Source organism: uncultured Clostridium sp., from assembly GCF_947039605.1.
In the GTDB taxonomy this organism is placed as follows: domain Bacteria; phylum Bacillota; class Clostridia; order Clostridiales; family Clostridiaceae; genus Sarcina.
Genome location: NZ_CAMQZG010000008.1, coordinates 1 through 57,671 on the forward strand (window position 1 = coordinate 1; position 57,671 = coordinate 57,671).

General features: G+C 30.1%; 52 protein-coding genes, 1 pseudogene and 1 riboswitch (1 of these 54 running past the window's edge). Of the genes and pseudogenes, 16 read left to right on the forward strand and 37 right to left on the reverse strand.

Annotated elements, in window-relative coordinates; genetic code table 11:
• Positions 1–138: 138 nt before the first annotated feature.
• Together Q0V24_RS04305 and Q0V24_RS04310 are read left to right on the forward strand one after the other, a co-directional pair.
• Positions 139–660, forward strand: a complete 522-nt coding sequence (locus Q0V24_RS04305; protein ID WP_297518917.1) for a hypothetical protein — start codon at positions 139–141, stop codon at positions 658–660.
• Between the two features lie 12 nt (positions 661–672).
• Positions 673–1,251 carry a hypothetical protein gene (locus tag Q0V24_RS04310; protein WP_297518919.1) on the forward strand — a complete coding sequence of 193 codons (579 nt, stop codon included), beginning with the start codon at positions 673–675 and terminating at the stop codon, positions 1,249–1,251.
• Positions 1,252–1,367: 116 nt separating this feature from the next.
• Here the strand turns inward: Q0V24_RS04310 and Q0V24_RS04315 are convergent, their stop codons facing one another.
• Positions 1,368–2,678, reverse strand: coding sequence for a PTS transporter subunit EIIC (locus Q0V24_RS04315; protein WP_297518921.1), 1,311 nt, complete (start codon positions 2,676–2,678; stop codon positions 1,368–1,370).
• Between the two features lie 457 nt (positions 2,679–3,135).
• Between Q0V24_RS04315 and Q0V24_RS04320 the strand changes: the two genes are divergently transcribed.
• Both Q0V24_RS04320 and Q0V24_RS04325 read left to right on the forward strand, forming a co-directional pair.
• Positions 3,136–3,417 (forward strand): hypothetical protein, encoded by a 282-nt coding sequence (locus tag Q0V24_RS04320; protein WP_297518923.1) that lies wholly within the window; start codon positions 3,136–3,138, stop codon positions 3,415–3,417.
• A gap of 158 nt (positions 3,418–3,575) precedes the next feature.
• The gene (locus Q0V24_RS04325; RefSeq protein ID WP_297518925.1) at positions 3,576–4,883 is read left to right on the forward strand and encodes a ComEC/Rec2 family competence protein; all 1,308 of its coding nucleotides are present in this window, start codon (positions 3,576–3,578) and stop codon (positions 4,881–4,883) included.
• A 51-nt stretch (positions 4,884–4,934) separates the two neighbouring features.
• Here Q0V24_RS04325 and Q0V24_RS04330 read toward each other — a convergent pair whose 3' ends face one another.
• The 16 genes from Q0V24_RS04330 to ahpC all read right to left on the reverse strand — a co-directional run bounded on the left by Q0V24_RS04330 (position 4,935) and on the right by ahpC (position 22,754).
• Positions 4,935–5,354, reverse strand: a complete 420-nt coding sequence (locus tag Q0V24_RS04330) for a DUF3021 domain-containing protein (RefSeq protein WP_297518927.1) — start codon at positions 5,352–5,354, stop codon at positions 4,935–4,937.
• 1 nt (position 5,355) lies between these two features.
• Entirely contained in the window at positions 5,356–5,811 is a 456-nt protein-coding gene (locus Q0V24_RS04335; RefSeq protein WP_297518930.1) for a LytTR family DNA-binding domain-containing protein, read from the reverse strand.
• A gap of 182 nt (positions 5,812–5,993) precedes the next feature.
• Entirely contained in the window at positions 5,994–7,205 is a 1,212-nt protein-coding gene (locus tag Q0V24_RS04340; RefSeq protein ID WP_297518932.1) for an MFS transporter, read from the reverse strand.
• Positions 7,206–7,369: 164 nt separating this feature from the next.
• Positions 7,370–8,656 carry a PTS sugar transporter subunit IIC gene (locus tag Q0V24_RS04345; RefSeq protein WP_297518934.1) on the reverse strand — a complete coding sequence of 429 codons (1,287 nt, stop codon included), beginning with the start codon at positions 8,654–8,656 and terminating at the stop codon, positions 7,370–7,372.
• 101 nt (positions 8,657–8,757) lie between these two features.
• Positions 8,758–10,095 (reverse strand): 6-phospho-beta-glucosidase, encoded by a 1,338-nt coding sequence (locus Q0V24_RS04350; RefSeq protein ID WP_297518936.1) that lies wholly within the window; start codon positions 10,093–10,095, stop codon positions 8,758–8,760.
• A gap of 375 nt (positions 10,096–10,470) precedes the next feature.
• The gene (locus Q0V24_RS04355; protein WP_297518938.1) at positions 10,471–11,562 is read right to left on the reverse strand and encodes a MupG family TIM beta-alpha barrel fold protein; all 1,092 of its coding nucleotides are present in this window, start codon (positions 11,560–11,562) and stop codon (positions 10,471–10,473) included.
• Between the two features lie 48 nt (positions 11,563–11,610).
• Positions 11,611–12,501, reverse strand: coding sequence for an N-acetylglucosamine kinase (locus Q0V24_RS04360; RefSeq protein WP_297518940.1), 891 nt, complete (start codon positions 12,499–12,501; stop codon positions 11,611–11,613).
• A gap of 87 nt (positions 12,502–12,588) precedes the next feature.
• Entirely contained in the window at positions 12,589–12,894 is a 306-nt protein-coding gene (locus Q0V24_RS04365; protein WP_297518941.1) for a PTS lactose/cellobiose transporter subunit IIA, read from the reverse strand.
• 68 nt (positions 12,895–12,962) lie between these two features.
• Positions 12,963–13,268 (reverse strand): PTS sugar transporter subunit IIB, encoded by a 306-nt coding sequence (locus Q0V24_RS04370; RefSeq protein WP_297518943.1) that lies wholly within the window; start codon positions 13,266–13,268, stop codon positions 12,963–12,965.
• A gap of 249 nt (positions 13,269–13,517) precedes the next feature.
• Positions 13,518–16,283, reverse strand: coding sequence for a sigma 54-interacting transcriptional regulator (locus Q0V24_RS04375; RefSeq protein ID WP_297518944.1), 2,766 nt, complete (start codon positions 16,281–16,283; stop codon positions 13,518–13,520).
• Between the two features lie 252 nt (positions 16,284–16,535).
• On the reverse strand, positions 16,536–17,225 hold the full coding sequence (locus tag Q0V24_RS04380; RefSeq protein ID WP_297518946.1) for a DUF3784 domain-containing protein: 690 nt from the start codon (positions 17,223–17,225) through the stop codon (positions 16,536–16,538).
• A 206-nt stretch (positions 17,226–17,431) separates the two neighbouring features.
• The gene (locus tag Q0V24_RS04385; protein ID WP_297518948.1) at positions 17,432–18,622 is read right to left on the reverse strand and encodes an ABC transporter permease; all 1,191 of its coding nucleotides are present in this window, start codon (positions 18,620–18,622) and stop codon (positions 17,432–17,434) included.
• On the reverse strand, positions 18,615–19,349 hold the full coding sequence (locus Q0V24_RS04390) for an ATP-binding cassette domain-containing protein (protein WP_297518950.1): 735 nt from the start codon (positions 19,347–19,349) through the stop codon (positions 18,615–18,617). The genes Q0V24_RS04385 and Q0V24_RS04390 overlap by 8 nt, the downstream gene beginning before the upstream one ends.
• Before the next feature lie 14 nt (positions 19,350–19,363).
• Positions 19,364–20,173, reverse strand: a complete 810-nt coding sequence (locus Q0V24_RS04395; RefSeq protein WP_297518952.1) for a Cof-type HAD-IIB family hydrolase — start codon at positions 20,171–20,173, stop codon at positions 19,364–19,366.
• A 206-nt stretch (positions 20,174–20,379) separates the two neighbouring features.
• Positions 20,380–22,041, reverse strand: coding sequence for an FAD-dependent oxidoreductase (locus Q0V24_RS04400; RefSeq protein ID WP_297518954.1), 1,662 nt, complete (start codon positions 22,039–22,041; stop codon positions 20,380–20,382).
• Between the two features lie 149 nt (positions 22,042–22,190).
• Complete coding sequence (gene ahpC, locus Q0V24_RS04405; RefSeq protein ID WP_297518957.1) at positions 22,191–22,754, reverse strand: alkyl hydroperoxide reductase subunit C; 564 nt, start codon at positions 22,752–22,754, stop codon at positions 22,191–22,193.
• 549 nt (positions 22,755–23,303) lie between these two features.
• Here ahpC and Q0V24_RS04410 point away from each other — a divergent pair.
• The 3 genes from Q0V24_RS04410 (at position 23,304) to Q0V24_RS04420 (ending at position 25,641) form a co-directional block, all read left to right on the forward strand.
• Complete coding sequence (locus Q0V24_RS04410; RefSeq protein ID WP_297518959.1) at positions 23,304–24,464, forward strand: iron-containing alcohol dehydrogenase; 1,161 nt, start codon at positions 23,304–23,306, stop codon at positions 24,462–24,464.
• A gap of 78 nt (positions 24,465–24,542) precedes the next feature.
• On the forward strand, positions 24,543–24,977 hold the full coding sequence (locus tag Q0V24_RS04415; RefSeq protein ID WP_297518961.1) for a DNA starvation/stationary phase protection protein: 435 nt from the start codon (positions 24,543–24,545) through the stop codon (positions 24,975–24,977).
• Positions 24,978–25,062: 85 nt separating this feature from the next.
• The gene (locus Q0V24_RS04420; protein ID WP_297518963.1) at positions 25,063–25,641 is read left to right on the forward strand and encodes a VanZ family protein; all 579 of its coding nucleotides are present in this window, start codon (positions 25,063–25,065) and stop codon (positions 25,639–25,641) included.
• Positions 25,642–25,690: 49 nt separating this feature from the next.
• Here Q0V24_RS04420 and Q0V24_RS04425 read toward each other — a convergent pair whose 3' ends face one another.
• Both Q0V24_RS04425 and proB read right to left on the reverse strand, forming a co-directional pair.
• Positions 25,691–26,935 carry a glutamate-5-semialdehyde dehydrogenase gene (locus Q0V24_RS04425; RefSeq protein ID WP_297518965.1) on the reverse strand — a complete coding sequence of 415 codons (1,245 nt, stop codon included), beginning with the start codon at positions 26,933–26,935 and terminating at the stop codon, positions 25,691–25,693.
• 1 nt (position 26,936) lies between these two features.
• The gene (gene proB / locus Q0V24_RS04430) at positions 26,937–27,749 is read right to left on the reverse strand and encodes a glutamate 5-kinase (RefSeq protein ID WP_297518967.1); all 813 of its coding nucleotides are present in this window, start codon (positions 27,747–27,749) and stop codon (positions 26,937–26,939) included.
• Positions 27,750–27,955: 206 nt separating this feature from the next.
• Here proB and yidA point away from each other — a divergent pair, with 206 nt between their 5' ends.
• A complete protein-coding gene (gene yidA, locus Q0V24_RS04435) occupies positions 27,956–28,765 on the forward strand; it encodes a sugar-phosphatase (RefSeq protein WP_297518969.1) in 810 nt (269 codons plus the stop codon).
• 185 nt (positions 28,766–28,950) lie between these two features.
• Here the strand turns inward: yidA and mgtA are convergent, their stop codons facing one another.
• From mgtA to Q0V24_RS04470, 7 genes and pseudogenes are all read right to left on the reverse strand, one after another.
• Positions 28,951–31,602 (reverse strand): magnesium-translocating P-type ATPase, encoded by a 2,652-nt coding sequence (mgtA, locus tag Q0V24_RS04440; protein WP_297518970.1) that lies wholly within the window; start codon positions 31,600–31,602, stop codon positions 28,951–28,953.
• 999 nt (positions 31,603–32,601) lie between these two features.
• Positions 32,602–33,240, reverse strand: a complete 639-nt coding sequence (locus Q0V24_RS04445) for an SDR family oxidoreductase (protein WP_366938273.1) — start codon at positions 33,238–33,240, stop codon at positions 32,602–32,604.
• 148 nt (positions 33,241–33,388) lie between these two features.
• A pseudogene (locus tag Q0V24_RS04450) lies at positions 33,389–34,561 on the reverse strand (RNA-guided endonuclease TnpB family protein).
• Complete coding sequence (locus tag Q0V24_RS04455) at positions 34,554–35,162, reverse strand: IS607 family transposase (RefSeq protein ID WP_297518971.1); 609 nt, start codon at positions 35,160–35,162, stop codon at positions 34,554–34,556. Before Q0V24_RS04455 ends, Q0V24_RS04450 begins: the two are co-directional and overlap by 8 nt.
• A gap of 507 nt (positions 35,163–35,669) precedes the next feature.
• Complete coding sequence (locus Q0V24_RS04460) at positions 35,670–35,948, reverse strand: SDR family NAD(P)-dependent oxidoreductase (protein WP_366938271.1); 279 nt, start codon at positions 35,946–35,948, stop codon at positions 35,670–35,672.
• 169 nt (positions 35,949–36,117) lie between these two features.
• Positions 36,118–36,291, reverse strand: a complete 174-nt coding sequence (locus Q0V24_RS04465; RefSeq protein WP_297518973.1) for a hypothetical protein — start codon at positions 36,289–36,291, stop codon at positions 36,118–36,120.
• 113 nt (positions 36,292–36,404) lie between these two features.
• Complete coding sequence (locus tag Q0V24_RS04470; protein ID WP_297518975.1) at positions 36,405–37,178, reverse strand: SDR family oxidoreductase; 774 nt, start codon at positions 37,176–37,178, stop codon at positions 36,405–36,407.
• A gap of 391 nt (positions 37,179–37,569) precedes the next feature.
• Here Q0V24_RS04470 and Q0V24_RS04475 point away from each other — a divergent pair, with 391 nt between their 5' ends.
• A complete protein-coding gene (locus tag Q0V24_RS04475) occupies positions 37,570–38,862 on the forward strand; it encodes an NCS2 family permease (RefSeq protein WP_297518977.1) in 1,293 nt (430 codons plus the stop codon).
• Between the two features lie 59 nt (positions 38,863–38,921).
• Here the strand turns inward: Q0V24_RS04475 and hcp are convergent, their stop codons facing one another.
• A complete protein-coding gene (gene hcp, locus Q0V24_RS04480) occupies positions 38,922–40,571 on the reverse strand; it encodes a hydroxylamine reductase (protein ID WP_297518979.1) in 1,650 nt (549 codons plus the stop codon).
• 306 nt (positions 40,572–40,877) lie between these two features.
• Here hcp and Q0V24_RS04485 point away from each other — a divergent pair, with 306 nt between their 5' ends.
• Positions 40,878–42,251: a YjiH family protein gene (locus Q0V24_RS04485; protein ID WP_297518981.1), complete on the forward strand. Its 1,374-nt coding sequence runs from the start codon at positions 40,878–40,880 to the stop codon at positions 42,249–42,251.
• Positions 42,252–42,293: 42 nt separating this feature from the next.
• Here the strand turns inward: Q0V24_RS04485 and Q0V24_RS04490 are convergent, their stop codons facing one another.
• Positions 42,294–43,046, reverse strand: coding sequence for an SDR family NAD(P)-dependent oxidoreductase (locus Q0V24_RS04490; RefSeq protein WP_297518983.1), 753 nt, complete (start codon positions 43,044–43,046; stop codon positions 42,294–42,296).
• Positions 43,047–43,201: 155 nt separating this feature from the next.
• On the opposite strand from Q0V24_RS04490, the gene Q0V24_RS04495 reads away from it, so the two are divergent.
• Positions 43,202–43,570 carry a MerR family transcriptional regulator gene (locus Q0V24_RS04495; protein ID WP_297518985.1) on the forward strand — a complete coding sequence of 123 codons (369 nt, stop codon included), beginning with the start codon at positions 43,202–43,204 and terminating at the stop codon, positions 43,568–43,570.
• 70 nt (positions 43,571–43,640) lie between these two features.
• Here Q0V24_RS04495 and Q0V24_RS04500 read toward each other — a convergent pair whose 3' ends face one another.
• The gene (locus Q0V24_RS04500) at positions 43,641–43,979 is read right to left on the reverse strand and encodes a hypothetical protein (RefSeq protein ID WP_297518987.1); all 339 of its coding nucleotides are present in this window, start codon (positions 43,977–43,979) and stop codon (positions 43,641–43,643) included.
• A 133-nt stretch (positions 43,980–44,112) separates the two neighbouring features.
• Here Q0V24_RS04500 and Q0V24_RS04505 point away from each other — a divergent pair, with 133 nt between their 5' ends.
• Genes Q0V24_RS04505 through Q0V24_RS04515 form a run of 3 tightly spaced genes read left to right on the forward strand, consistent with a single transcriptional unit; the run spans position 44,113 to position 47,118 of the window.
• Positions 44,113–45,159 (forward strand): hypothetical protein, encoded by a 1,047-nt coding sequence (locus tag Q0V24_RS04505; RefSeq protein ID WP_297518988.1) that lies wholly within the window; start codon positions 44,113–44,115, stop codon positions 45,157–45,159.
• The gene (locus Q0V24_RS04510; RefSeq protein ID WP_297518990.1) at positions 45,160–46,419 is read left to right on the forward strand and encodes a hypothetical protein; all 1,260 of its coding nucleotides are present in this window, start codon (positions 45,160–45,162) and stop codon (positions 46,417–46,419) included.
• A gap of 9 nt (positions 46,420–46,428) precedes the next feature.
• On the forward strand, positions 46,429–47,118 hold the full coding sequence (locus tag Q0V24_RS04515; RefSeq protein ID WP_297518992.1) for an ABC transporter ATP-binding protein: 690 nt from the start codon (positions 46,429–46,431) through the stop codon (positions 47,116–47,118).
• Positions 47,119–47,214: 96 nt separating this feature from the next.
• On the opposite strand, the gene Q0V24_RS04520 is transcribed toward Q0V24_RS04515, so the two are convergent.
• From Q0V24_RS04520 to metF, 7 genes are all read right to left on the reverse strand, one after another.
• Positions 47,215–48,513 (reverse strand): homoserine dehydrogenase, encoded by a 1,299-nt coding sequence (locus Q0V24_RS04520; RefSeq protein WP_297518994.1) that lies wholly within the window; start codon positions 48,511–48,513, stop codon positions 47,215–47,217.
• A gap of 188 nt (positions 48,514–48,701) precedes the next feature.
• Positions 48,702–50,066, reverse strand: coding sequence for a sodium-dependent transporter (locus Q0V24_RS04525; protein ID WP_297518996.1), 1,365 nt, complete (start codon positions 50,064–50,066; stop codon positions 48,702–48,704).
• 159 nt (positions 50,067–50,225) lie between these two features.
• Complete coding sequence (locus Q0V24_RS04530; protein ID WP_297518998.1) at positions 50,226–50,951, reverse strand: staygreen family protein; 726 nt, start codon at positions 50,949–50,951, stop codon at positions 50,226–50,228.
• A 94-nt stretch (positions 50,952–51,045) separates the two neighbouring features.
• On the reverse strand, positions 51,046–53,430 hold the full coding sequence (locus Q0V24_RS04535) for a homocysteine S-methyltransferase family protein (RefSeq protein WP_297519000.1): 2,385 nt from the start codon (positions 53,428–53,430) through the stop codon (positions 51,046–51,048).
• Entirely contained in the window at positions 53,420–54,097 is a 678-nt protein-coding gene (locus tag Q0V24_RS04540; protein ID WP_297519002.1) for a vitamin B12 dependent-methionine synthase activation domain-containing protein, read from the reverse strand. The genes Q0V24_RS04535 and Q0V24_RS04540 overlap by 11 nt, the downstream gene beginning before the upstream one ends.
• Before the next feature lie 52 nt (positions 54,098–54,149).
• Complete coding sequence (locus Q0V24_RS04545) at positions 54,150–54,602, reverse strand: S-ribosylhomocysteine lyase (protein WP_297519004.1); 453 nt, start codon at positions 54,600–54,602, stop codon at positions 54,150–54,152.
• A gap of 13 nt (positions 54,603–54,615) precedes the next feature.
• Entirely contained in the window at positions 54,616–55,500 is an 885-nt protein-coding gene (gene metF, locus Q0V24_RS04550) for a methylenetetrahydrofolate reductase [NAD(P)H] (RefSeq protein WP_297519007.1), read from the reverse strand.
• Positions 55,501–55,596: 96 nt separating this feature from the next.
• A riboswitch (SAM riboswitch) is annotated at positions 55,597–55,697 on the reverse strand.
• A gap of 132 nt (positions 55,698–55,829) precedes the next feature.
• On the opposite strand from metF, the gene Q0V24_RS04555 reads away from it, so the two are divergent.
• Positions 55,830–56,621 carry a hypothetical protein gene (locus Q0V24_RS04555; protein WP_297519009.1) on the forward strand — a complete coding sequence of 264 codons (792 nt, stop codon included), beginning with the start codon at positions 55,830–55,832 and terminating at the stop codon, positions 56,619–56,621.
• Positions 56,622–56,724: 103 nt separating this feature from the next.
• Positions 56,725–57,312, forward strand: coding sequence for a DUF4489 domain-containing protein (locus Q0V24_RS04560; RefSeq protein WP_297519011.1), 588 nt, complete (start codon positions 56,725–56,727; stop codon positions 57,310–57,312).
• A 78-nt stretch (positions 57,313–57,390) separates the two neighbouring features.
• Here the strand turns inward: Q0V24_RS04560 and Q0V24_RS04565 are convergent, their stop codons facing one another.
• Positions 57,391–57,671: the 3' end of a vWA domain-containing protein gene (locus tag Q0V24_RS04565; RefSeq protein ID WP_297519013.1), read on the reverse strand. The gene runs 1,903 nt beyond the window's last position; the window shows 281 of its 2,184 coding nt (coding positions 1,904–2,184); the start codon falls outside the window, past its right edge; it ends in the stop codon at positions 57,391–57,393.

Consider the following 57,671-nt stretch of genomic DNA (forward strand, 5'->3'; position numbering starts at 1 on the left):
CACCACTTAGCTAAAGCTTGAAGTGGGAGAATTCTCTCAAATTAAGTTAAATTTGAGACAGTTTTTTTATTTTTATCACCTAATTAAAATCCTTTCATAATATATTATTGATATAACTTTAGACAGGAGAAATTTAATATGGAAATTTTTTACCCAGAAGATTTTAATACTCTGTTTGGAAGAGGTATTACTGAAGAACTTCCTGAAAAAATTAATGAAGAAGAAGTTGATTCAAGTATCGAAAATCCAGATGATGTTATTGAATGTATTTCAAAAGAAGTTGTGAAAAAAGATATCACTATTGATGAAAACTTAAAAAGAAACAGCCTACGTAGTGATGATTCTAATGTATCTAGTAAAATAAAACCTATGCAATTGCCACCAAAAGAAGTTCCACCAAAGAACTCTGAATTTGTCATTCAACAGCAAAAAATTGGTGCAGCTGACTATCCAACTTATGCTGTTAGTCCCCAGGCTTTATCAGTATGTTTAAATAAACTAACTTATATTTGGCAAAATGATGAAAAAGAATATTGGTCTTATATATTTTATCTTGACCATGTTTCATTCGTAGGTTGGAGATGGAATAAATATATTAAAGATTGGGTTTACTTTGGAGTAGATATATCTAAAGTTGAAGCCTTTACTTGCAGAAGATAAGGAGGAATAACCATGAAAGTAATTTATCAAGAAAAAGATAATCCTAATGGGATTGGTGAATTTGAAATATTAGATAGAGAACAAATAGAATTACTATCTCAACATACAGAAGATTTTTTAGAGACATCTGACAAAGATTTTAGACTTCCTGATAGTGTAGAAGATTCTTTTGAAGATGATGATAGAAAGAAAAAGAAAAAATATAAATCTATAGATAAAAACCATGGGCCATACAAATTCCCAAGTAATCATAGTTCTCATAATAACCATTATCAGCAAAGTGGTGTTCCAACACCTTTTAATATGGGATATCCACCATCAAAACACCCAAGTTATCACTCACAAGGTATTGTTAAAATACCTTACTATAATTCAGACCACTCTTCTCACTATAGCGATCATTATAATAAAAAGCTCAAATATTGTACTTACAGATACACTTATTTATGGCTACGTAATGGAAGGTCATTTTGGTGCTATCCAACCTATGTAAGTCATAATACTCTTTCAGGGTGGAAATGGAAAAACTATAAATGGAAATTTTTTAGCATACCAATTAAAAGAATAAGTAACTTTTATTGCTATAGATAGCATAAAAATACCCTTAGATTTTTAAAATCTAAGGGTATTTTTTAGTTAATCTAAAAATGAATTAACAATATAAAAAAATAAAAGGACCCACAATTTGTGAATCCTTCTAATCTATATTAGTTTTTAGCTTCAGCTGCTGCTTGTTCTGCTGCTACAGCTTCTTCCATATTTTTAACATCTCTATCTGCCGCTATCATTACAAATGGCATGTAGATTATAACGTCTATTACAAGAAGTAATATTGATAATACTGCACCCTGCCATGAGTTAGTAGCTAATGCTCCACTTAAAATAGGTGGAAGAGTCCAACTTACTTCAAGTTGTACTAATGGTACTAAGTGCCATGTCATTGCAAAGAATGCAATTACTGCATTTAATAAAGGTACCAATAAGAATGGAATAAAGTATATTGGATCTAAACATATTGGCATACCAAATATAAGTGGCTCATTTATGTTAAAGATACCAGGTGCAAGTGCAATTTTTGAAATTACAAGCTGAACCTCACTCTTTTTCTTTCTAGTCTTATTAACTATAAATATAGCAATAATAAGTGTTATTGTAGCTCCTGCCCCACCTAAGAATACAAAGGAGTTAAGGAACTGGTCATTAACGATATATAATGGTTTTAATCCTTCTGCAACTCTATGCATATTATCTATAGTAAGTGGTAATAACACACCGTTTACGATAGGTAACATCATGTTTGAACCATGAAGTCCAAAGAACCATAATATTTGAATAACTGCTATAAGTACAAGTACTCCCCAGAATGATCCAACAACACCTTGTAGTGGTGCTTGAATTATTTGATAGATAAATACTGGTAAACTCTCTGCACTTACAAGTGCAAATAATCTTTCTACTGAAGCTGCGATTACCATTATGATAATAGCAGGGAATAATGATGCAAATGATCTTGCAATTGCAGGTGGAACTCCAGCCGGCATTTTCATTACAAGTCTTTTGTTACCAAGTAACCAGCACATTAAATCTCCAACTATTAAAGCAACTATGATTGCAAGTAATAATCCGTTTGTACCAAGGAATGATGATGTTTTTGATAAATCACCAAAGAATATAATAAACGCTGCAACAGAAACTAATCCTGAAGCTAGTCCATCTTTTCCTCTTGCCTTAGCTAGGTTGTATGCAACTGTAAATGAAATCAGTAAACTCATAATTGCATATGAACCGTTCCAAATTGCACCTCCCCAAGATTTCCAGTCATGTCCAAATATTGTCGTCATAAGATGTTGGTAACTTTCCCATGCAAAGTTATTAATTAATATTGCGAAAGCACCAGCCATAATGATAGGTATAATTGCTACAAATCCATCCCTAATCGCTCCAAGGTGTTTTTCAGCACCAACTTTAGCTGCGATAGGAATGAAATGTTCTTCCATCCATTCGATAAATTTCTTCATATGTTTGTCCTCCTTATTTTTTCTTTTGTAATCACTAATTTAATTAATTAGACATCCTAAATATTTTAATATCATTTCGGTAGTATGTAAAGCTACTTTTTAGTCTCAGTAAACATTTTCATTTCTTTTCATAATAAACTTGATACTAAAAAAGCTTATTTCTTAACAATACACAATAAAACAATATTAAAAGTATACTTATTATTATAGCAATTTTCATGCCAAATTTATTAATTTTGTTACTTCTTTGTAAAGCTAGTTAACAAGCCATTTATATTGTTTTTTATTTTTACACATTTAAGTGTGTATTAACTCTGCCCTAATAAGTCTTTACACACTATTTTAAACTTTATAGACTTGTAAATAAGCTGTAATTATTTATACTTTAATTTTTTTATACTTCAACATACTATTATAACTATAAACTATAAAAAATCAGGTAAGGATGGTGACGTGAATGTTTAAAGATAAAATAATAGATATTATACATAAAGAAGAAGATTTAGTAAGACATGGTATAGAGAATTTAGAAGAATTAGAAATCCTTAAAGAAGAAGCTCTAATGAGTATGAGTATTAAGGAAAGAGCAGAACATGCTTTAGATAGACAAGAAGCTAGGAAATTACATGATGCTAAAATAGCTCATAAAAGAGACTTAAAGAAAGAACATACACCTAAAAAAGAACATCTTCTAGCAGATGATGTTTTAGAAAAATTTTTATCAACCAATAAATTATAAAATACTTACCACCTATAAAACTGTTTTAAACAATTTTATAGGTGGTTTCTTTTTTAAAAATAATTTATTATTACACTTATTTTACATCCTATTAATAGGGACTTTATTTTAAGGTTATACAATCTTTATTGTATGGAAAATAAGGGGGGATAATTTAAATGAAAAGAAAAAGTATTAATATGTTAGCACTTAGTGCTATAACAGCCGCTACACTACTATTTACTGCGTGCGGAAGTTCTGCTGCTATAGAAACCACTCAAACTACACAAAAAAATAATAAACCAGCAATTGAAAGTACCTCAACACCAGAGCCTACAACTTCAGAAAACACAGATACCAATAAACAAGTTGAAGAGGTTAAAGATTCACAAGTTCAAGCTTTTAAAGATAGTGAAATTCACTTTATCAATACTGGAAATAGTGATGCTATCTTAATCAAAGGTGAAAAAAATATTCTTATAGATGGTGGAGATAACAATGATGAAAATTCAATTGTTCAATATATAAAAAATCAAGGAATAAAAAAAATAGATTATCTTGTAGCAAGTCATAATCATGCTGACCATATCGGCGGACTTGATTCTGTTATAAATAATTTAGAAATAGGTCAAGTTCTTGTATCTAATGGTGATGAAGATACAAAAACTTACCAAGACTTTATAAACTCAATAAGTGCAAAAAAACTCTCTCCAAGTGTACCACTTGCAAATGCTAAGTTTGACCTTGGAAATGGTGCTTACATGCAAATGCTTAATACTAATGGAGGTTCTGATACTAATGAAGAATCTTTAGTTACACTCTATGTTAATGGTGAAGATAAATTTTTATTCACAGGAGATGCTGAAAAGGAAACAGAATCTGAAATTTTATCACAAGTCTCTGATGTAGATGTTTTAAAAGTTGGACATCATGGTTCAAAATCAAGCACAACTCAAAGTTTTCTTGATAAAGTTAATCCTGAATTTGCAGTAATAACTGTTGGAGATGACAATAAATATAATCACCCACATAAAGTTGTTATGGATAGACTTAAATCAGATAGTGTAAAAATACACAGAACTGATGAATGTGGAAATGTAGTATTTAAATCTACTGGAAAAGGTGTAGAAACTGCTTGTAAAGATGGTAGCTACTCTTACAGAGATGGTGAGAAAAAGGAAGAAGTTAAAAAGCCTGTAACAACTCCAAGTAATGATAAAGTTGTAGAAAATAAACCTTCTAATGAATCATCATCAAACACTAATTCAAATAATAATTCAAACAATAGTTCATCAGATAAGCCTACTGAAACTGTAAAACCTGACCCAACACCAGCTCCAGAGCAAGGTGGAATGGTATGGTTATCTGCTACTGGTGAAAAATATCATAGTAAAAATAACTGTGGTAGAATGAATCCTGCTAAAGCTAGACAAATTTCATTATCAGATGCAAAAGCACAAGGTTTTGAAGATTGTTCTAAATGTTAATATAAAAGTAAAGGCAACTTATAATTATTAGAAATTATAAGTTGCCTTCTATTATTTATTCCATTTTTTTAAGTCTGCATTTAGTTCTTGCTCATATTTTTTATATTTATTTTTAAATATTAGCCAAGTAACAACGCTAAAAATTATATAAAATACAATACTTGCTATTATACCAGTTGTATTTCTTGGCATCCAACCAACATACCAAGCAAATGGTAAATATGGTAATAAAGCTACACTCTGCACTACAGTTTGTTTTAAAAGACTCCAACTTTCTACTCTATAAATTATTGAGGTTCCAAAACAGTATCCTCCAACTAATGCGGCTAAAATATTCTGCTCTAATAAAGCATCGTAATTTATACTACTTTTTGAAATAACCATTGCAATAGTTAAAAATATTTGTCCCATTAAAACTCCAATTGGAACTCCTTTAATAAATAACTTAATATAACCTTTAATATATTTCATTTTACTTTCCCTCCATGCCTATAAATTCTTTTACTTGTTTAACATATCTTCTTGATATAGTCTCTTGCTTTCCATTTGATAAATTTATAATTAAACTACCATTAAAGAAAAGCTCTATATTATTTATTCTCTTTACATTCACTATCGTGAATTTAGATATTCTAACAAAAGATGTCTTTGCTAAAAGTTCCTCAATTTCATACAGTTTCATTTTAATTTCAAAACTTCCCTCACTCGTATCAGCTAAAACTTTTTGCTCCTCACTATAAAACATAATGATATCCTTTGGATTTAAAATATAAACCTTCTGATTTTTCTTTCCTACTATGCTTTTTTCTTTTTTGCTTTCACTTTTAAGCTTTTCCATAATATCCATGACAACATCATCAATACTTGGTGCTTTTATTACCACCGTCACTTCTTCATAATTATCATTAATATCTAAGTCAATTTTCAAATTCATCCCTCCCTTTCACCACTTTTATTTTTAAATTTCATTTTCTCGCTAGCTATACTAAGATTATATCCTATCAAATTTAATTTAGAGACAGTTTTTAAGTAAGTGGTCACTTTTATAAGTTAAACGGTATTTTAAATAAAGAAAAAGACCTACAATTGCTTGTAAGCCTTTCCTTCAATCTATTTTATTGCTTTTAATTCCTTACTTGTGAATAGTAAATATACCCCCATAAGTAGTGATATAAGTGCTACTCCTATTATTGAATAAAGGGCAACTCCCGCTCCAAACTGACTCCAAACAGCCCCTGTAACTACTGAACCAACAAATGACCCAAAGTATAAGAATGTATTTATTATTCCATTTACAGTCCCTCTATATTCATCCTTATCAATAACTTTGTTTGTTATTGTAGGAATTAAAGTAACTATAATGTTATACCCTATCATAAATAATGTTGTTCCTATTATTAAGTAAACTATGTGGGTATTTAATAAGAAGAATGCCATCCCTCCACACATTAACGCAAGTGAAATAACAAATATCTCCCCTGTCTTTCCTCTACTTATAAAGTTCATAGAGAATCTCATAAGTATTACCGCTATTATTGTTGCAGGAACAAATATCTCCCACATATGTGATATTCCATTTGGTATCTTTTCAAGATACTCTGGTACTACAAAGAATATAGACATTATCACATAGTTAGCTATGAATGACTGTATGTTTAAAAGTGTAAATACTTGTACCTTTAATAATTTTCCAAGATAAGCCCAAAATTCTGAGTCCATCTTTCCTTTTTTAACTTCCTTAGACTCGTCCACTTTTGGTGTCTTTAAGAAAATTAATATAAGTACAAATGAAATTATAACGCAAGCTGCGTCTAAATATGTTAACTGCTCAAATGACATGAATGTACCAAGTATAGTTCCACCTGATAATCCAATAGCAGATGCTAGTCCAATTCCTATCCCTGCAATATTTATAGCATTAGATACCTTTGACTCTTTAACTCCCATAGAAAGCCATGCAAATGCTGATGCAGCTATTGCTCCCGCTCCTTGAAGTCCTCTTGCAAAGATAAATACATAAATATTATCACTAACTACTGTTAGTACAAGTCCTGCCCCAAGCATAAATAATCCAAGTAGTATAATGAACTTCTTATTTAGCTTATCACTTAAAACCCCAAATGGAATTTGGAATATTGCTTGTAAAAGCCCAAATATACCTAGTGATATAGCTGCAAGTTCAACTGTTCCAAACTGTAACGTCTGTGCATAATTCGAGATGTATGCCGATATAAGTGCTGTTGCTAATTGTCTTACCCCAAGTGCAAGACTAAGTAATGATACAAAAGTTAGTTCTGCTCTAGTAAATTTATTACTCTTCATCTTTTCTCCTTAGTTTATTATATTTTCATCATATAATGTGTAAATTTGATATATTTTATTTAATCCATAGATTATTATAAATGAAAATTATAAAAAAAACTAATATAGATTTTTTCTAAAAAGAAAACCCCACAGATTTTCTCTGCGAGGTTTTGCTATATCAATTAAGCTACTGTTTCATTATTAGCTTTTTCTAAATCTAACTCTGTTTTTGTTGCTATACCAACGAATGGTAAGTATATTAACACTGATACTATGATACAAACTACTGCTACAACTCCACCCATGATTGAGTTAGTTGAAAGTATAGCTCCAAGAATTGGAGGTGTTGTCCATGATGCTAATATTGTTACCGGAGGTACTATTCCTACTAAAGTTGCTACATAAGCGATTAAGCCTGAAGCAAGAGGTGCTAACATAAATGGTATAAAGTATATTGGGTTAAGCACAAGTGGCATACCAAATATAACAGGCTCATTGATATTGAATAATCCTGGTGCTGTACCAAGTTTTGCAATCATCATTTGAGTTTTACTCTTTCTTCCACCAATATATATAGCTACTATTAAAGCGATTGTAGTTCCTGAACCACCCATATTTACAAATGAATCAAGGAATTGGCTATTTATAATATGCTCTGGTACTCCACCTACTTGAGCTGCTGCCATATTTGCTTCTGTAAGTGGTAATAATACTGCACTTATGATTGGAGCTAATATGTTTGAACCATGTAATCCAAAGAACCATAATAATTGTTGAACTATGATTAATATTACAAGACCCCAAACACTACCTACCATATTCTGAAGTGGTGATTGTATTATTGTAAATAAAGCTTCGTGGATATTTGATATCCCTGCGTATGCGAATAAATATTTAACCAATGCTACGATTGATATAACAATAATTGTTGGTATTAATGCTGCGAATGATTTTGCTACTGCTGGAGGAACCCCTTCTGGCATCTTAACGATTAATTTTGGGTTTCCTGCAAGTTTAACAAAAATTTCTGTACCTACTAATGCTACTATAATTGCTACGAATAATCCTGATCCACCAAGGAATGTTGCTGGAATACTTCCATCTGCATTCGGTGTAAATAATAACATATTACATCCAAGTGATAGCATAGCTGCTGCTAAACCATCTTTGCCATAACCTTTTGCAAGGTGATAAGCTATTGTACATGCTGCAAGCACTGACATTATAGCAAGTGAACCTGCATATATTCCGCCACCAAAATCTTTCCAGTTAGCTGGGAATATTGTATTCATCATGTTTTGGTACCATTCAAACCCTATATTATTTAATAAAGTTGCAAATGCACCTGCCATGATAAGTGGACTGATTGTAACGAAACCATCTCTAATTGCCACTAAGTGTCTTTGTGAACCCACCTTAGCCGCATACGGCACAAAGTATCTGTCCATGAAATCAAAAAACTTTTTCATCTGTATTTCCCCCTTGTTTGTTATTCTTAAAGTCATTTCTTTCTTCTACATGTATTTTAATTTTACTCGTACTCTAATTTAAATTTGTAACGTAACTTGTCTTATTTTTTCTCAAAGTATTCTTTAAACTGTGGTAAATATTCTTTGTGAGCTTCTAATAACTCTTCTACTAAAGTTTTAGCAAGAGAATCTGATGCTACAAGAGGATTTATTGTAAGTGCTAGCACTGCTTTTTCAATATTTCCTTCAACAGCTGCTTCTACTACTAATCTTTCAAAAGTCTTAATTTCTTGAATTAACCCTTTTGAAGCAAGTGGTAACTCACCTATTTTAAGTGGCTTTGGACCATCCTTTGTGATTACACATGAAACTTCTACTACAGACTCTGGGTCTATATCTGATATTGAATCACCATTTCTAAAATCTACTGGTTGAATATCTTGTGTATCATTATATATTGATGTTATAAGTCTACAAGCAGCATCACTATAATAAGCTCCGCCTCTTTTTTCAAGTTGTGTAGGTTTATCTTTTAAATCTGGATTCTTATAAAGGTCAAATAACTCTCCCTCTACACTTTTAACAACCTCAGCTCTTGTTTGCCCCTTAGCAAACTCTTTAAGCTCTTCTTGCAACATTTTTTCTCTTTGGTAATAGTATTTATGATATGGACAAGGCATCATTCCAAGTCCTCTTATAAATTCTGGATTCCATGAGAAATCTGATATATTTCTAACTATTTGACCAATCTCACCATTTGCTAATGCTTCAATTAAATCATTAGTTCTATCAACTCCATTAACTTCTACCTTAGTTCCAAATACCATATGATTTAAACCTGCAAAAGTCATATTTAAATCTTCATGTTTAACATTTAAAACTCCTGCTGCTGCTTTTTCCATTCCTATTGGAACATTACATAATCCAATATATTTTCCATTTTGTCTTGCACCATATCTATTAAGTGCCTCTGTAACCATCCCTGCTGGGTTAGTAAAGTTTATAAGCCAAGCATTAGGACAAAGCTCTGCAATATCTTTTTCTATTTCAAGAATAACTGGAATTGTTCTGAATGCCTTAAACATTCCACCTGCTCCGTTAGTTTCTTGTCCTATAACTCCATGGCTTAAAGGAATTCTTTCATCCTTTACTCTTGCATCTAAAAGACCTACTCTCATTTGCGTTGTAACAAAATCTGCACCTTTTAATGCTTCTCTTCTATCATAAGTAATATGAATTTCCATAGGAACTCCTGCTTTTTCTACCATTCTCTTTGCAAGGTTTCCTACAATTTCTAATTTTTCTCTTCCTGCCTCTATATCAACCAGCCATAATTCTGAAACTGGTAATCTGTCATATCTTTTTATAAATCCTTCTACAAGTTCTGGTGTGTAACTTGATCCCCCACCAATTGTAACTATCTTTAACTTCTTTATCATTTTACTCCCACCTTCTTTTCTCTTATAACGTACTCTCTCTTTTGTTCTTACACTTATATATAGTAGCAATAACTGTGCCAACTTTAAGTTCTACTTATTTGTATAGACCAATGTTCTTTAAACCCTTTATTTAAGCCATTTTTGAATTCGACAAATTCTTACACACTTGCAATGTAAAATACTTCTATTTTTACACTCTGTTAGTGTAATGCCACTTTAAATTACATTCTGTTAACTAACTTAATCATTTAGTTAACTTTTATCAATAATATTCATATTTTATTAACTTTATAATTCTTTATAACTTCAAAAAAGCCCATACAAGTTCAAAACTCGTACGGGCTTTTATATCTGATTAAAATTTATGGTGTAAATCTATTTTTTCTTTGAAAAACCAAAACTCATCCAAGGTGTAATATAGTCTAATAAGAATATCTCATCTTCTGCTATTCTTCCAACTACACTTGTTTTACCTGAATTTTTCATATCTTTTAAAGCAACTTGAAGTTCCCCTGCATATCTAGCATATAAATCTGAGTCGATTAATATATCTCCTCTTTTTATCTCTCTAGTATTTTTAGGTGGGAATTTTTCACCTTTGTACTTAACTCTACTTTGAGTACTTCTTATCATATACTCTGAAACATCCCCTCTATTAAAGTGGTGCTCTTCAAATATAATTTTTTCTTCAAGCTCTGATGTTTCTTCAAAAACTTCAGCTGTTAAAGTAATCATTGATTTATTAAGCTTACTTAAAGCTTTTAATTCAGTTTCTGATGCAAAAGCATTAGCTATTATAACATCATCAATTAAACCTGTTGCAAATAAATGCTTAGTCTGAACAGTTATTGGCATAGTTCTGTGCTCTTCAAGAGTACAAAGCCCTTCTGATACAGGCCATGGTCCATGAGTTGCATCTTTTGAATCTACAAAAGCAGCTGTTTTAATTCCTAAATCTTTATATTGCTTACTTGTTTTTATGAAATGCTCATAAGATAATCCTGTGTAAACATGAGGATAGAAGTTATGACATCCATATATATTTTCTTTATTTGCTGCATATGAAAGAATATTCTCTACATATTTGTTTCCGTTACTTACATTAAGCTCTATTTTTAATCCATACTTATTGTATGACATTATTGATTCTTCATGTCCACTAAAACCAGCATCAAGTCTGATACCTGAAAGTCCCATCTCTTTAAATGCTTTTAAGTCAGTTATTGAACCACCAAGCATTTTGAAAACAGCAGGATCAAGGTCAGCAATAACTTCCATTTTTTCTTCGTTTGCTGCTTTTAAAACTATTTTAAACTCTGCTATTACTTCATCTAAAGGTCTTTCTGTAGCTGATATTAAGCATGTAAAGATTCTTTCAAATCCATACTTTCCCGCTAAATGTACATAGTCTACAACCTCTTGAATGTTATCTTTGTTAGGATATACTGATATTCCAAGTCTTCTCATATTAAGCCACTCCTACTCTTATTTATTTTTACCTCTTAAAAGTAATTTTTATTTATTTTCTTTTAAGTATATATAATAAGCACCTTTTGCTGCTGAAACTTCTGAATCAACATATGATACTACATTAATATTTTCACCTAAGTATTTTTCAAAAACTTCTCTTACAATTTTGCTTTTTCTTATAACTCCACCTACAAGACCTATTGAACATTTATCAAATCCAAGTTTCTTGTATGTATTCTCAGTAGTTTTAGCAAGTGCTAAACCTTCTGCATTCATTATAGCTATAGAAATTTCATCGCCTGCCTCTGCAAGTATTGAAACTACTGGTGCAAGTTTTGCAACTTCATCCTTAGTAGCTGAATATACAAATGGAATTACCTCATCTGCGCTACTTATTTTAAGATGTTCCATTGATTTTTCTGTAAGAGCTGATTTTTCTAAATTATTATCATTTTCAAAAATCATTCTTTTTATTGCTTCAATAGAAATTTTATATGCTGAACCTTCATCACCTAAAAGGTGTCCCCATCCACCACATCTGATTCTATTATCGCCTTTTACTCCAAATGATATTGACCCTGTTCCTGCAATAGTTAAAATACCATCTTCACCTTCAAGCATAGCTTTTAGTGCTAATTCTCCATCATTCATAACTATAGCTGTATCTAAAAATTTATCTGCCATATCTTTTATAAGTTTTGTATTTTCAGCTGTTTCTGAACCTGCAATCCCAAGATATAAACCTTTTAAACTTTCCATTCCATACTCATCTGTAAGATCTTTAATTGAGTCATGTATATTTTTTAAAGCTTCTTCTTTATTATTAAGTAGATTTGCAAAACCTTTTAAAGATACCTTTAAAACATTTCCTTCTAAGTCATAAGCAACTGCCTCTGTCTTAGTACCTCCACCATCAACACCTATAATATAATTCATTATCTTCCCCACCTTGATCCTTATCTATTGTACTTTATTATATAAAGAAAGCCCTAATACTAATATTAGAGCTTTCATATAAACAAATTACTTGTTATCTATTTTTTCATGTAAGTCTATTATTTCTGATGCTAAATCTTTTAATGTCATTGATGTCATTAAGTGATCTTGAGCATGTACTAGTAATAATGAAACTTCTGTTTTATTTCCACCAGCTTCGCCTTGGATTAAAGCAGTTTGTGATTTGTGCGCTTCAGCTAATTGCTCTGATGCTTTAGTTATTAATTCTCTAGCTTCTGCAATTTTACCTTCTTTAGCTAATCCCATAGCTTCCATTCCGTAACTTCTAGCTTCCCCACTGTGTATGATAAGATTCATGATTATTTCTTCCATTAAATTCACGTCCTTCTTATAAATATAACTTGATATAACTTAAACTAATTTCTAATTTATATTAAATATTAACCGATTAACTCTAAAGCTCTTGTTAATACTTTATCACCATTCATTGTTCCGTAAGCGATTGTTTCAATTACTTCTACTGGTACATTTTTACCTTCTGTTAAACCTTGGAATTTCTTTAATAAGAATCTAACTTGAGGTCCTAATAATAATACGTCGATATTGTCTACTTTGTTTATAGCATCTGCTTCTGCAACTGCTTCTATGTGACAATCTATTCCTCTAGTTTTTGCTGCTGCTTCCATTTTAGTAACTAATAAGCTTGTTGACATTCCTGCTGAACATACTAATAATATATTTTTCATAAGTAAATCCTCCTACGAAGTATTAACTACTTCTTCCGTTTTTTTATTTTTTGTTTTGTTTATTTCTTTTTAACTATGCTTATATATAGAGCAATTTGCGTGCCAACTTTTATTTTACACAAATAAAAGTTTTTTATCCCTCAAACCTAGTATTTAAGCCATTTATTATTTCAGTAAAAATGCAAAAAAACAGTGTGCAAATTTTACACACTGTTTTTTTTAAACACACTATTAAATTTTAAATATTTTTTATTTAAAAATACTATTATTTAGTATCATTTTTACTATAAATGCGATTTCATTTTCCCCAATACTTACTTTATATTCTCTTTCTACTAACTTCAAACTTTGTTTAACCATTATAAATGCTTTACTATTCTTTGCTCTATACTCATTAAGATTAACAAATAAAGTTTCTTTTCTTCCTTTTTTAATCTTATCAACAAGGAATCCCATATGCATAAGCATTCCCATTTTTGCATCATCATCAATCACAAGTTCTAAGTTATTCTCCATATCTCCAATAGCCAGCCTTATATTATGTACTAGCTCATATGAATCTATGTCTTTAATTTGAGTTTTCAACGATTCGGCTATTTGATCATAGTCTATTTCTCTTTTAACCATTTTATTAAGCTTTATAAGACCTTCACCTGTAAATATCTCAGCACCTGAAACAAAAGGAATATTCTCTACATCCATATCTACAGTTCCAACTATAGCAAGAACTTTATTTTCTGCTCTAACCTCTGAAAGGCTTTCTATGAACTTTTCTCTTTCTAATATATTCATTGGAATAACATTAACTCTCTCTATATTAACAAGCTTTTCTTCTATAAACTTTTTAAGTCTTGCTGCTGAACCCTCACCAGTAAAGCATGTTGTCACAATACAAAGATTTTTTCTTTGTTCTTTTTCAACTACATATCTAAGACCAAATTTACTTATATCAGAACATGACTCATATATAGAAGTTAAATCTCTACCATTCAAAGCTTTTCTTCCCGCCTCTATAACTGCAAGTGTACTAACCATATCAACAGTTTTTATATTAACCCCTGTTTCTTCTTTTATAATATCCCCAAAGTTAACAAGTGACCCCATATCAGCAAGAATAATTACCCCCCTGCCTGTATTCATCTCTTTAACTTTATGCTTAACTTTTTCAAACATTATCTCAGCCTTCATATCAAGTGGCATGTCTAAAGCTTGAACATACTCATCACCAATAAAAGTATTTGCTACTTCTACCATACTTGTAGCTGTTGCTCTTCCATGCATTATAACAAGTACTGCAACTTTCTCTTCATTTTTCTTCTCAAACTTATCAGCATCCGTTGCAAGAAACATAGTTATATATCCTATTTCATCAAGAGAAATCGCTATTTCAAATTTATCCTCTATAAGTTTTGCTATTTCCATAGCTACCATAAACTCTTTTCTGTATTCTTTTCTTACCTTATTAAGTTTTGGGTGATAAATTTCATTTCCATTTATAATTCTCTCAATACTTCCTTGTAAATGAAGTGCTAATCCAAAATAAACTTTTTCCCCAAACTCTCTTCCAAGTTCTTTTGCTGCATAACCTAAAGCCTCTTCAACAACATCAACAACTCTCTTATCAACAATCTTTGAAATCTCATCTTTTCTAAACGTACCTTTTAACTCACTAATATATTTTCTAAAATAACCTTCTATATCAAGGTTTAAAATATCATCAATCTCGTTATTAGTAAGTCCTTGTTTTTTTAATTTTTTAAGCTTATTTTCTATCGTTAAATAAAAATGCTCAACATGTTCCTCATCATTGTTATGAACAACTAAATCTGTATCTAAAAAATTATTCACTTCATTATTAGAGAAACAAACAACATCCCCTATTGTATTAAACATCTTATCTATCTCACTTCTTTTATCCTGAAGCTTCATTATTCCTCTTTTTACAGAACTTTGTAAATCAGATTGTTCTACAACTATAATATTCTTCTTTCCACTTTTGTAATTTAAAAATGCCTTAGCACACGAAAGTTGTATATCACTCTTTAACTGACCTATATTATTATTACAATCATATAAAACAAATGATGAAAGAGCATTTCTATTGAAATATACAGGCTCTCCAAGTCTTGCTGACTCATCTTTAATAAAAGCATCAAGCAAATCATACCTCTCACTTAAACTTCTCTCTCTAAGAGGTGGAAGAATAATTGTCATTGGTATTCTTCTTGTAAAAGTCTGCAACAGGTATGATTTTGGATCCTCTGTTGTTGCTGCAATTATTTGAAGTTTAACACTTATCTGAGTCTCAGTTTCCCCAAGAGGTCTAAATACTCCCTTATCTATAAAAGTAAATAACATTTCTTGTCCCTGTGGCGACAATCTATGAATCTCATCAAGGAATAATATTCCCCCATCAGCTTTCTTTAAAAGACCATCCTTATCCTTATCAGCTCCTGTAAATGCGCCTCTTTTAACTCCAAATATTTGTGCCATAACAAGCTGTGGATTATCTGCATAATCTGCACAGTTAAATCTTATGAATGGTGCTTTATCCTTTAAAACATTTGCATCTTTTGCAAACCCATACATCGCCTCTGCAAACATAGATTTTCCAACACCAGTTTCGCCTAAAATAATTGTATGAAGTCCATTTGGCGGATACAAAATAGCTGCCTTTGCTTGTTGGATAGCTACCTGTAACGAACTATTAGCTCCAACTAAAGAATCTAAACTATTTTCTTCTTCAACCTCTAATGCCGGTGCAAAAGACTCAACATAATTTTTTTGTCCACTTTGTTCTTCAACCTCATTTAACCTATCACCTAAACTATATCTAACAGGTCTACCATCTAACTTTTCTAATTCTTTATCTTTATAAAGCTTATTTAAATATCTACTCACATTTGCTCTATCTAGTTTCATAAATTCACTAACTTCATTAGCTGTAACTGCTTGTCTATTTATATTTTCAAGCTCTCTAACAGCATTTAATACATCATCTATCTTTTTTGCCACAGTAAAGCCTCCATTTTAAACCTTAATTTTTTTCACCATATTATCTAAAAACTATTTCTTTAATTAAATAGCAAATATCTTACCTATTTACTCTATTATACAATACTTACATACTAGCTAGATAACAAAATATTGTATATTATTTCTTTTTTCACAATATATTTTTCTTTTTTCTACATTAATATATATTTTTTTCATACTCTTAAATAATTATCATAAAAAAAGAGTTTGTTTCACAACAAACTCCCAAATTTATTCTAATTTATTCATTTCATAAACAATCTGCTGATAAATAACTTTTGTATTTCCACTATCATTAACTATATAGGTTTCCTCATCAGTTTTAATGACTATACTATGGTCACTATCACTTGTATATAACTTACACTCACCATAGCCCTCAACCTCAAAATCACCTCTATTAAAATATCCTATTCTAGCACCAAATATTTTTTTATTATCTGGTAATTCATATAACATTTTATACTCTTCTATCTCATCAAATGCTATCTTTATATTCTCAACTTCTATTCCATCACTATCTACCTCAATTTCAACACTTCCAAATGAATAAAAGCATACAAACATTATAAGTGATATTGGTAGAAGCATTGTTAAAATAGCCGCTTTACTCTCACTTTGATATGAATCTCCACTTATATCAAATCTATGTCCAACCATAAGCATATAAGCTATTATTATAAACATAAGTGCAAATGCTATAATCTCAATATTAGGATGTATTTCTCTTAAAATTAAAGTAATCGCAAATATCCCTGAAATTGCATAACAGCATATTCCCATATGCTTGCCTAATCGTTTTACATTCTCATTATCCCTTTGAGAATCTGTCATCATACTATACCCCGAAATTAAAAAATACATTTTAAATACATGTATCATTAAACCTATAACTAAAAATATAATTGAAATTAAAATCATATTTATCTTTACCCCACTTTAAAAATTAAGTTAGTAATATTGTATTATAACTCTCTTAATATAGTATTATTTATTTCTTAAATTTTTCTTAATTCTAAATTTCCACTCTTTTTCATCCTAATATTATATAATTTTTCAAAAATAAAACCTGTGGATAACTTTTCAAAAAGTTTTCCACAGGTTTTATAATATCTTTCTCTATAATTTTAACTTCTAAATAAAGCTTCTTCTCTGTTAAACATATACCTCGCAAGTACTAATGCTAAAATTATATAAATTACTGACCAAACAAATGTAAGTATCAAATGCATAGGGTCATAAATTCCAAATATAGCTTCCTTCATAACAAGAACAGCATTTAAAATTGGAATATTATAAAGAAATGCTCCCATACCACTAGCATCCATATACATTGTTCCATATGAAATTATCATAGGTGCAAATGTTAAGAATCCAAGATAAGTTTGAGCTTCCTTAAATGATTTTGCATAAACACTTATTGCAAGTTGCAGTGCACTAAAACTAAGTGTTATAAGTATCGCAAGAATTGCAATTATAACAATTGCCTCTGGTTGTAATACTATTCCTCCCTCAGTCATAAGCAAACTATTTGGAACAATCATCGACACTATAAGTCCTATAAATCCGGACAAGGTTGAAAGTATTCCCATAACTGTAATCGCCATAAGTTTTCCCATAAGAATAGATGCCCTACTTGCACTTGTACTTAAAAGTGGCTCAAGAGAACCTCTTTCTTTTTCTCCAGCTGCAAGGTCTGTAGCTGCTGCTGCTCCACCTTGAGCTGCATAAACAAGAACAAACATAGGAAGCAGCATTGCTACAAGTTGAAGTGCATGAGCTTCTTTTTCACTCTTAATTCCAACACCAATAGCATTAACACTAACAGGAGTTAGTAAACTCTCACTAACACCTAAAGATTTTAATCTTCCACCAACCTCAGCCTCATTATACTCATTAATGATACCTTCGATTTGAGCAAGAGCAATCTGTGATTTCTGACTTGTATTATCAAAATAAATATTTACCTTAGCACTTCCATCTTTATTTTTGATGTTAGCATCAAAATTTTGTGGAACATTTAGATATAAGTAAATTTGTTCATTCTGTAGAGACTGTTCTGGGTTATCAGTCTTTATAATTTGAATATTAGAATCTTGTTTTAAAACATTTTCAAGTGATGAATTTTGTTCTCCAACAATTGCTATTCTAATACCTTGCTTAACAACATTAGTATTACTAGCAGCAGAACTACCTAATATAAGCATCATTACAGGAAGTAAAAATATTGGTAATATTACAGCACTTAAAAATGCTTTTCTATCTCTAAAAAGATCTGTTATTTCCTTTTTAAAAACAATCCATGTCATATTACTCATCAGAATCACCCCCTATTAACATAATAAATAATTCTTCTAAGTTTTGCTCATTGTATTTATCTTTTAACTCCTGAATAGTACCTATTGCAACAATTTTACCCTTGCTTATAATAGCTACTCTATCACAAAGTTTTTCTACCTCATACATACTATGACTTGAAAGTATAACAGCCTTATTATCTTTTTTACAATTTAAAATAAACTTATGAACTGACCTTGTTGCTGATACATCAAGACCTGTACTTGGCTCATCAAAAAGCATAACTTTAGGATTGTGAATTATACTTCTAGCAATAGAAACTTTTTGCTTCATACCCCTAGAAAACTTTCCAGCCCTTTTATCAATATACTCTTCCATCTTAAAATCTTTTATAAGCTTATCTATATTTTTATTAATTTCTTCTTTTGTAAGACCACTAAGCTGTCCAAAATACGTAATATTTTCTCGCGCTGTAAGTCTATCATATATTCCAACTTCTCCACCAAAAAGAATCCCAATACTTTTTCTAACCGCAACTGGGTCTTTATTTACATCATTTCCATCAATAATTGCTGTACCTGCTGATGTCTTTAGCATAGTTGCTATCATCCTAAGTGTAGTTGTTTTACCAGCTCCATTCTCACCTAAAAGCCCAAGAACTTCACCCTCATCCACATTAAAACTAACATCATCTACAGCTATAAAATCTTTGAACTTTTTAGTAAGTCCTTTAACTTCCAACCCCATTAACTTTCTCCTTTTTAATTATTTAAAATAAACTTTTCTATTACTTTTGCAACACCATCATTATCATTAGTATCAGTAATATAGTTTGCAATCTCTTTTATCTTTAGATTGGCATTTCCCATAGCAACCCCAAGACCTGCAAACTCTATCATCTCATAATCATTACACTCATCACCAATTGCTATGACTTCATCTGGTGTAATACCTAATTTTTCTATTAACTCTTTTAATCCTATCCCTTTGTTACAGCTTTTATTCAGTATTTCAAAGCACATAGGCAGACTTTTAACACAATTATATTCTTCTATAATTTCCTTAGGTATAAGTTTTATTTTCTCATCTAAAATCTCTGGTTCTTCCATAAGTAATACTTTCATTATATCATCATCTGATTTTATGTCTTTACAAAAATCTACAATCTCTATTTTTGTTCCAACATGAACTCTTTCAAACTCTGTGTATTCATTCTCCTCTAACGCAACACATTTATCTAAAGTATATGCTTGTATCTTTAAACCTAATTCTTCATTTACCTTAAATATTTTATGAAGATCAGAACCTTTTATCCCTATATTAGTTATTGCTTTTTTTGTATAACAATCATAAGCTGCACCACCATTCATTGTTAGTGCATACTGTCCTTCTCTCTCTAAACCTAACTCTTTCAAATATTTTTCTATACCTGAAAACCCTCTACCAGTTGAAATAACTACCATTGCACCCTTTTCAACTGCTTCTTTAATAGCTTGTCCATTTCTCTCAGATAATTGTTTCTCACTATTTAAAAGTGTTCCATCCATATCTATTGCAACTAATTTATACATAAATAAACCTCCTAAAGTAATATTATATAACTCTCTAACCCCCATCATTATAATTGGAAAATATGTCTAAATAATATCAGATTTTCTCACAATAAAAAAGCTATACTTTTCCACATATACCATGAAAAAAGTTAAATATACTTTTCTATACAAAAAAGGGCCATCAAATTAATGATAGCTCCCTTTAAATTAATCTATATTCTATTTTATTTAAGCATTGAAACTATTTCTTCTATCTTTTTAGCTCCAAAGTAAATTTTATCATTATCAACTATAATAGCTGGTACACTCATAATATTAAATTCATCTTTAATATCTTTAAATAAAGAAATATCAATCATCTCTACTTCAATATTTTTATTTTCTACAGCTATTCTTTGAGCTCCAACAACAACCTCTGGACATATATGACAAGCTAGTGAAACTGCTACTTTAACATTAATCTTTTTATCAAGTGCTTTAATTTCACTAAGAACCCCTGCATCAATTGCTTGACCAGGACCTGCTAGATTATATATAGCAAGAAGGAATGAATTAAGCTCATGTCCACCAGGAACTCCATGGAATTTAACCCCACTATAATTCCCCTCTGAATTTAAAAGTGCCACTATAGGGAACTTATTAGCATGTACTTTTTCTTCTACTTCTTTATTCTCACCTTTTTTATAAATCTGTGCATTAAGTTTATCTCCAAGACCTGCTATATCAAGGACTAAATCCCTAAGCTCTACTGATTTTGCATCACTCTCATCAACTATTGAAACAAGAGTAACGCTACTTTCCATTCTATCAAGAACACCTTTTATTTGACCTCTTAGAGCATCATTTAAAAGAGCACTTCTTCCATTACCTGAATCTACTGATGCTTTAGATTCTTCTTTTTTAACTTCTCTTTTCACAAACTCTTTCTCTTCTTCTTTGATTCCAAGTCTATGTTTTAAATCCATAATATATTTTTCTGCATCTGTTGCTGCAATAGCACCATCAGCTACTGCTGTTATTATTTGTCTTAGATTTTTGATTCTTAAATCTCCAGCTGCATAAACTCCCGCAACATTAGTTTTCATATCATTATCTGTAACAACATAGCCTCTATCAAGCTCTATTTTACCTTTAAATAATTCAGTCGCAGGTGCATATCCTACAAATATAAACATTCCAAAACTTCCGTCTTTCTCATCTGCAAAATGTTCAGAAATTTCACCTGTAACATTATTTTTAAACTTAGCATAGTTAAGCATTTGAGCTCCATTAATTTCAAGAACTTCCATATTGAATCTAACTTCAACTTTTGGATGACTAAGAACTTTATCAGCTATTGATTTAGCACAAGTAAATTCAGGTTCTCTAGCTATTATAGTAACTTTTCTTGCATACTTAGTTAAGAACATTGCTTCCTCTGCTGCTGCAAAACCAGCTCCTACAACAAATACTTCAAGTCCTTCAAAGAATTGACCATCACAAGTTGCACAATATGCTACACCTCTACCAGTAAATTCTTTCTCACCTTTAAAACCAAGTTTTCTTGGTGATGCTCCTGTAGCAATTAAAATCGCTCTAGCTTTTATATCACCTAATGAAGTTTTTAAAGTTTTTACATCACCCTCAAGTTCAACCTCAAGAACCTCTGCAATTTTAAACTCTGTACCAAAATCTTCTGCATGAAGTCTCATATCTTCCATTAGAACTGGTCCTGTAGTTTCTCTAATTCCTGGATAGTTAACTATTTCAGCTGTTGTAGTAACCTGTCCACCAAATCTTTCTTTCTCTATAATAAGGGTACTCATTTTTGCTCTACCAGCATAAACTCCTGCTGATAATGCTGCTGGGCCACCACCTATAATTACTAAATCATATATCTTTTCCATAATTCTTACCTCCTACTAATTTACTATTTAATTCAAAATATTATCAAGCATTTCAAGCTCTTTACTTGAAAGGTTTGATAATATTTCTCAATAACATTTTAATTAAAAGGGAGCTGCCATTGACAGCCCCCTTATTAATTTTATATTTCTTAAAGTTTTCCTACTAAATCAAGACTTGGAATTAATGTATCTTCACCTGGTTGCCATTTAGCTGGACATACTTGATCTCCATGTTCTGCAACGAATTGAGCTGATTGAACTTTTCTTAATAAGTCCTTAGCATCTCTTCCTATTCCTAAATCGTTAACTTCGTAAGCTTTAATTTCTCCATCTGGATTAATTATGAATGTTCCTCTTAAAGCAAGACCTTCTTCTTCTATCATAACCTCAAAATCTCTAGCAAGAACTCCTCTTGGGTCAGCTAACATTGGGTATGTTACTTTAGCAATTTTTTCTGATGTATCAGCCCATGCTTTGTGTACGAAATGTGTATCACATGATACTGAATATATTTCACATCCTACTTTTTTAAACTCTGCATAGTGGTCTTCTAAGTCTTCTAACTCAGTTGGACATACAAATGAGAAATCTGCTGGGTAGAATACTACTGCTGACCAGTGTCCTTTTAAATTTTCTAATGAAACTTCTTTGAATTCACCTGTTTGGTAAGCTTGTACTTTAAAATCTGAAACTTTTTTATTTATTAATGACATAATTAATTCCTCCTAATTTTTCTCTCTATTTTTTTATATCTATTTTATATCTAATTTTTATATTTATTCTTATTTATTTTTAGTTTTAAATTCCGTTGATTAATTAATCAAATAATCTTTATGTACTAATAATAGTTCTTATTTAGTTTGATGTCAATACTTAATTGAAAATATCTTTCAATTAGATGTAAAATTCTTTGTTCATATATATTTCCTTTTATTATAAATATAAACTTCTATTAACAGTGTTATACATTAGAGATTATTTTATCTCAGTTAACCTAAGCTATCTTGTAAAATTCTTGATTTTTCATAATATTTATTTTTATAATTTAGTTTAGTGTGAACTACTCACCACTTAGCTAAAGCTTGAAGTGGGAGAATTCTCTCAAATTAAGTTAAAATCTTATTTACTTCTAAATATACTATTATCTTTAGAAAAATGAATAATTCTCCATAAAATTCACATTAATAAAGTATAGAATTAATTTATAATTTTATGAAATTAAATTTAACAAAACTATTTAAAAACAAAGGAGGATTATTCATATGAATAATTTTGATTTTTATAACCCAACAAAGATAATATTTGGTAAGGATAGATTAGCAGAGCTTGATAACGTAGTTCCAAAGAATGCCAGAGTTCTTATAACTTACGGTGGTGGTTCTGTTAAAAGATTCGGTACTTTAGATAAAGTTATAGCTTCACTTAAAGGTAGAAAAGTTTTTGAATTTGGTGGAATTGAGCCAAATCCACAATTTACTACATTAATGAAAGCTATAGAAATAGTTAAAAATGAAAAAATAGATTTCTTACTTGCAGTTGGTGGTGGTTCTGTTATGGACGGAACTAAGTTTATATCACTTGCTACTTGCTACGATGGAAATTCTGAAGATATATTAACAAGCCCAAATAAAAGACAATTACCATTCACAAATGCAATAGCACTTGGAACTGTTTGTACACTTCCTGCAACTGGTTCAGAAATGAATGCCGGTGGAGTTGTTTGTATAGGAGATGCTAAACTTTCATTTGGAAATCATTTAGTATTCCCTAAATTCTCATTTGTAGATCCAACTCTTACAATGACACTTCCAGATAAGCAAGTTGCTAATGGAATCATAGATACATTTATACATGTATGTGAGCAGTATGTAACTTACCCAGCTGAGGGAAGATTCCAAGATAGAACATCAGAGGGAATCCTTCAAACTCTTATAGAAGTTGGACCAAAAACTCTTGCTGACAAAGAAAATTATGATATGAGAGCAAACCTTGTTTGGTGTGCAACTATGGGACTTAATGGTCTTATAGGTTCAGGAGTACCTCAAGATTGGTCATGTCATATGATAGGACATGAACTTACAGCTATGTTTGGACTTGACCACGCTGTAACTCTTGCAATACTTCAACCAGCAATTTGGACAATAAGAAAAGATAAAAAACAACCTAAACTTGTTCAATTCGCAGAGAGAGTTTGGAATATCACAGAAGGAACAGATTCAGAAAAAGCTGACATGGCAATTGCTAAAACAAGAGCTTTCTTTGAAAGTCTTGGAGTAAAAACACACCTTTCTGATTATAATATTAAAGAAGAACAAATCGAAGATATAGTAAAAGCTTTAGAAACTCATGGAATGGTAGCTTTATCAGAAACAGGTGACTTAACACTTGAAGTAAGTAGAGAAATTCTTAAAAACGCTTTCTAATATAGCACATCTTATATAGTTTTGACTTTTGCTAAGTATATTGGTTCTTCAAATAATATATCTAGGGAGGAATTAACATTGCATTTAGAAAAAGAATTGAACGTATACCTTGCAAACCAAAGTGTACTTCATACAAAACTACATAATTTACATTGGTATGTATCAGGGGAAGGATTTTTTACAATCCACCTAAAATTAGAAGAACTCTATACAGCTATGGCTACAGAAATGGATGCTGTTGCAGAACTTCTTCTATCATCAGGTTTTAAGCCAGTAGCTTCATTAAAAGCTCAGCTTGCTATAACTACTATCAAAGAACTTGCAGATACAAAAGTTAGTGCAAGAAAAGCAATGGAAACTGTTTTAGCAGATTTTACACTAATGAAAGATGATGCTAAAAAAATAGCTACTCTTGCTGATAAAGATAAAAAACAAGCTATTGTAGACTTAATGAGTGGCTATGTTGCTGGATTTGAAAAAGATATTTGGATGCTTAATGCATACCTTGGATAAATAATTTTAAGCAGTCGTATAATTTTTATACGACTGTTTTTTATTGTATAATGTAGAAGTTATTTTAAACTTCGGAGGTAAACAAATGAAGAAGCCAGTTACTATACTTATAACAGCGCTTATATCAATAGTCCTATCTTTTGTGATATATAGATTTATGACTATAAAATTAATTGACCTTATGTACTTTAATCAAGATTATTTAATTTGGGTGTATCTAGGATTTAATATTGTCCAAGCCATCTTAACCTTTATAATTTTATTTTCTATATTAAATAGAAAAATTAATAAAATTAGTATTTTTGCTATAGGTGTACTTTATTTAATAACACTTGTTTTTGTTCTATTTGTAAGACAAAAAGGTGTACAGGGCTATGAATTTAATTTAGTTACAGACTACTATCAATGGACTGCTAATAGCACTAATATTCTTATTGCACTTATGAATGCAATATTATTCTTACCACTTGCTTATATATTTAAAAGAGCAAAATATAGCATAGGAATTATTTCAGGAATCATTATAATTACTCTATGCGAAATAGCTCAGTATATATTCTCTCTTGGTATATTTGATATTGGAGATATTGTATTAAATAGCTTTGGTTTTATTGTAGGAATTATATTATTCAAAATAATATGCCCAAGAAAAGCTTTTACATAAAAAAATCTACCTATCCTCTTCTAAGGTTAGGTAGATTTTTTTATTTTAATTATCTAATTTGTCCATTTCCATAAATAATATACTTACTTGTTGTAAGCTCTTTAAGCCCCATAGGACCTCTTGCATGAAGCTTTTGTGTACTTATTCCTATCTCTGCACCAAAACCAAACTCGCTACCATCTGTAAACCTTGTTGAAGCATTAACATAAACTGCTGCTGCATCAACTCTTTGAAGGAACTTTTCTGAGTTAAAATAGTTAGTTGTGACTATTGCTTCTGAATGTCCTGTTCCAAATTTATTTATATGTGCTATAGCATCGTCTAAACTATCAACAACTTTTACTGAAAGTATAAAATCTAAAAATTCTGTATTAAAATCTACTTCTGTTGCATCAACTATATTCTCTACTATTGCTTTAGTTCTTGCACACCCTCTAATTTCAACACCTTTATCCATTAACTCTTTTAAAGCTATTGGAAGGAATTTTTCTGCTACATCTTTATGCACAAGCATTGATTCTGCTGCATTACAAACTCCTGGTCTTGAAGTTTTAGCATTTATAATTATATTCTTTGCCATCTGCATATCACACTCTGCATCAACATATATATGACAATTTCCAGTACCAGTTTCAATAACTGGCACTGTAGCATTTTGAACTACTGCTTTTATAAGCCCAGCACCACCTCTTGGAATTAAGACATCAAGATAATCATTAAGTTTCATAAACTCACTCGCTGTTTCTCTTGAAGTATCTTCTAAAATTTGAACTGTTCCCTCTAAAAGTCCAACTTCTTTAACTGCATCTTTTATAATCTCAACTATTTTCAAGTTTGAATTTATAGCTTCTTTTCCACCTCTTAAAAGTACTGCATTACCAGTTTTCAAGCAAAGTGCCGCTGCATCAGCAGTTACATTTGGTCTTGATTCATATATTATTCCTACAACTCCAAGTGGAACTCTTTGAACTCCAATTTTAAGCTCATTCATCATCTTTTTCATAGAAGTAACTTCCCCGATTGGATCATCAAGTTTTACTATATGTCTAACACCCTCTGCCATTGCCTCGACTCTCTCTTTAGAAAGTTCAAGTCTATCAACTAAAGATTCTTTAGTTCCTTTTTCCCTTGCAACCTTAACATCTTTTTCATTCTCTACAAGAATTTCATCACATCTCTCACAAAGCTTATCTGCTATATTTAAAAGTGCCTCATTCTTTTTAGCTGTTGCTGTTATTCCAAGTTCATAAGCTGCTTCTTTTGCAAGTTTACCTTTAACTATTAATTCACTCATATTAATTCTCCTTTCTACCAATAAATAATGTTCCTACTTTTCTATCTTCAATTAAAATATCTCTAAGTATTGCAGGATTCTCACCATTTGCAAGCACCATACTAATACCTTTATTAACTACTTTTTCAGCTGCTGAAATTTTAGTTCTCATTCCACCAGTTCCAAGTGATGAACCAGCATCTCCTGCACAGCCTCTAACCTCATCAGTTATTTCCTCTATCTCATTTATAAGCTTTGCATTCTTATCTTTTCTTGGGTCCCCATTATAAAAACCATCTATATCAGATAATATAACAAGTAAATCAGCACTAGTTAAAAGTGAAACTATCGCTGATAAATTATCATTATCTCCAAAATTACATATATTCTCTATCTCATCTATAGAAACCGTATCATTCTCATTTACTATCGGAATTATTCCTTGTTCAAGCAATGTATCAAATGTATTACAAACATTATCTCTCATTCTTTCATCTTCTATAACATCTCTAGTTAAAAGAACTTGTGCAACTAAATGCCCATACTCTGCAAAAAACTTACTATATATATTCATAAGGTGACATTGACCAACAGCAGCTGCTGCTTGCTTTCCTTTAGTAGTAGTAGGCTTTTCTTTAAGACCCATTCTACTAATTCCAACTCCAACTGCCCCTGAAGAAACAAGTATCATTTCTTTCCCCATATTCTGAAGGTCAGATAAAACTCTTGCAAATTTTTCTATGCTCCCAAGATTTATATTTCCATTCTTATGTGTAAGGCTTGATGTCCCAACCTTTACAACTATTCTTTTTGCATCTTTTATGCTTACTGCCATTACTCTATTCGCCCCTTCTTATCTGTATTTTATTAATATTTATTATACCCTATATGTATTTCTTCTATCTATATAATCATACTTTAGAAAGTATAAATTTCATAATCATTAGTTACCTTTTAGTGCCTTGATAAATTTTTAGTATTAATATAAGCTATTTATAGAAGATAAATTATATACTGAAATAAAAAAACTTGGGGGTTAATATGTATAAATTAATAGCAATAGATATGGATGGAACTCTTTTAAATAGTAAGAAGGAAATCACACAAAGAACTAAAGATGCAATAAAAGCAGCAAGAGAAAAAGGTGTTTATGTAGTTTTAGCATCTGGTAGACCACTTGAAGGACTTTTAAAATCACTAGACCAATTAGAACTTATTACAAAAAATGATTATGCTTTAAGTTATAATGGATGTCTTGTGCAAAATGTAGCTACAAAAGAAGTAATCTCAGATATTACTTTAAAAGGTTCAGACCTTATAGACCTTTTAGCTCATAGTAAAGAAGTAGGAGTTAACATACATAGTTTCTCAAAAGATAGAGGACTTATAACACCTAAACATAGTAAATACACACAAGTTGAAGCTGATATAAATGATATAGATATAAATATTGTTTCTCATGATAATATAAATCCAGAAGAAACAATAGTTAAAGTTATGATGATTGATGAGCCAGAAGTTTTAGATGCTGCAATGGCTAAACTTCCAAAAGAACTTTGGGATAAATATAGTGTAGCTAAAAGCACACCTTTCTTCCTTGAATTCTTCAACAAAGAATCAAACAAAGGACTCGCACTTGATAGACTTGTAAAGCACCTTGGAATTACAAAAGAAGAGGTTATAACTATTGGAGATGCAATGAATGACTTCCCAATGATTGAATATGCAGGAATGGGAGTTGCTATGGGTAATGCAGTACCTGAAATTAAAGCTGCTTCACAGTACATCACAGATACAAACGATAATGATGGAGTTGCAAAAGCAATAGAAAAATTAGTTTTAGGATTATAATATTTAATTCTGAGTTATAAATAAAAAACCTGTGGATAACTTTTATGAAAAGTTGTCCACAGGTTTTTATTTTTTATAAATCTTTTTTTATTAAAATCACAGCTGGTAAAATAATATACGCTATTGCTGCAACTATAAATCCTAATATTGTTAATGCACTCATAGTTATCACCTCATAAACTTTCTTATAATATTGTTCCAAATCTTTTAAGATAAAGTTTCTTAGCTCCTTGTGTTAAGAAGAAGTAAGCTATTATTACAAATACTATAAATATAAAGAAGTATGGTGTAAGTTTAACCATTCCGATTGTATGTCCAAAACTTGTGTATGGTAAGAACCATCCAATAAGAAGTGAAACTACAATTGAAATATTAAGCTGCCATGATGCATTACTTTGAAGGAATGGAATTTTCTCTGTTCTAAGCATATAAAGAACTAGAACCTGAGTTGTAAATCCTTCTATAAACCATCCAGTTTGGAAAGTTGCTGCTGAAGCAATAGTAGTACATCCAAATCCAAACCACATAAGTGCAAAAGTACAAATATCAAATATTGAATTTGTAGGTCCAAATACAACCATCATCTTACCAATATCCTTAGCATCCCACTTTCTTGGTCTTGCAATAAGCTCCTCGTCTACATTATCCCAAGGTAAAAATACTTGTGTGATATCATAAACCAAGTTCTGAATTAAAAGCTCAATAGGAAGCATAGGTACAAATGGTAGGAAAATACTAGCCATAAGAACACTTATAGCATTTCCGTAATTTGAACTAGCTGTAATTTTAAGATATTTAGTAGTGTTTGCAAAAACTTTTCTTCCCTCAATAATACCTTCTTTAAGAACCATTAAATCCTTCTCTAAAAGTATTACATCGGCAGCATCTTTCGCAATATCAACTGCTGTATCAACTGAAATTCCAACATCTGCTTCTTTTAAAGCGATTGAATCATTTATTCCATCACCCATGAACCCAACTATCTTATCACCGTTTCTTAAAACTCTAACAAGTCTAGCTTTTTGAAGTGGATTAAGTTTTGCAAATATGTTTGTTTTCATAGCAACTCTAAATAATTTATCATCATCCATTTCTTCCATTTCTGGACCAAGAACAATATTAGTTATTTCAAAATTTAACTGCTCACAAACTTTTCTTGTAACAAGTTCATTGTCTCCTGTTAAGATTTTTACATCAACCCCATAATATGCAAGAGCTTTCAAAGCCTCTTGTGTGCTCTCTTTTGGTGGATCTAAAAATCCTATGAATCCAACTAAAATCATGTCGCTCTCATCTACCGGTGCAAATCTTTTTTCAGGGTCTTGGTCATTCTTAATAGAAACACCAATAACTCTCATACCTTCATTATTAAGCGCTCTGGCCTCTTTTCTAATTTTTGATAAAATCTTATCATTAATCTCAAGAATTTGACCATCAACCTCAACATATTTAGATACTGAAAGCATCTCCTCTAATGCACCTTTTGTAATAATTTTTGCTTTATCTGTAAACTCATCTTTTATTACAACTGACATTCTTCTTCTTGTAAAATCAAATGCTATTTCATCTACTTTATTAACTTTACCTTGTAACTCTTTATCAAAGTTTTTTTCTTTAGCAAGGTCCATAATAGCAAAATCTATAACATTCTGAAGTCCACTTTGAAGTGAACTATTTATAAATCCGTACTTTAGGACATTATCACATGTTTCACCATTTATATTAATATGTGCTTCAACTGCTATTTTATCATCTGTAAGTGTTCCTGTTTTATCAGTACAAAGAATTTCCATTGAACCAAAGTTTTGGATAGCACTTATTTTTTTAACAACAGTTTTCTTCTTAGACATTTTAATTGCACCTTTTGCAAGGTTTTCTGAAACTATAGTTGGAAGCATTATAGGTGTTAATCCAACTGCTACAGAGGCTGCAAACACTAATGAATTCAAGAAACTTTTTGTTTGATACCAATCAATAATAAAAACTAAAGGTACCATAATAAGCATAAACTTTAAAAGCATAGATGAAACTTTTTTAACACTTTTCTCAAAGCTTGTTTCCTCATCAATATCTGCCATTGAGCTTTGCATAGCTCCAAAATATGTGTGTTCTCCAACTCCAATAACTATTGCAGTAGCAGTACCACTAACAACATTTGTACCTAACAGACAAATGTTTTCATAATTTCCAGCCTCTTTACCTACTATATTATTCTCAACTTTCTTTTCAATTGGCTCAGATTCTCCTGTTAAAGCTGACTGACTTACAAAAAAGTTTTTACAATTTATAACTCTTAAATCTGCTGGAATAATATCTCCTGTTGTAAGTTTTATAATATCCCCTACAACTATATTAAGCATATCTACTTTTTCATATTCACCATTATTTCTTTTAATATTACAAGTAGTAGTAATAAGTTTTTTAAGTGAGTCTGCTGCTTTTTCTGACTTATATTCCTGAACAAATGAAATAATCCCACTTGTGAATATAAGAATTCCTATAATTATTACCTGTGACCAACTTTCTTGAGCTTTTGGCACAAATACAACATTAGTTAGATATGTAATAATTCCTATAATTAAAAGGACTAATACAAACGCATTCGCAAAAGATTTAAAGAGTTGTACCACTACTGGAACTTTCTTCTCTTCTTTTGTATTATTCTTTCCGTACTGACTAGCATTTTTAGAAACTTGTTCTGGCTTTAAACCATTCTCTGATGTAGTGAACTTTTCACATAGTTCTTCTTTAGATAAATTAGTGTTTCTTTGTAGATGTTTTACAACTCTATCAAAACCCTCTCTATCAAACTGTTTTTTAGCTTTATCTTTTTTCATATGCGATCCTCTCCAATCATTTTTTTTGGTTTGGTCACTTTATAAACATAAATTGAGTCTATAAAATAACAGAGGAAATGTCTGCATATAAAAACAGCCTTCTGTTCTAAAATTTAATTATTCAGTTTTAAATTTATCAATGAACCTAGGTCATTTTCATAGACATTTCATTCACATAGAATCGCTACTTCTATGCAGTTCTCTTATGAACTTCTTATGTTTTCACATAAGCGTAGACTATCTTACCACCTGCTACTATAAAAGTAGTTAGGTGTCCTCCACTTCCACTATCAATAACTTATAGTGTACTGGCATTACGCCATAGTCGTTGAAGTTTCCTCTATTCGAGGCTTACCTGCTGATTGTCTATTTTCCTTACTTAACCTATTAAGTAATTTAAGTAGTACAGATATTACTACTTTGGACTAGCACTTAGGATTTAACCATATGCTATCCAGCTAATTTTTTTTACTTTCGTAACATTCACACCTAGATATATTTCAACCTTATGTTTTAGTTTAGCTAGCTTTAAGAGTTCCCAGCAATTCAAAGGATTTTGTGTAAGTACAAAATACTTACAACTCAATGCTCTTTACGAACACGGGAGACTTACAGCTTTAATTAATTAAATTTTTGAACCTAATTAACTGCTTGCCTCCAATAAAAACTTGTGAAAATTTTACTATCGAAGTTAATTTAATAACCTTGAAAAACTTTGCTAAATGCTAAGTCACACTAAATTATACTATTCTTATCAAAATATTGAAATTGAGTGAATATAACACATTAGCATATATAACTTATTAATATTATAAATTAGAAACTCATTTTCTAATTAGATTTCTATATTTCTTTTTTTTGCCATTTAATTTCAATAAAATAGCAATTAATGAATTATATTTTTTATATTTTATCAAAAAAAATTCTCTAAATTCATTAATTTAATTTTTCTTTAAAAAAGCAAAAAATACTAGAATTGAAATCTAGTATCTTTTATGTTTATGTATTAGCAATTTTACCTCCATCTACATGAATAGTAGTCCCTGTAGTATATGAACCTGCTTGACTAGCTAAAAAGACATAAGGTTCTACAATTTCAACTGGTTGTGCAACTCTAAAGAACTCTCTATTCTCTGCAAACTTTTTAACATCCTGTGCACTAAATGATGAAACTATAAGAGGTGTCCAAACTGGTCCTGGGGCAACTGCATTAACTCTAATTCCTTTATCAGCTAAATTAAGTGCAAGTGACCTTGTAAAACTAGTCAAAGCTCCTTTTGTAGATGAATAATCTATAAGTTTTTCATTCCCTCTATACGCAACTATAGAAGTTGTATTAATTATAGAAGACCCAAGTTTCATATATGGAATAACTGCTTTTGAAAGATAAAATGCAGAAAAAATATTAGTTTTAAAAGTTTTTAAAAGTTGCTCCTTTGTAATATCACAAATATCATATTGTGGATACTGAACTGCTGCATTATTTATAAGAATATCAACTGTCCCAAACCTCTCCACACATTGATTCACTACTTCTTTACACATATCCTCTTCTGTAATATCTCCTCTAACCAAAAGACACTCTCCACCTCTACTTTTTATAATACTTTCTGACGTATAAACTCTATAATTCCTTATAAATGCTTTATAATTTTTATAGTTCTATTTCCTTTTTCATTGAATCTAGTTTCACTCTAAAGCTACTTCTATTTGATATAATTCTCCAAAGGCTTAAATTCGACCTCGTCATTGCCTACATATTAGCTTAATCTTTTAATTTGATTTTTTAAGCTAATTTATACATTGCTAAGTTAAAACTTGCATTTTTATCTCTATCCATTATAAGATTACACTTATCATTTATACATATATAAGTCCTATCTTTTAGTTGCAAGTCTTTTTTTATAGTTCCACAACAAGAACACATTTTACTGCTTGGAAAGAATCTATCTGCTTTTACAAACTCAATACCTTTCCACTTACATTTATGACTAAGAATAGTTATAAACTTATTGAAACATTGCTCTGAAATTGCTTTAGCTAAGTATTTATTTTTCATCATACCCTTAACATTTAAATCTTCTACAACAACTCTGCTAGGCTTGGTTTTCACGATAGCATTTGTGCTTTGATGTATATGATTTAATCTAATATCTGCAATTTTTTTATGAACAAGTTTAATTTCTTTTTCAAGTTTTATGATATTTTGAGTTTTAATAAGTTTTTGACCTTTTTCAAAAACTTTGCCATCCTTCAACATATCATATTTTCTTGAAACTTGTCTTTATAGTCTTTTAAGTTTCTTATTTAATCTTCTCATTTCTTTAGATTTGTTAATGTTTTTAAAAGTTTTTTCAAAATTAGAAACTATTGCTAAATTCTTAATGCCTAAATCTACTCCTACACTTTCGCCTGTTAGTTCTTCCTTTGTATTATCTTCACACTCAAAAGCAAGTGCTAAATACCAAAACTTTCCGTTATGTTTTATTCTAGGATTTAAGACTTTAATTTCATCTTTTTTATAGTTTCCAACTGGTAGTCTATCTTCATCTTTCATTTTTACATAACCTATCTTTTCTAACCTGATATAGTTATCCTCAACAACAAATTTATTGTTTAGGTGAAAGAATGAGGTTTGACATTTGCCTTTTCTTTTAAATTTAGGATAGTCAGATTCTTTTTTGAAAAATCGTTGAAACGAATCTCCTAAATCTTTAAGTGCTTGTTGTGGTATCTCCGAAGAAACTTCTTTCAACCACTTGTATTCTTCTGATTTTCTAATCTCTGTAAAGACTTTTCTTAAATTTCCTATTGATAGAGATTTTTTATTTTCTTCATAATAGTTATTTAAATAATTTAGTCCCCAATTATAAGAAAACCTAGCTACACCAGCACTTTTCCACATTAACTCTTCTTGTTTTTTAGTAGGATATAGTTTTACTTTAATTGCTTTAATCATTATTAGCCAACTCTTTAATCATAGCTTTAGTTTTCTTTGCTCTCTTTCCTTGAAGCATACAACTAAATACTGTGATTATTTGAATTAAATCTTCTACAACCTCTTGTTCCTCTAACTTTTCAGTATTATCAATAACTTCTAGTTCAACAGATTTAAAGTCACATATATTTTCTATAAGTTCAAATCCAAATCTAACTAATCTATCTTTATACAATACGACAACCTTAGAAACTTCATCTTGTAAAATAAGTTGAATTAATTGATTAAGCCCTTTTTTATCATAATTTATACCACTACCAATATCGGTTATTATCTTAAATTGATAACCTTTTGAAATTAAATAAGTTCGTACATTTTCAACTTGTCGTTCTAACGCTTCTTTCTGTTTAGCACTAGAAACCCTACAATATCCTATAACTAACCTCTCTTTATTACTAATCTCTCCATAAAACTCTTTAAGTTGTTTTTCTGTATAATATCTATATCCAGTATCAGAATCAACTACTTGTGGCTTTAACTTTCCATTTTTATCCCAGTTACGGAGTGTTTGTTGTGTTTTATTAATTTTTTTAGCAAACTGACCTATCGAATATTTTTTCATTGCGACCACCTCCTACAAATATAATAACACATCTGTATTAGAAGTCTATAAAAATTATAAAGTATTTACATTTAATTATAAAGTTTATATCCTTTTACCATATAACGCTACTTATATGATGTCATTTCGATTACTCTAATGACCACCTAGTTTCCTAGAGTGCAAAGACTATTTCTTCACCTACACCATTATGTGTTTAGGGCAGACCTTTTCTTCCCTCAATCACTTAGGGCTTTACTCGGTATCTCAACCGATAGTCGTTGAAGTTTCTCCATATCTTTTGACTTAGGAGCTTACCTGCATGAACAAGGATTGTTTATAAACACTTAGGATTTAACCATATATTTATCCTTACGTTTTTTCTACTTTCGTACCGTGATATAGTGCTTTCGCCCATATTGTGGTGTAAGGCTTTACCCATTACCTGCAATTAAATCTGTGTCCTATGCTAATTTCTCAACATACGCAGCTTTATAGTTTATATTTTTATAATCTTTTTATTACGATTTATAAACTATTTGTTACTGTTTTGTATGCATCTACATCTTCATTTAAATATGAAATTACTACTTTTGCACCTTCTCTAACATAGGCAATCGCAACAGCTCTTCCAATTCCACTATCTCCACCTGTTATAATTGCAACCTTGTCCTTTAATCTATTACAAGAATAATCATAACCTTCCATTTCATAAATAGGCAGTGGTATCATATCTTCCTCTATTCCTGGTTGAATACTTTGGTGTTGTGCTGGCAAATCTTCAATAAATTTATCTACTAAGTCCATAAAATCATCCTCTCAAATTATATTTACTAGTATTATGGACTTTTTCAAAGGAAAATATAAAAAAACCATTATATAACTTACTCTTAACCTCAAAAGTAAATTTATATAATAGTTTTTATCTTAATATAAGTCATTTCAAAGTAACACATTGAAATATACGTCTTATCTTCTAGCATCCATAGAAGTCTGGAAATGATTTATCTGTGTTGGCCTTTGCATATTCATCTAGACCTTCCTTTAAATCTTCCATTTCATTTTCTAATTCCTCTAAACTTTTCTCTTTTAACTCTGATTCAAGTTCTTTTATCTTACCGATTTTCATTTTCAATTCCTCTCCGCTCATAACGTACGCCTCCTAAGTTGAATACTTCTCTATATTACAACATCTCTAAATAAAGACAAGTTCCTTAAAATATCATTTTTGCTAGTACAAATTAAATTTACTATTACTGAAAATCAATTTTTTGTCACCTTGCTTTGTATTTTTTTAACAATTTTAGCCATTAGTATATAAGGTAATATTTTTGATACCCCAAGTGCTACTTTATTAAAAAATCCTGGAACTACAATTGCCTTATTTTTCATAAGTCCCTTGTATCCTATCTTTGCAACATCATCTGATGACATAGCATTGCTTAAATCTTCTTTCCCTGCTTTTGTGCAAAACTCTGTTTTAGTTGCACCAGGGCATAATGTTACAACACTAATTCCATAATCTTTTACCTCTTCTCTAATCGCTATAGATAAAGATAGAACATAAGCCTTACTTGCATAATAAACACCTATCATAGGTCCTGCCTGAAAGGCACCTGTTGATGCTACATTTAAAATCTTTCCACATTTATTTTTCTTCATATGATTTATAGCAAGATATGAAAATCTAGTTAAAGCTCTCATATTCACTTCCATTATATCCTCATGCTTCTCCCATGAAATACTTGGAAATTCACCATTAAAACCAGCACCTGCATTATTTATTACAACATCAACCTGTGGAAAACTTTCCTCAATACTTATCCACAGACTTTCTAATTTATCTCTATCTGAAATATCTGCTATATATATAGTAGTTTTTATATTAGACCTATTATCAAAATCTTTTTTTATCGTATCTAACTTTTCTTTATTTCTTCCAACAAGTATTAAATCATAATTATTACTCGCAAATATTTTTGCAAAAGATAATCCAATTCCACTTGTAGCACCTGTAATTAAAACTTTTTTTTTCATTTTCTACTCCTCTATACCTTAATATTAATTATATTAAGTTTATTATTTTTTGAATGATATAGAAATATAAACTTTCAATAATTAAACTTTTTTCTATTTTCTTTTAAATACCAAAAAAATACAAAGCAATTACAGTCAAGATTATTAAATTTAAATATGTAACCTTTTAATTCCTTAAAAACTATAATATAACAAAATAATGTTATAAACTTTAACAAATTAGTGTTTTTTTAGGATGTTTGGTTAGAAAAATCGTAATAATTTTATGTAAATGTTTAAATCCTTATTGTGCTATACTTTTTAGCTTGTTATAATATGAAAGTATTATTTGTGGAAACTTTCACTTTATAATATGGGAGGGTGAGGGCTACAACATTAACAAGGAGAAAAAATGAATAGAATTTTTAAACTGAAAGAACATAACACAAATGTTAAAATCGAGCTTATGGCTGGATTGACTTCTTTCTTTGCAGCAGTTTATATTGTTGTAGTTAATGCTAGTATTTTAAGTGATGGAGGAAAAGGGATGCAACCGCTAATTATAGCGACTGTTCTAGCATCAATAGCAGGTTGCCTGTTAGTTGCATTCATAAGTAATGCACCTCTGGTTATTATGCCAGGTATGGGAATCAATGCTTTATTCACCTACACAATAGTCCAAACTATGGGACTAAGTTTTGAACAAGCACTTACAGCAGTAATTGTTTCAGGTATATTATTTACTATTATTGCGGTAACTCCAATATCAAATTTACTTGATAAAGGAATACCACATTCACTAAAGGCAGCAATAACTGTTGGAATAGGGTTATTTATAACATTCCTTGGTCTTCAAAAAGCAGGACTTGTTATAGCTGATAAAACAACTCTTGTAAAAATGGCTAGTCTTGGACAAGCGCATATATTAGTATTTGTTTTAACACTAATTCTTATGGTTATATTATTTATAAAAAAAGTTCCTGGAAACTTCCTTATCGGAATAATCTTTGGAACAGTATTATCAATAATTCTTGGAGATACAAACTTTAGTACAGCAGGTTTTGCGGTGCCAAGCTTCTCTGATTACGGTTCTGTATTTATGCAATTTGATTTTAAAGGAATGGCAAACATGAACTTCTGGGTTGCAGTATTCTCACTAACTCTTGTACTTGTATTCGAGAATGTTGGTCTACTCCATGCACAAGTTAACGGAATGCTTGATGCACCACATAAAAATAAAAAAGCACTTATGTCAGTTGCTCTTTCTACAATAGCTTGTGGAATATTTGGTACTAGCCCTTCAGTTTCAACAGTTGAAGGACAATCTGGTATAATTTCAGGTGGTAAAACTGGATTAACAGCTGTTTTTGCAGCCTTCTTCATATTACTATCATTATTCTTTATACCAACAATAACACTTATACCAAATGCAGCAATTGCACCAATACTAATAATAATTGGATCACTTATGATGGCTAACATAAAAGAAATAGATTTTTCTGATTTCTCAGAGTCATTCCCAGTATTCATATTATTTATATTAATACCTTTAACATTTAGTATTGTTGATGGTATGGCATTTGGATTTATACTTTATCCAATCACAAAAATATGTGTAAAAAAAGGTAAAGAAGTTCCAATTCCTACGTATGTAGTCTCAGGAATTTTCCTAATCTACCTACTAATGCACGCATTCAATATATAAGAAAAAGCCTACTAATTTTAAAATTAGTAGGCTTTTTCTATATCTATATTATATTCTACTTAGTTTCCAAGAAACATTTTCATATCATCTTCTACATTTGTAATTCCACCAATACCAAAGTTTTCAACTAAAACATTAGCAACATTTGGTGATAAGAATGCTGGAAGAGTTGGTCCAAGATGAATGTTTTTAACTCCAAGATGTAATAATGAAAGCAATACTATTACTGCTTTTTGCTCATACCAAGCTATGTTATAGCTTATAGGCAACTCATTAATATCTGTAAGTTCAAATATCTCTTTAAGTTTTAATGCTATAAGAACAAGTGAATATGAATCATTACATTGTCCTGCATCAAGAACTCTTGGTATACCACCAATATCTCCAAGATTTAATTTATTATATTTATACTTTGCACAACCTGCTGTTAAAATAACAGTATCCATTGGAAGTTCTTTTGCAAAATCTGTGTAGTAGTTTCTTGATTTAGCTCTACCATCACATCCTGCCATAACAAAGAATCTTTTTATAGCTCCAGATTTAACTGCATCTACAACTTTATCTGCTAAAGCAAAAACTTGTGCATGTGCAAATCCACCAATGATTTCTCCTGTTTCAATTTCAGTTGGTGACCCACATTTTTTAGCATGCTCAATTAATATAGAGAAATCTTTTACTCCATTCTCATTAGCCTCAATATGTTTCATACCTTCATAGCCTGCTGCCCCTGTTGTATAAACTCTATCTTTGTAACTATCTTTTGGAGGTACTATACAGTTTGTAGTCATAAGAACTGGTCCATTAAAACTTTCAAACTCCTCTTTTTGTTTCCACCAAGCATTTCCGTAGTTTCCTACAAAATGACTATATTTTTTAAATGCTGGATAATAGTGAGCAGGTAACATTTCACTATGAGTATAAACATCTACTCCTGTCCCTTCAGTTTGAGCAAGTAATTGTTCCATATCTTTAAGGTCATGACCTGAAATTAATATTGCAGGATTATTTTTAACTCCTATATTAACCATTGTCATTTCAGGGTTACCATAGCTAGTTGTATTTGCTTTATCAAGAATAGCCATTCCATCAACACCAAGCTTACCCATTTCAAGAGCCATTCCTGTAAGAACTTCACCTGAAAGTGAATCATCCATTGTAGCTACAAGCATTTTTTGCATTTCAAGATTGATATTTGCATTATCATATCCAAGTGCACTTGCATGTTTAAGATAAGCACAAAGTCCTTTTGAACCATAAATTATAAGTTCTCTTAAACTTCTAATATCTTCATTTTCTGTTGAAAGAACACCTACTGATTTAGCTTTCTCTAACATTTCTTCTTTATTAGCACCTATCCATATTGCAGCATCTACTAAATTATCTACATTACCACCATTTATAACAACTTCATTTTTAAGTTCATCTCTAAGTTTTATAGTTTCTTTAACTCTTTCTATAAATACTTCATTATCAAAATTGGCATTTGTAATAGTTGTAAATAATGATTCTACAATATATTTATTTATAAACTCTTTAGTTATCCCTACCTCACTAGCTTTTACTGTAACCATGCAAAGTCCCTTAGTCACATATACTAATAAATCTTGAAGCCCTGCAAGTTCTGGGCTCTTACCACAAACTCCTCTTACAGTACAAGCAGAACACCCTGCTGTTTCTTGACATTGAAAACAAAACATTTTTTTCTCCATAATAATCTCCTTATCCATTCATATAATTTATATTAATAAACTATCAAAAGATATTTTTTATCCTTTGAGCTTTAAATTTCTTCTTTATGGCTTTATAATATCAGGTTATCTCATTAAAGTCGGTAACTAATGTTACCAACACTACAATTCACTATAGATTTTCTATGAACAAATCTTCACTAAAAATTTACGTATATTTATGCAACTTTTAGGTATTTTATGCATAAATATGTTGATTTACATTTTTTTCTAATATATAATATTTTTAAGAGTTACGTTAATTTTAAATTTCGAGGGGGAATTAAAATGTTAAATAGTTTAAATACAACTGAAAAAAAAGCTTATTCAGCTTCAGATATATGCAAATTTATATTACCATCATTATTAGGAGTTTTACTTTTTATGGTTCCTATAAAAACTGCTGATGGAATAACAATACCAGTCGCATTCTTATCTGGTTTTATAACTACTTCATTAGAATCTTATTTACCACTTATACTAACTATAATGATTACAACAATAGCAATATTATCTACGGTTACAAAATTTATTAAACCAAGTTTTATAATAAACAATAAAACTTTATATTCACTTTTTAACACATCAAATATTTGGTATTCAGTAAGAATAATTGGTGCTATATTTGCACTACTTACATTCTTTGGAGTTGGGCCCGAATTTATAATTAGTGAAAATACATCTGGGCTTTTACTTACAGGACTTCTACCAACATTATTTGGAGTTTTCCTTTTTGCCGGATTATTCTTACCACTACTTTTAAACTTTGGACTTTTAGAATTCTGTGGAACTATGCTTACAAAAATCATGAAACCTTTATTTGGACTTCCAGGAAGAGCATCTGTAGACTGCTTAACATCTTGGATAGGAGATGGAACAATCGGAGTTATCTTAACTTCAAGACAATATGAAGAAGGGCATTATACAGAAAAAGAAGCTTGTACTATAGGTACTGCATTCTCAGCAGTTTCTATTACTTTCAGTTTTATTATTATTTCTCAAGTTGGACTTCAACATATGTTTGTACCTTTTTATATTACAATTACGTTTGCAGGAATTATAGCTGCTATAATACTTCCAAAGATAGGTCCTTTAAAAAACAAATCAACAAAATATTATAATGATATGGAACCTCAGTCATCTGATTTAATTCCAAAAGGTCATACTTCATTTAGCTATGGACTTGAACTTGCAGTAACTAAAGCTAGTACAAGTACTGGTTTAAAAGGATTTATTTCCGAGGGAATACATAATGTCCTAGATATTATGGTCGGAGTACTTCCAGTAGTTATGGCTATGGGAGGAATTGCTCTTATCCTTGCTGAGTACACACCAATATTCAAAATACTTGGACTTCCATTTATCCCATTATTCTGGCTTTTAAATATTCCACATGCTAGCGAGGCTGCTAGTACAATACTTGTTGGATTTGCAGATATGTTCCTACCTTCAGTTATAATAGCTCAAGATGGAATTGCAGAAATCACAAAATTTGTAGTTGCTTGTGTATCAGTTACACAACTTATATATATGTCAGAGGTTGGAAGTGTTATTCTTGGTTCATCAATACCAATAAATATAAAAGAATTATTTATAATATTTATACAAAGAACACTTATAACGCTACCAATAATTGCGATAATCGCACACATATTATTCTAAAAGAAAATGCTACCTCAACTTTGAGGTAGCATTTTTTATCTATTATCTTCTTGCATGATTAAACATTGGATCAACCATATTATATTCATATGTCATTCCATTAACTATTCCTACCACCTTCTCACTATCATATAAATCTAGTAAAAACCCAGCCATCTCACTAGCTGTATGGAATTTTTTCATATGCTCTTTATAACTAAATTCTTTAGTATCAAGTGCATTTATAGCAAACTCAGTTTCAGTAGCTGCTGGTGCTAAAACTTTAACCTTCATTTTTGAACCTCTGAACTCAAGCTCTTTTGCAATCCCCTCTGTAAAAGCACTAACATAAAACTTTGTAGCACAATAAGTTACATTATCACCTATCATTGTATAACCACCTGCTGATGATATATTTATAAGTTGTGTTCCCTCTACATTCTCATAATCTTTAATATATAAAGTTGATAAAACTGTTAAAGCCTCAATATTTAAAGCTATCATATTATGTATTTTACTTAAATCAACATCTGCAATTGTAGCTCTATCTCCAAACCCTGCATTATTAATCCAAGTTTCTATATCTAAACTTTTTAAATCTTCATATAACTTATAAACATTCTCTAATTTCCCAAGGTCTGAAACTTTGATAATAACATCAAGTTCTTTATTTATCTCTTTTACTTCTGATTTTAAGCTTTCAAGTTCTGCTTCTCTTCTTGCAACAACAACTAAGTTTTTACCTCTCTTAGCAAACTCCTTAGCTGCTTCTCTACCTATCCCTGTACTCGCTCCTGTTATAACTGTATATTTCATTTAAAATTCCTCCTTAGTGTTCTTATATTTCATTTTTCCTATTCGTTATTCTAAATATACACCTTAGAGTGAACTCTAAGTCAATATCTTTTTTTTATTATTTTTTTAAACTATAATAGCATCATACAAAAGAAAAGATACGAGGTGAAAATCAAATGTACTCAATTAAAGAAACTTCAGATATAACTAATGTTAGTTCATATACACTTAGATACTACGAAAAAGAAGAGATATTATTTCCAAATCGTGATGCACAAGGAAATAGAACTTATTCAGACAATGATATTAAATGGATTAAGTTTGTTGTAAGACTAAAAAATTCACAAATGCCTATCTCAAAAATAAAAGAATATACAAGATTATTTAAAGAAGGTGAGCATACAAGTAATCAAAGACTTGCTATCCTGCAAGAACAACAAGAAAATATTCAGCATCAATTAGCGCTATTAGATATCGTTAACAAGGAACTTGAATATAAAATTCAAAATTATAAAGAATTAATAAAAAAACACCCTGTTAAATAGAGCTAAATTCTATCTAACGAGGTAATTTTTTAGTATCTAGTAAAGCTTATTTTAAAGTTAAGAACTAACTTTATTTAAAATTACTATTATTATGATAAGCCCATCCATAAGGATCCTGTGCACCATTTTTGACAACACGATTAGAATAATTAGATATAGCTCTATATCTATGTGTTCTTGTTGGAGTATATCCAGCTTTTGAACTAACAGCTTTTATTTTTTCATGATATTGTAGATATTGTGAATCCCCTGTAAATCCTCCTGCATTTCCTTTCCAAGCATTAGATTGATATTCCCAACCACCTTTAGATTTTACCATCGCCTTAGACTGTGATGCAGATGCAATTATTGGTGCTCCAATAGCTCCTACTAAAATAGTTGCAGCTAAAATTTTAGATATTTTTTTCATAAGAAAACCTCCATCAAAACATTTCTATAATTAGTATATTATGTAAACATTACCAACATATATAAATAATTTTTGTAAATATTACCAATATTATGATAATTTATTGTATTATTTAATAAAAAGGAGGGTTTTTATGGATAAAAAACTAAATTTAAAATTATCTGATTATTTTTTTGTTATTTCATGTTCGGTAATTATTTTTATATTTTCGTTAAGCATATCATTTATTAGTCATGAAATAGGAAAGTATAAAGTCAACAACCCCAAATATAATAAACAAATTACATTGCCAAGAGAATCTACAATTCAGTTAAATAATTTATATGAATTGCTAAAAGAAGAAAATATCACCATAAAATTAAGAAAATATAGAGATGATGATATGATTGTAGAAACCTATTTGAATATCAATGATAATTTTTATCTTCAGGATGTTGCTGAAGGTGAAGTTCTTTCTATGAAGGATTTTAGAGATGAAAATAATTTTGCTGTATTCAGCAATACTTTTAATGGAGAAAAAACTTTAGAAATAAAAAATGATGTAGGAGTCATTAATAATGTTAATTTAAAAGAGATTGGAACAGTATATTCTATTGAAGGTAAGATGATTATTTCTAATAATCTCTTTAATCAATTTTTGAAAAGTGAAAACTTAACTAGAGAAGAAGTAATTATTGTATTATCTGGAGAGGAAAAAGAAATAGCAAATTGTATAAACCTTATAAAGAAAGAATTTCTAAATTTAGATGAAGAAATTACAGTAAATGATTATTTTACACATGATACTTCAAGCGAATGGACCTCCCTTATATTTTCTTTAGTATTAATATTTTTAATAACATTTTCTAATACTATTGGAATTTCATATTTCTTGGTAAAAAGTTTAGAAAAAGAGATAATTATAAAAAAGGTTGTTGGAGCAACTAACCTTGGTCTTATTAAAGAATTTTTTGTTTACTTTAATAAGATAACTTTAATCTCTTTAGTTATTGCTCTAACATCACATTTTATAGTGAATTTAATTACTAGAGGATATTTAGGAAATATGAATATATCAATATCTATTATGAATCTATTTGTTTCATTTATATTTATAATAATTTTTTCAATTATATCTATAATACCGTTTTTAATCTATATAATGAAGATTAAACCCGTAGTTATTACTAGGAGGTCTTAGATGTATACGTTAAAGAGAATTAAAAAGATGGGATATTTATTGATATTGATATTATTACAATTATCATTGTCTTTATCAATAATAAATAACAGTAGTAATTTATTATTAGCGAATCAAAGTAAAAAGAAAGGATTAGAATCTTTATTTAATGCTAGTAAGTCATATTTAGTTAGATTAGTTCCAATAGATGGATTTGATAATCAAGATGAAAATTTCGACTATTTTGAATCATTTACAGTAGCTAATGAAAACTATGATGTATTTTTAGACTTGAAAAAAAGCAATTTAATAAAAAATGATTTTATTTATTATCCAAGTATTATGCCTATAAAAGAAATAAATTTAGAAAACATTCCAAAAAAGCATCAAAATTTATCAGAAATTAATCAAATGGAGGCATTATCTAAAATATTAGTATGCGATAATTTTTTAAATAAAAATACTATTAAAGTTTCAAAAGGAAGAACTTTAACAGCAGAAGATACAAAAAAAGATTATAAAAAAGATAATATACCAATATTATTAGGAAGCGACTTTAAAGACATTTATAAAATAGGTGATAAAATACCAGCTGAAAATTGGGCAACTATAGATGAGTTCGATAATATAATGTTTGAAGTAGTCGGAATAATGGAAGATTATGCTATACCTGCTACTAGAAATTATGGAGATGCATTTGCAAGTAGTGTATTACTCGGAAATGCTTTTACTGTTATTCCAACAGTTGATAATTTTCTTTCCTTATCTCATGGTGCAGCAATAGGTGATAGTGGAGTTATATTAGAACTAAATGATAATACAAGTATAAGTTATATAAAAGATTATTTAAACGAAAAATTTAATAAATTAGATTTCAAGGTGGATATATCAGATCTTGGAATGCTTAATAATACAGCATTAAATTTAACTAGAGATTATAAATCTTCACTAATTCTTGGAGTCGTATTATGTTTACTCTCTATGATGGGAACTACATGTATATTATTAGGTATTATTAAACAAAGGCAAAGAGAATTTGCTATAAAACTAACTAATGGTGCTACTATAAATAATATAATAGATGAATTCAAAAAAGAAATTAGAGCTATTTGTATTTTAGCGAGTATTATTTCTATAAGTATTTCTATAGGAAAAGTTCCTTCTTTACTAATAATATCAATAAATATAGGTTTAATATTATTAATTACAATGATAATATCAATTTTGCCTATAAAACATCTAAAAAAACTCAAATTAATAGAATTATTAAAAGAAAACTAGGGAGGTATAATGATTAAATTAATTGATATAAATAAAACTTATAATAAAAATGAGGCAACTAAATTTAAAGCATTAGATTGTTTAAATCTTGAAATAAAAAAAGGTGAATTAGTAGCTATAATGGGAGAGTCTGGTTCAGGAAAAACAACTCTTTTAAATATATTGTCATTGATAGATAATGCATCTAGCGGTAAATATATATTCAAGGATAAAGATATAACTAAAATGTTATATAAAAATATATGTAAATTTAGAAATGAAGAAGTTGGAATAGTATTTCAAAATTTTAATTTATTGAATAACTACACCATAGTTGATAACATTAGTATTCCAATTATGTACTCTACTAATAAAGATAATATGCATAATAAAGTTGCTAAAATGATTAAACAGCTAGGCTTATATGAGCATAAACATAAATTAATTGAAGAGTTATCTGGTGGACAAAAACAAAGAGTTGCTATTGGACGAGCATTAATAAATAATCCAGAATTAATTTTAGCTGATGAGCCTACTGGCGCTTTAGATAAAAAAACAAAAGATGAAATAATGGACCTATTTTTAGAGATAAATAAAGAAGGGAAAACTGTTATTATAATAACTCATGATATTAATGTAGCTAAAAAATGTAATAGAATACTAACGCTAGAAGATGGTGTTTTAATTTCTGATACACAACCTTCAGAGAATTTAGTTTAATATTGTTGATAAAATAAACAACTATAAAGAATTAATAAAAAGGCAAACCTCAAATAAAGGTTTGCCTTTCCCTATGCTTTAGATAAATTTTATTACCTATCTAAACTCTTCTATTCTAATAAGATTATCAATCTTTTTGATTTCTTTAATTTCATATATATCATCAATTGCTGATATGATACTACCTTCAGTTGTATGATGAGTTTCAAGAACTAATGTTACATACTGCCCAGTTCTTTTTTTACCTCTTTGAATTATAGACCTAATACTAACTTCATTATCACCAAATGCTTTAGTTATTGAACCTAAAACTCCTGGCTCATCAATAGTTGTAATTCTAATATAATATCTACATACAGCATCTTTTATATCTTTAATTTCTTTCTTCCAAAGATTATTTTTAACTACCGGAATATCATTCTCATGGTCAACATTACTTCTAAGTATAGAGATAATATCACTCACAACCGCACTTCCTGTAGGTAAGTCTCCAGCCCCTCTACCATAAAACATAAGGTCACCAACTGCGTTACCTCTTATAAATATAGCATTAAATGCATCATAAACATTCGCAAGTGGATGTGTTGCTGGAATCATAGTTGGGTGAACTCTTAAATCAAGCCCTTTATCATCTTCTTTAACTGTTGCAAGAAGCTTTATTTTAAGACCAAGCTCTTTTGCATATTCAATATCTTGTGATGTAATATTAGTAATCCCTTCTCTATAAACATCTTCAACCTCAACTTTTGTTCCAAAAGCAAGAGATGCTAAAATAGCAAGTTTATACTGTGCATCATATCCTTCTATATCTGATGTTGGGTCTGCTTCTGCATATCCCATTTCTTGTGCTTCTTTAAGTGCATCATCAAAATCAACACCTTCAAGTTCCATTTTGCTTAATATATAATTAGTTGTCCCATTAACTATTCCATACATTCTTTCTATCTTATTAGCAGTAAGACTCTCATTTATCCCACTTATTATTGGAATTCCTCCAGCTACACTAGCCTCGTAGTTGAATTTAACTCCATGTTTGTCAGCTTCCTCAAAAAGTTCATCACCCATTTTAGCAAGTAACATTTTATTCGCTGTAACAATATGTTTTCCTTTTTTTATAGCCTCAAGAATATATCCTTTAGCAGGGTCTATTCCCCCCATAAGTTCAACAACAATTTTGATTTCATCATCATTAATAATATCACTGTAACTTGTTGTTAAAAGTTCATCTGGAACTTCAACCCCTCTTGGTTTTGACTTATCTCTTACAAGAATTTTTGTAATCTCAACATCATAACCTGAACGTTTTAATACCTCATCTTTGTTAGACTCGAATATTTTCCATACTCCACGACCAACATTCCCCAATCCTAGTAGTGCAATTTTAATTTTTTTCATATATATAACCCCCTTTTTTTCTAAATACCCCAATATAGAAACTAATCTATAACATTATTATATACTTAGATTCCATATTTTACCACTAAATCACAAAAATAAAATACACTTGTATTTCACACGTGTACTTTCATGCAAAAAAGCGCCTATTTTTTTATAAAATAGACACTTTTTTTAATTTAATTAATTTATATGAATGCACCAATAAACACAATAGCTATTAAAACTGGTGTAATATATTTTGCTGTAAATAATACTATTTTAGCTATTTTCTCATTTTTAATTGCTCCATAATTCGTAAGTTGATCTATAAAGAACTGTCTTTTTATAAAGTAAATTCCAAAGATACACATCAAAATGCAATTAAGCGGTAACATAAATAATTGTACTGCTTTATCATAAAAATCAAAGAATGTATTTCCAAAAATCTTTATATGTGAAAGTGGTGCCTGTGAATGTCCTGATAATGCTGCAAGTGACCCAAAACTTAATATAACCACTGCATTTATAACTTGTGCTTTAACTCTATCAAGTTTTAACTCTTCAACTAACGCTGCTGTTAATACTTCAAATAAAGATATCATAGCCATTGTTGCTGCCATAGCTGTTAATGTAAAGAATGCAACTGTAAGAATTTGCCCACCTGGAATTCCACTAAATATTAAAGGTATTGTTTCAAATAATAATCCAGGCCCACTTGTAGGTTCAAGTCCAAATGAAAATACTGCTGGGAATATAGCAAGCCCTGCAAGTATAGAAACTCCTGTATCAGCAAGTGCAACCTTTGTTGCTGTCCCTACAAGATTATTATCATCAGTATAATAACTACTATATGTAACCATTGTCCCAGTTCCAACACAAAGTTTAAAGAATGCTAGTCCCATAGCTGCAACTACAACCCCTAAATTAATCTTTGAAAAATCAGGCTTTAATAAAAATTCTACACCTTCCATTGCCCCCGGAAGCATAAGACTTCTAATAACACAAAATACTAAAAGACCAATTAAAACTGGCATAAGAGTTTTTGTTATTTTTTCAATTCCCCCCTTAACACCAAAAGCAAGAATTCCACAAGCAACTATAACTGCAACAACTTGCCAACTTATAGCACTTATTGGATTCGAACTAGTTTGAACAAATACATTAGAAACTTCTGCTGCACTCATTCCATTAAATAAGCCACTTATTGCTTTAAATATATAAGAATATACCCACCCTGCAACTGCTGTATAGAAAAATAATATAAATGATGTTGAAATAATTCCTATGAATCCTATCGCCCTAAAAATCTTTTTATTTGTAAATTTTTTTATAGCTCCATATATATTTTTTCTAGTTCCTCTACCAATTGAAAATTCAATTAAAAGTACAGGTAATGCTATTAGCAATAGACATATAAAATAAACAAAAATAAAAGCTGCTCCCCCATTTTCTCCTGTTACATATGGAAATAACCAAATGTTTCCAAGTCCAACAGCCGAACTTAAAGTAGCTAAGAATACTGCAAGACCTGACGAGAATTTTTCTCTACCTTTCTCTTTTTTAACTGACATATATTATCCCCCTAACATGTATGTTTTTTACATTATATACTACTAATTTAATAATTTTCAAGATATTTATCTGATAATATGAAAATTTATCAATCTAATAACGAATAATCTATCAATAAAATTGCAAAAGGGATGTATTTTTAATACATCCCTTAACTTTTAGACTTTCTCAAACTGAATTATATCAACTATATCATCATAAATCTTTAAACTCATTTTAAATTTATCTGTTTTATTTTCTTTAATTACACTCACAAAGAACTCTAAGTTATATATCCCTAAAATCTCTTTACTATCAATTTCTACGAGTTCTATTTCCCCTATTTTATAATCTGTACTCCCGTTATAAAATTCAAACATTTTTTTATCAATATGTTCTCTTGTTAATAATTTTATAATTTCTACTTCTCTTCTGTTATATTGTAGAATTATTAAATCTTTTTCTGATAAATACTCTTCTACAGTTCCCCAATTTTCAACTCGATTATAATAAGGGAGAGCACATTTAAAATAAACAATAATTGGCGATTTAAATAATTCCTCATTTAAACTTATAAGTTTTTTATCTGCATTTAATATTTTTCTAATATAACCCGCTAGTTTACTTCTAATTATAGAATTTCGCACTGCTATACTTTGAACATTCTCATCAGCCTCTATATTTATATGAAAATATAAAACATATCTATCATCAGATATAGCCCACTGACCTAAAATTTCATTTCTATTTGAACTTGTATTTCTAGAATCAAATCTTAAACCTATAACTAACTTATCATTTTCTTCTTTCTCAAGAAATGTATATCTTCTATGATTTACTGGTTGGTCTTGGTTTACAGAACCTTTATAATCACATATAACATTTCTTTTATTATTATCTGCCATTTATCTCTCACCTTTCTTAATTAATTCATATTATTATATGTAATTAAGATTAATGTGTGAGAAATGTTCCCCCTATTTATAATACTAACTAATTTTATTGATTAAATATTTTCTTTGCTATTTCAACCGACTCCTTAGCATCTCTAGCATAATAATCTGCACCTATCATCTGTGCATAATCTTCTGTTAGAACTGCACCGCCTACAAATACAGTAGTCTCAAGTCCAGCTTCTCTTATAGCTTTTATAGTTTCTTCCATACTAACTAGAGTTGTGGTCATCAGTGCACTAAGCCCAACAAGTTTTATATCCTTTTCTCTTGCAACCTCAACAACCTTTTCTATAGGAACATCTTTTCCAAGGTCAATTACATCATATCCATAGTTCTCTAAAATAACCTTAACTATATTTTTTCCTATATCATGAATATCACCTTTTACAGTTGCTAGTATTAGTCTACCTTTCGTAATTTTAGCCGCTCCACTTTTTACTAGGCTTTCTTTTAAAACTTCAAAAGCACCCTTAACTGTTTCCGCTGACCTTATAAGTTGCGGAAGAAATATTTCGCCTTTTTCATATTTTTCACCAACAATATCAAGTGCTGGTATCAAATCTTGGTTAACTATATCTAGCTCTACTTTTCCATGATTTAAAAGCTTTTGTGTTGCCCCCTTTGCCTCATCTTTTAAACCCTTAACTACAATTGTCAAAAGATCTCGTTCTTCATTATTACTAGATACAACCTTTTTAGTTGGTTCATTATTGGTCCCACCATATATATTTATAAAATTCTCAGAATCTTTATCCTCATTACTAAGAACCTTAAATGAATGTACAACATCCATCATCCCCTGAATATTAGGATTCATTATAGGTAAATCAAGACCTGCACCAAATGCTAAAGAAAGGAAAGTTTCATTTATAAGTTTTCTATTTGGAAGACCAAATGATATATTAGAAACTCCAAGAAGAGTTCTTACTCCTAATTTTCCTTTAACTAGTGTTACTGCTTTTAAAGTTTCTTTAACTTCTTTTTGCTGTGCTGATGCAGTTAAAACAAGACAATCTATATAAATATCTTCTTTTTTAATTCCATAACTTAAACATCTTTTAACTATCTTCTCTGCTATTTTAAGTCTATCCTCAGCCTTTGGCGGTATCCCATTTTTATCAAGAGTTAGTCCTATAACTGATGCTCCAAACTTTTTAATTATAGGAAGAATCGCTTCCATAACTTCTTCTTCACCATTTATAGAATTTACAATAGCCTTTCCATTGTAATATCTTAATGCACTCTCTATAACCTCTGGTCTTGTTGAATCTATTTGAAGTGGTACATCAAGAACTGCTTGTATATCTTTTATAACATTTACCATCATTTGTTTCTCATCTATCTTTGGTAGCCCTACATTAATATCAAGAATATCTGCCCCTGCCTCAACCTGCTCTATTGCTTGGTTAAGTATATAGTCCATATCTTCATTGATTAGGGCTTCTTTAAAAAGCTTTTTACCTGTAGGATTAATTCTCTCCCCCACAACTCTAACACCATCTATCTGAATAACTTTTGATGGTGTGCAAAGTGCATTTTGAATTACTCTCTCTCTTTTAGGTATTTCTCTTCCTTTTAAAATCTCTTTTACTTCACTTATAAATTCTGGAGTTGTCCCACAACATCCACCAATTATAGTCGCTCCAAGCTTAAAGAAATGCTCTGCCCCCTTTGCAAACTCTTTAGCAGAAATATTGTAAACAGCCTCACCATTAATAATATCTGGAAGCCCTGCATTGGCCTGAACAATTACAGGTAAATTTGTATGACTTACAATCTCCTTCACAACCGGGAATAACTGTTCTGGTCCAAGAGAACAGTTAACTCCAATAGCATCCGCACCAAGACCTTCTAAAGTTAAAACCATACTTTGAGCTGTACATCCTGTAAAAGTTCTTCCATTCGCTTCAAAACTCATAGATACTATAACTGGCAAACTTGTATTTTCTTTTGCAGCAAGAACCGCCGCCTTTGCTTCATATAAATCAGTCATAGTTTCTATAATAAACAAATCTGCTCCAGCTCTCTCACCTGCAACCATTTGATTCTTAAAGACATCATAAGCCTCATCAAAGCTCAAAGTCCCCATAGGCTCAAGCATTTCACCAATAGGCCCTATATCATGTGCTATATAGACTTTCTTATCACCTCTAGCTCTTTTAGCTATCTCTATAGACTTTGTAACTATATCAGATACACTAAATCCTATTTCATTTAATTTTCTCTCATTTGCACCAAAAGTATTTGTAGTTACTATATCTGCACCAGCATCTATATATTCTTTATGAACCTCAAATATCTTCTCTTCTTGCTCTATATTAAAAATCTCTGGATTCTCTCCAAGCTTCAAACCTTTCTTTTGAAGCATAGTTCCCATAGCCCCATCAAAAATCAAAATTTCAGAAGCTATTCTTTCCTTAATCCCCACACTTAACACCATCCTTTCTAAATTTGCATGTATTATAATTCAAGCAATTTTCACAAGTTCTTTTAAATCTTTTACTCTCCTCATTTTTAACTCCAAGAATTGCTGTAACAGACTTTCTTGGAGTTAAAAGATTTGTATTTGTAAGATTTAAACCTATTACTCGCCTTGCATTTAAAGTATCTAAAAATTCACCTTGAACACTAAGTGGTAAATCTCCATATCCCGGACTATATCTAAAACTAAGACTCTTCCCAAGTTTTTTATACTTTGTATAAATCTCATCTTCAATCTTATCACAAACTGCCTCAACGTAAGTTGTTGCAATAGAATCAAGTATAACTGTTTTAGTCATATCTCTTCTTTGTGATAATCTAATCATTTTTTCAATCTCATTTCCAAGAGTCACTGCCATAAGAATTACCTTATCACAATTTTCAAGACAACTTGCTATGTCATCACCAACTAATTTAAGTCTTGTCCCTTTAATTTCAATAGCATCATCAATTCTTTCAATTTCATATGTTTCAAAAACTTGCTTTGGAATTACTTTTTCTTTAACTTCATTTATACAACTATCAATTAATGAATTTAAATCCGCATCTATATCCTGACCTTTATGCCCAAGATACCTTAACACTTCTAATTTATCTATAAATATACTCTCCATAATAATCACCAACTTATTAAAATAAGACTATCTAAAAGATAGCCTTAAAAATTTAACCGTATATCTCTAAAGAAAATCCTTTATCTAAAGCATCTTTTGCATATTCTTTTGCTCCAAACAAAGATAAATCCTTATAATTTCCACACTGAATATCATTTGCTGCTGGAATTTCTGTAGCTTCTAATACTACCTTTAATGCATTTTCTAAACCTTTTTTTATTTCACTTGGGTCTTTATCTCCCCAAACACTTAAATAAAAACCAGTTCTACATCCCATAGGTGAAATATCTATAATATCTGTAATTTCAGCTCTTAAGTATGTAGCAAGTAAATGCTCTAACCCATGCATCGCTGCTGTTCCAAAACTCTCTTTATTAGGTTGTAAAAATCTTAAATCATACTTACTAACCTTGTCTCCTTTTACCCCATCAAGTGTGCAACACTTTCTAACATACGGTGCTTTTACAATTCTATGATCTAACTCAAAACTTTCTACTTTTTCCATTTTTAAATTCCTCCTAAACTATCTTTCTATTTAAAGATGTAACTATAGAAGTTACACTATCATTTATTTTACTTGCTACATAAGCATTATTCATTGTGTAAAGATGTATTCCATCAGCTCCACTAGATGCTAAATCTATTATCTGCTCTACAGCATAAGCTATACCTGCATCTCTTAAAGCAATCTTGTCATGACCATATCTATCTACAATTTTCATAAACTTATTTGGAAACTTAACACCACACATAGAAATAATTCTATCAATTTGCTTTCCATTTAAAACAGGCATAATCCCTGCCTGAATAGGTACATCAAGACCTAAGTTTTTAGATTTATCTAAAAATCTATAAAAATCATCATTATCAAAAAAGAGTTGTGATATTAAATGCTCTGCCCCTGCATCAACTTTTCTTTTAAGCATATCAATATGCTTATCTAAACTCTCATCTTTATTGTGTCCCTCAGGGTAACAAGCACCAGCTATATTAAAACTTCCAAAATCTTTAACAGTTTTAATTAAATCATCTGAATACCTATAATTCCCTCTCAAAGTTTCTCCCTCTGGTATGTCACCTCGAAGTGCAAGAATATTATTCACATTATTCTTCTTTAGATTTTCAAGAATCTCTCTCACTTCATCTTCACTTGAGTTTATACAAGTTAAATGTGCAAGTGATTCAATTCCATACTTATTTTTTATAAGTCCTGCTATCTCAGCAGTTCTATTATCCTTACTATTTCCACCAGCCCCATAAGTAACGCTAATAAAATCTGGACTAAGACCCTTTAATTCATCTAAAGTTTTATAGATAACATCAATAGATGAACTTGCCTTAGGCGGAAAAACCTCAAAGGAAAAAACTAATTCCTTACTATCAAAAAGTTCTTTTATTCTCATTTAAATTACCCCCAAATGCTTATTGCTAAAACAAAAAAAATAAAAAAATGCCTAAAGGGAGTATCCTTTAGGCACGAAATATCGCACAAATTTTTACCCTTATCTCTCAGAAATCTGCAGGACTTAGCACCCATAGTAAAAATACTATTGGTTGCTGGGCTTCATAGGGCCAGTCCCTCCACCACTCTAGATAAGTTATTCTTTTTTCTAATATTATACATTATTTCCTTTTAATTGTAAATAAATATATTTTAATATCATTTTCAAAAATATTGAATATTATAACTAATAATATAGTTTTCAAAACTAAACATTTTTAACTTGGAGGAATGATGGAATCTAATGATTTAAATAAACAAACTAGAATCTTTACTGCAAAAACAAAAGAAAATCCTACTATAAATGAATCTAAAAAAAGCAATTGTTCAGAATCCCAAGAGCCACAAAACTTAAACTATAATAAAACAAAATTTAAAACACCAATGGGCTCTTCTGGACATCTAGTTGGAGTCTTTCCTGTAATTTTATCTGAATTTGAAACAGACATATATTGCGAACTTAAATACAAATATCCTATCCACTCTATAAAAACAAAGGAAAGTAAAATCATTGTCAAAAAATTTAAGCTTGTCGCAAAAAATAGAAAGCTACTAATTGAAGGTTATGTTGAAAAGAAACTTTTGATATGTTTTGATGTGCAAAGAAAGGAAGAAAATACTCTTATAACTATTCCATTTAAAACAATAGTAGATATTACTTATTCAAATGAACCTAAATATGATACAGAATATAAAAGTAATTCAAAAAATAACTGTTCCTCAGAACATTTTTTTTCACCAGCTGAAAAACTTTTTTGGGTTCATGAATATACTAAACTTAAAGAAGAATTTGAGGAAATAGAATATTCAAATTCTAAAGAATATGTAACAAAACTTATTATAACTCTTGGACTTTCTATCCTTCAAAATCAAAAAGTTTTCATACCAGAACCTTGTGGTGATGCTAATGTAGTAGCTGAGTATGATGCTTGTGGAAACATTAAAACAGCTAATGAAATTGCTCATGTAGAAGTTGGTTTTGATACTAAAAAAGGGCTTGTAGCAAGAATTATTAAACAATAAAATATTATATTAAAATTGTGTCAAAGTAGTTTACCTAACATAGTATATACTATGCAAAGCAAATAAATTAATAACTTAAGATAAAACGGAGGTAAATTTTATTATGAAACTTAATTATTGTAACGAAGACCCTAACTGTTGCTGTACACCAGATCCAATTTATTGTGACTGTGAGCCTAGAAAATATTCAAAATGTGTAACTAAACTAAGCCCTTGTGCTCACCCTGTATTATTTGAAGCTTCTTCTGGTTCAACAACTAATGTTCCTCATTCATTTGATATAACAGGAGCTATCGCTGTAACTGTTAACCCTAAATCACTTGTATGTCTAACACTTGATACAAGTTGTTTAAAAAACCCTGTATCTCAAATAGAATTTTCAGCTCAAGTATTTATTAAATTCGCTGCTGCTCAAACAATGCCAGCAAGAATAGAATTTGAACTTGTTAAATGCGAAAATGGATGCGAAACAGTTTGTGGAACATGGACTTACTCACACTTTAATCAAGCAGCAGTTGCTAATGATGAAGTAACACACAACTTTAGCTTCAAAAAAATAGAAGGTAATGCTTGTCCTGCATGTACAACTTATTCAGTAAGAATAGTAAATGTAGTTCATACACCATTAGAGCTTTTAATATTTGATGTTAAAAATCCAACATTATGCGCTATGGCTAAATCAGGATGCTAATTTAAAGCAAACTCCTGATAATTTATAAGTGAATAAAAACTTAATAAAAAGGGAGGTGCACAGGCAACTCCCTTTTTATTAGTTATATTTATTTATTACCTCATAAAAATCTTCTCTAATTTTTATTCCATCAAGTTCTTTAAGACTTATCTTAACAGTACCACCAACAACCATATTCTTTTTAATCTCTATATCAGTTTCAATTTTCTTTTTTTCGTTAATAGTATCCCAAATAAACACACTCTTACCATTTAAACGGTTAGATATTTTAATCATATTAACTATACTTTGTTTATATCTTTTTTCTTTATTAAGTTCTTTGAGTTTACTCTTAACTCGTCGATAACTTTCATTTACTT

What these genes read in the sequence shown, in the direction of transcription:
- hcp (WP_297518979.1), bottom strand. Translation starts at nt 40,571, where the DNA reads ATGGAGAAAAAAATGTTTTGTTTTCAATGTCAAGAAACAGCAGGGTGT.
- Q0V24_RS04420 (WP_297518963.1), top strand. Translation starts at nt 25,063, where the DNA reads ATGAAGAAGCCAGTTACTATACTTATAACAGCGCTTATATCAATAGTC.
- Q0V24_RS04560 (WP_297519011.1), top strand. Translation starts at nt 56,725, where the DNA reads ATGAAACTTAATTATTGTAACGAAGACCCTAACTGTTGCTGTACACCA.
- Q0V24_RS04525 (WP_297518996.1), bottom strand. Translation starts at nt 50,066, where the DNA reads ATGTCAGTTAAAAAAGAGAAAGGTAGAGAAAAATTCTCGTCAGGTCTT.
- metF (WP_297519007.1), bottom strand. Translation starts at nt 55,500, where the DNA reads ATGAGAATAAAAGAACTTTTTGATAGTAAGGAATTAGTTTTTTCCTTT.
- Q0V24_RS04505 (WP_297518988.1), top strand. Translation starts at nt 44,113, where the DNA reads ATGGATAAAAAACTAAATTTAAAATTATCTGATTATTTTTTTGTTATT.
- Q0V24_RS04455 (WP_297518971.1), bottom strand. Translation starts at nt 35,162, where the DNA reads ATGAAAAAATATTCGATAGGTCAGTTTGCTAAAAAAATTAATAAAACA.
- Q0V24_RS04365 (WP_297518941.1), bottom strand. Translation starts at nt 12,894, where the DNA reads ATGGAAGAAATAATCATGAATCTTATCATACACAGTGGGGAAGCTAGA.
- Q0V24_RS04475 (WP_297518977.1), top strand. Translation starts at nt 37,570, where the DNA reads ATGAATAGAATTTTTAAACTGAAAGAACATAACACAAATGTTAAAATC.
- Q0V24_RS04540 (WP_297519002.1), bottom strand. Translation starts at nt 54,097, where the DNA reads ATGGAGAGTATATTTATAGATAAATTAGAAGTGTTAAGGTATCTTGGG.
- Q0V24_RS04350 (WP_297518936.1), bottom strand. Translation starts at nt 10,095, where the DNA reads ATGATAAAGAAGTTAAAGATAGTTACAATTGGTGGGGGATCAAGTTAC.
- Q0V24_RS04490 (WP_297518983.1), bottom strand. Translation starts at nt 43,046, where the DNA reads ATGAAATATACAGTTATAACAGGAGCGAGTACAGGGATAGGTAGAGAA.
- Q0V24_RS04530 (WP_297518998.1), bottom strand. Translation starts at nt 50,951, where the DNA reads ATGGCAGATAATAATAAAAGAAATGTTATATGTGATTATAAAGGTTCT.
- Q0V24_RS04345 (WP_297518934.1), bottom strand. Translation starts at nt 8,656, where the DNA reads ATGAAAAAGTTTTTTGATTTCATGGACAGATACTTTGTGCCGTATGCG.
- Q0V24_RS04495 (WP_297518985.1), top strand. Translation starts at nt 43,202, where the DNA reads ATGTACTCAATTAAAGAAACTTCAGATATAACTAATGTTAGTTCATAT.
- mgtA (WP_297518970.1), bottom strand. Translation starts at nt 31,602, where the DNA reads ATGAAAAAAGATAAAGCTAAAAAACAGTTTGATAGAGAGGGTTTTGAT.
- yidA (WP_297518969.1), top strand. Translation starts at nt 27,956, where the DNA reads ATGTATAAATTAATAGCAATAGATATGGATGGAACTCTTTTAAATAGT.
- ahpC (WP_297518957.1), bottom strand. Translation starts at nt 22,754, where the DNA reads ATGTCATTAATAAATAAAAAAGTTTCAGATTTTAAAGTACAAGCTTAC.
- Q0V24_RS04485 (WP_297518981.1), top strand. Translation starts at nt 40,878, where the DNA reads ATGTTAAATAGTTTAAATACAACTGAAAAAAAAGCTTATTCAGCTTCA.
- Q0V24_RS04305 (WP_297518917.1), top strand. Translation starts at nt 139, where the DNA reads ATGGAAATTTTTTACCCAGAAGATTTTAATACTCTGTTTGGAAGAGGT.
- Q0V24_RS04380 (WP_297518946.1), bottom strand. Translation starts at nt 17,225, where the DNA reads ATGATTTTAATTTCAATTATATTTTTAGTTATAGGTTTAATGATACAT.
- Q0V24_RS04470 (WP_297518975.1), bottom strand. Translation starts at nt 37,178, where the DNA reads ATGAAAAAAAAAGTTTTAATTACAGGTGCTACAAGTGGAATTGGATTA.
- Q0V24_RS04390 (WP_297518950.1), bottom strand. Translation starts at nt 19,349, where the DNA reads ATGGGGTTGGAAGTTAAAGGACTTACTAAAAAGTTCAAAGATTTTATA.
- Q0V24_RS04310 (WP_297518919.1), top strand. Translation starts at nt 673, where the DNA reads ATGAAAGTAATTTATCAAGAAAAAGATAATCCTAATGGGATTGGTGAA.
- Q0V24_RS04330 (WP_297518927.1), bottom strand. Translation starts at nt 5,354, where the DNA reads ATGAAATATATTAAAGGTTATATTAAGTTATTTATTAAAGGAGTTCCA.
- proB (WP_297518967.1), bottom strand. Translation starts at nt 27,749, where the DNA reads ATGGCAGTAAGCATAAAAGATGCAAAAAGAATAGTTGTAAAGGTTGGG.
- Q0V24_RS04385 (WP_297518948.1), bottom strand. Translation starts at nt 18,622, where the DNA reads ATGAGTAATATGACATGGATTGTTTTTAAAAAGGAAATAACAGATCTT.
- Q0V24_RS04520 (WP_297518994.1), bottom strand. Translation starts at nt 48,513, where the DNA reads ATGAAAAAAATTAAAATTGCACTACTAGGATTGGGGAATGTTGGTCGT.
- Q0V24_RS04340 (WP_297518932.1), bottom strand. Translation starts at nt 7,205, where the DNA reads ATGAAGAGTAATAAATTTACTAGAGCAGAACTAACTTTTGTATCATTA.
- Q0V24_RS04555 (WP_297519009.1), top strand. Translation starts at nt 55,830, where the DNA reads ATGATGGAATCTAATGATTTAAATAAACAAACTAGAATCTTTACTGCA.
- Q0V24_RS04460 (WP_366938271.1), bottom strand. Translation starts at nt 35,948, where the DNA reads ATGGACTTAGTAGATAAATTTATTGAAGATTTGCCAGCACAACACCAA.
- Q0V24_RS04500 (WP_297518987.1), bottom strand. Translation starts at nt 43,979, where the DNA reads ATGAAAAAAATATCTAAAATTTTAGCTGCAACTATTTTAGTAGGAGCT.
- Q0V24_RS04515 (WP_297518992.1), top strand. Translation starts at nt 46,429, where the DNA reads ATGATTAAATTAATTGATATAAATAAAACTTATAATAAAAATGAGGCA.
- Q0V24_RS04425 (WP_297518965.1), bottom strand. Translation starts at nt 26,935, where the DNA reads ATGAGTGAATTAATAGTTAAAGGTAAACTTGCAAAAGAAGCAGCTTAT.
- Q0V24_RS04315 (WP_297518921.1), bottom strand. Translation starts at nt 2,678, where the DNA reads ATGAAGAAATTTATCGAATGGATGGAAGAACATTTCATTCCTATCGCA.
- Q0V24_RS04325 (WP_297518925.1), top strand. Translation starts at nt 3,576, where the DNA reads ATGAAAAGAAAAAGTATTAATATGTTAGCACTTAGTGCTATAACAGCC.
- Q0V24_RS04370 (WP_297518943.1), bottom strand. Translation starts at nt 13,268, where the DNA reads ATGAAAAATATATTATTAGTATGTTCAGCAGGAATGTCAACAAGCTTA.
- Q0V24_RS04510 (WP_297518990.1), top strand. Translation starts at nt 45,160, where the DNA reads ATGTATACGTTAAAGAGAATTAAAAAGATGGGATATTTATTGATATTG.
- Q0V24_RS04400 (WP_297518954.1), bottom strand. Translation starts at nt 22,041, where the DNA reads ATGGAAAAGATATATGATTTAGTAATTATAGGTGGTGGCCCAGCAGCA.
- Q0V24_RS04545 (WP_297519004.1), bottom strand. Translation starts at nt 54,602, where the DNA reads ATGGAAAAAGTAGAAAGTTTTGAGTTAGATCATAGAATTGTAAAAGCA.
- Q0V24_RS04395 (WP_297518952.1), bottom strand. Translation starts at nt 20,173, where the DNA reads ATGTATAAATTAGTTGCAATAGATATGGATGGAACACTTTTAAATAGT.
- Q0V24_RS04355 (WP_297518938.1), bottom strand. Translation starts at nt 11,562, where the DNA reads ATGAGAAGACTTGGAATATCAGTATATCCTAACAAAGATAACATTCAA.
- Q0V24_RS04410 (WP_297518959.1), top strand. Translation starts at nt 23,304, where the DNA reads ATGAATAATTTTGATTTTTATAACCCAACAAAGATAATATTTGGTAAG.
- Q0V24_RS04320 (WP_297518923.1), top strand. Translation starts at nt 3,136, where the DNA reads ATGTTTAAAGATAAAATAATAGATATTATACATAAAGAAGAAGATTTA.
- Q0V24_RS04360 (WP_297518940.1), bottom strand. Translation starts at nt 12,501, where the DNA reads ATGAATTATATTATAGGTGTTGATGGTGGAGGTACTAAGACAGAGGCA.
- Q0V24_RS04465 (WP_297518973.1), bottom strand. Translation starts at nt 36,291, where the DNA reads ATGAGCGGAGAGGAATTGAAAATGAAAATCGGTAAGATAAAAGAACTT.